Source organism: Streptomyces sp. NPDC001781, from assembly GCF_053596035.1.
The window spans coordinates 55,418-110,778 of sequence record NZ_JBSFFI010000010.1 but is presented as its reverse complement, the minus strand read 5'-3'; the positions used below and the strand labels follow the sequence as shown (position 1 = coordinate 110,778).

The window sequence follows — 55,361 nt, the reverse complement described above, 5'->3', positions numbered from 1 at the left end:
CGCGGTGCAGGCCCTCGCCCGCGAGCAGTCGGCCCGCGTCCTGCGGGACTTCGACCGGCTGATGAAGAAGCCCGAGCGCTCGGCGGCCTGGCTGACCGAGGTGCGCACCGAGGCGTGCGCGCTGGCCCGCGAGCAGCAGCTCGTGCTCGCCCCGCCGGACCCGGAGCAGGTGCCGGCCGCGCGGCTGACCGACATGGACGTGGCGTCCGGGCCCGAGGGCTGGGAGGAGCGCATCAAGGTGCGCGACCTCTTCGACCCCCGGTACTGGGCCCGCCGTACGGGCGAGGTGCTGCGGCCGTTCGTGGAGCGGGCGTGGAAGCGGGGCGGGACCAGCATCAGCGGCTCGTTCGACCTGGACGAGCCGGACGTGGCCCGCGCTCTCGCGGACCGGATCGAGGAGCTGGCCGGGCAGGTGACGGCGACGACGGAGCAGGTGCTCCGCTCGCAGCTCCTCGCGCATGGTGTGGCGGAGGGGGAGTCAGTGCCCGAGCTGCGCGCCCGCATCCAGACCGTCTTCACGAACCTCGGCGACTACCGCGCCACGATGATCGCCCGCACGGAGACCGTGGGCGGGTACAACGCCGCCTCGTTCCTCGCCGCGCTGGACGCCGGGGCGACGCGGAAGACGTGGCTGGCCACCAACGACCAGCGCACCCGCGAGACGCACCGGCAGGAGAACGGCAACGTGGCCGCGATGAACAAGCGGTTCACGCTCACCAAGAGCCGGTGGCCGGCCGATCCGACCGCGCCGGCCGCGCAGTCCATCCAGTGCCGGTGTGCACTCACCTTCCAGTTCGAGGAGTCCTGACCGTGGCCACACTCCTGCGCGGCGAGGCCCGCGCCATCCTCCAGCCCGCCGGGCTCGCCCAGTACGAGGGCGCCTACTGCCCGCCGGGCGTGCCCTTCGCCGAGGTGCGCCGGGGCCCGTTCGACGGCAAGCAGGACATCGCGGTCCGGCCGGACGCCGACGGCGAGCTGCCCCGCCACATGACCTTCGGCGGCGGCCAGGTCGTCTACGAGTACGACGGCCGCGACGGGCAGGGCAGGGCCGTCTACCGGTACGCGCCCCGACTCTCCCCGTCCCACCACGACGTGATGCGCGGCGTGGCCGAGGTCTACGCCGAGCACGCCCTGAACACGGCCAAGGGAGGCCAGTGATGGAGATCGAGTTCCGCAGCCTGGAGGACATCGAGCTGCGCGTAGGTGAGGGCGAGGACGGCACCTTCGAGGGCCGCGCCTGCCAGTACGGCGTAGTCGACAGCTACGGCACCACGTTCCACCAGCGCGCCTTCCGCAAGGGCCTGAAGGGCACGTACGCCCTGCTGTTCATGCACTCGCCCCACCAGCCCGTCGGCACCTTCACCGCCGACGAGCGAGACGACGGGCTCTACATCAGCGGCCGGTACGACGACACGGCAGCCGGACGGGACGCCCGCACCATGGCCCGGTCCGGGTCGGCCGGCGAACTGTCGGTGGGCTTCGTGCGCACCGACCTGCCCGACTGGTCCAAGCTGGCCGAGATGAGCGACGAGGACCGCGAGGCGGTGCTCGCCAACATCAAGGGCGCCCGGCTGGTGGAGGTCTCGCAGATCACCGCGCGCATGGCCGCCGTGCCCGGCTCGAAGCTCAAGACCGTCCGGTCAGCGCTCGGCGACCTGTACGCCGAGGTCGACGCGCCGACGATCACCGACCGCATCCGCGAGGAGCAGGAACGGCAGGCGGCCGAGACGGACCGGCAGATGCAGGACCGGGCCCGCCGCGCCGCGCTGCTGAAGCTGACCACGGTGGGCACCTGATGCCCGGCCGGTTCCGGTCCAAGGCGCAGTGGCGGTGGGCCTTCGCCACCCGGCAGCCGTTCGCGCGGCGCTGGGCTCACCGCACACGCTCGTTCCGCTCGCTGCCCCGACGGGCGCGCGGCGGCCGACGACGCAGGTAGACGCCCGTCGCCGAGCGGATTGCAGCCCCCACCCACACGCACACCCGCAGTCGATCTACTCTCCCCCCATCCGGGCCGCACTGACCGGACGTAAAAGCCCAGTGCCCGCCGGGCGCGATCCACCGGCCGTGACAGACGGACCGCAGACACCCATCACGTATGGGCGGCTGCGCGCCGTCCACGGACCGAAAGGACCACCATGGGCAACTTCGCCAAGGTGCGCCCCATCGGTCGCCGCCGCGACGGCCGACCGATCTACCCCATCAAGGGCGGCGCCCCCACCCTGACCGAGCAGCGCGACGCCATCGTGGCGCAGCTCCAGGACGAGAACTTCGACGGCGACGTGGACGAGCTGCTCCAGCGCGCCGACCAGATCGCCGCGCAGATCGAGCAGGCGCAGCAGCGCGAGGCCCGCCTCCGCACCCTGCGCGCCGCCGCGCTCCCTGCCGGCGACCCGCAGCCGCAGCCCGGCACCCGCAACGAGCCGGGCCACCAGCCCGACGACCAGGGCCGCGAGCACCCGGTCACCGTCGCGGAGGCGTTCGTCCGCTCCGAGGCCCTCGCCACGTTCCGTGCGCGCGGCCTGCGCGGCGAGTCCGGCGCCGTCCAGTTCGAGCAGCGCGACGCGCCCACCGGGACCGTCACCACCGGCAACGGCGTGCCGACCCGGCCCGAGCGGCAGCCCGGCCAGATCCCACAGAACCCGGACTTCCCGCTCCTCATCGCCAACCTGCTGGACCGGCAGACCTCCACCGGGCAGACGCTGGAGTACGTTCGCGACACCTCCGGGCCGGTCGCCGGATCGGGCACCTGGAACAAGGCGGCCGTCGTCCCCGAAGGGACGATGAAGCCCCAGAGCGGCCCGTTCTCGTGGGACACCATCACGACCACGCTGAAGACCGTCGCGCACTGGGTGCCCATCACCCGGCAGGCCGCGGACGACGACGGCCAGATGATGGGTTACATCAACGGCCGGCTGACGTACGGGCTGGAGTACCAGCTTGACCGGCAGATCCTCACCGGCAACGGCACCACGCAGATGCAGGGCATCCTCACCACGCCCGGCATCGGCGCCTACCAGCCCGGCGTCGGCAACACGGACCCGAAGCTGATCACGCTGCGGAAGGCCAAGACGCAGGGCGAACTCGCGCTGTACCCGCCGGACGCCGTGGTGATGAACCCGCTCGACTGGCAGGACATCGAGCTGGACACCGACGCCAACGGCCAGTTCCGCGTCATCACCTCGGTGACGGACTCCGGGGCGCCGCTGCGGATCTGGGGCCTCACTGTCGTCACCTCCGTCGCCATGGCGGCCGGCACCGCGCTCCTCGGCGGCTACCGCATGGGCGCCACTCTGTGGGAGCGGCAGGGGATCACCATCCTCATGACCGACTCGCACGCGGACTTCTTCCTGGCGAACACGCTGGTGATCCTCGCCGAGCGCCGGGCCAACGTCGCTGTCCACACGCCGCGGGCCTTCGTGAAGGTCACGTTCGCCGCCGCCACTTCCTGATGCCGGGCGCGGCCACGTCTTGCCGGTGGCCGCGCCCCACCCGCCACATCCATCCAGCCTGTGAGGAGCCACTCATGGCCGCACGCAAGCCCGACGAGACCCCCGAGACCCTCGCCCCCGAGCAGCCGCCCGTAGCCGCCGTCCGCACGCAGGAGTACAGCGCGGGCACCGGCTGGGAGGTCGGCCAGACCGCCCCGTCCGACGCCTACCGCGCGCTGGACGCCGCGGGCACCGGCTCGCCGACCGGCCCGGTCGTGCACACCCACCCCGGCGGCTACGCCCGGCAGATCGTCGCCAAGGGCGCGCAGATCACCGAGGGCGTGCGCCGCGAGCTGGACGACGCCGAGCGCGACACCGAGCAGGGCTGACCTGTGGCGTACTGCTCGATCGAGGCCGCGAGGAACGCGGGGGCCACCGGCACTGATGCCGAGGTCGCCGCGTGGATCACGGCTGCCCAAGAGGGGATCGAGCGGTACACGCAGCAGCTCTTTGAGCCCACCGACCGGGTGGTGGTGGCGGACGTAGGCGCGGATGGACTGGTCATCCTTCCGCGCCGCGTCCGGTCGGTCACCTCGGTCGCACCGGTACTGGACGACGACGGGGCGTCGCTGCCGTCGTCGTCGTGGCGTCTCACCTCGTCTGACGTGCTCGGACAGGTCGACGCCCTGCACCTGGCGTGGGGCGGCTACGACGATCTCGTGGCCGGCGCCGAGTCCTACGCAGGCGGCTGGCTCGGACTGTGGGAGCAGTGGGGCGCCGAACAGGTCCGGGTGACCGGTGAGTTCGGGTACGCCGCGCCGCCGCTCCTCGTGGGCGAGGCGTGCGCCCTGCTGGCCGCACACCTCCAGGCCAAGGCGCAGCCGTCCGACGCGGACGCCGCGCAGGACTCCAGCCTCCAGGTGGACGACGAGGGCAACAACGTGGCCATCGAGGACACCGACGACGACCCGTCGGAGACGCCCGTCGCCCCGTCGGCGTCGACCGGATCGACGCAGGTAGACGCCCTCCTCGCCCCGTACATGAACCGTGGACCGTCCCTGATCGGGGGCATCTGATGCGCGTACGCCGCAGCGTCCGCATGGGCATGCGCACCGAGGCCCGGACCACCATCAACACCCGCCAGTACGAGCGGGGCCTGCGCCGCGTCATCGGCCGCATGTCGGACGACGTGGCCCGCGCCGTGGAAGCGACCCGCATCGACGTGCAGAACGAGGCGCGCCGCCGGGCCCCGGTCGACACCGGGCGGCTGCGCTCCAGCATCGTCTCCCGCGCCGAGGGCAGCGGCCGGTCCCTCGGCTACGTCATCGGCTCGAACGTCAACTACGCGGCGGCCGTGGAGTATGGCACCGCACCGCACGTCATCAAGCCCACGAAGAAGAAGGCGTTGTACTGGCCGGGCGCCGCGCACCCGGTCGCGCAGGTCAACCATCCCGGCACCCGCGCGCAGCCGTTCCTCCGCCCGGCGATCGAGCTGACGCCGATCTTCTGGCGGGCGCACGCCTCGCAGATCGGGAGGCGCTGATGGCCGCCACGACCGCGGGCGCGATCAAGGCCCGTATCGAGTCGCTCGGGCTCAGCGTGCCCGTCTTCCGGGACGGGCCCCGCGAGGGGCAGGCTCCGCCGTTCGTCGTCGTGCAGGAAGGCATGCCCGCGAGCATCGACCTGCGTGCGGCCGGTGACGCCGGGGCCGACCCGCAGGTCACGGAGATCGTGAAGGTCGACCTCGTAGAACAGGCCCGCGTCCAGACCGGTGCCCGCACCACACGGGTCACCGAGCGGTACGGCCTGAACGAAACGCTCGCCACTGCCCTGCACGGCTGCACCCTCCCCGATCACCCGGCCAAGGTCACCTCCGTACGCGTGCAGGACATCGACCGTATCCCCATCGAGGACAACCGCGTCCGGCACTCCATCACCGTCGCCATCCGCCGCGCCCTGCTCACCCAAGAGGTGGTCCCGTCATGACGCCCATCTACTCCTCGCTCGACCGCGGCGAGGTCATCAGCTACCTCGGCCGCTGCTGGCCCCCGCGTGCCGGCGAGCCGTGCCTCAGCCTTCCGGCCGAGGCCGGGATCACCGACGGCGCGGCCACGGTCTACCCGGTCGAAGGACGCCCCGGCATGGCGTGGTGGGTGGTCGACGGCACGGTCTACCAGCAGGACGCCGGCACGCCCGATGAGGCACTGGCCGAGCTGCTGCCGGGCTCCGTCCTCGGCACTGTCCCTGCCCCGGCCACCCCGGACGCCCCGCCTGTCGACTCCAGCAGCACCACCTCGGACTGAGCCGGACCCCGGCACCAGGAAGGAACGTCATGCCTATCCAGCGCTTCAGCCGCGTCTACTCCATCCAGGACGCGAAGATCGCCCCGCTCACTGCCGACCCGGCGACCGGCACCCCGACGTATGGGGCGCTCATCGACGTGCCCGGCATCAAGTCGTTCGAGATCTCTGGTGACGTGGAGGTCAAGAAGCTCCGCGGCGACAACACCCAGTTGGCGACCAACGCCGCGATCTCCAACATCCAGGTCTCGGTCAGTCACGCGAAGGTCTCTCTGGACGTGCTGGCCGCCATCGTCGGCGGCACCGTCACCGACTCGGGCACCACCCCGGCGCAGAAGACCTCGTGGGACCTGATGGCGGACAACGCGACGCTGCCCCCCTTCAAACTCGAAGGGGTCACCCCGCCCAACGGCGTGGACATCATCGGCGGCGACATGCACGTGGTCCTGCACAAGCTGACCTGCTCCGCCTTCCCGGACCTCGGCTTCGCCGAAGAGGACTTCCGCATCGCCAGCTTCACAGCGGATGCGGACCCGCTGCTGTCCAACAAGAAGTGGATCAGCGTCGTCCTCAACGAGACCGCCGCCGCGATCGCATAAGCCGCCGGGCCGGGCGCGTCCTCGCTCCACGCTCCCGGCCCGGTCCCCGCTCCCCACCCGCAGGCCGAAACCCGGCACTCACCAAGGGACTTACGACCATGACCGCAGGACTGGACCTCCTCGGCGACGGCGGCAGCATCCCGCTGTCCGACGGCACCGAGATCCCCCTCCGCTACAGCTTCCGCGCGATCGCCCTGCTGGAGGCGCGGTACGGCACGATCGCCGCCGTGCAGAACGCGATCGACACGACCGGCCAGGGGGCGACCTTCGGTCCGCTCATCCAGGTTGTGGGCGCAGGGGCACTCGGTCCCGGCGGGTTCGAGCCGCACTACCGCGAGCACCAGGACGCCAAGGGCGAGCGCCGGATCTCCGGAGACATCACCTTCCGGCGACGCACCGACGGCGCCGACCTCGCCGACCTGCTCATGCCGTCCTCGATCAACCGGTACGTCTCCGTCTTCAACTCCGCCCTGACCAAAGCACTGGAAGGCATGGGAAACGACGAGGCGCCCGAGGCCGAGGGGGCGCCGACCGAGACGATTTCCCCTGGTCTCAGCTCTACTACCTCGCCGTCGGTGCCCTCCACATTCAGCCCGGCGCCTTCTGGGACATGACGTTCGGCCAGCTCATGACGCTGGCCGACGAGCACCAGGCCGCCCACCAGACGGGCGGCGACCGATCCCAGCCCACCCAGTCAGGCCCCGGCCTGCTGGAGATGGCCCGCATGCAGTAGCCGAGGAGGTGCGCAGTGCCCGACGACATCAACTTGCCGAACCTGGTCAGCCACCTCTCCGTCGATCTGGAGGGCCTGTCCGGCACGGTCGCTGACGCGCAGCGGCAGGGCTCCAGCATCGGCGCCGCCCTCGGCGCGGGCGTGCAGCGGGAGTTGCGGGACCTCGTCTCGCACCTGCCCGAGATCGAGATCGACGGCAACAGCACCGACCTGGACCGGGACCTCGCCCGGGTCCGCCGCGAGATGGACGAGCTGGCCAACCAGCGCATCGGCGTGGACATCTCCATCGAGGACGCGCTGCGCCGGATCAACGAGTTGCAGCCGCATCTCGACCGGCTGTCGGATCAGCACCCGAACATCAACGTGCAGGCCGCGACGCGCGGCGCCTCCCGGCAGCTCGATGAACTCCTCGCCGCTGCCCGCCGCGTGGACGACACGGACGTGGAAGTCGATGTCCACGTCAACGAGGACCACATCAGCCGGGCACACGGCCTGCTCGGCAAGCTGACCTCGGGGCTCGGCTCGCTCGCCGGGATCGGCGCGGGCATCGGCAAGGCGGCGGTCGGCATCGGCTCCATCGCGCCCGCTCTGGGCAGCGCCGTCAGCATGCTGACGCAGGTGGCCCCGGCCGGCGCGGTCGCAGTGACCGGACTGGCCGCCGTCCAGCTCGCCTCGGGCACGGTGAAGCTCGCGGCCGTCGGCATGGGTGACGCGCTGTCGGCGGCGCTCGATCCGTCCAAGGCCGCCGACTACAGCGAGGCGCTGAAGAAGCTGTCGCCCGAAGCGAGGAAGTTCGCGGGCGCGATCCACGACGCGGCGCCCCAGCTCCGGGCGCTCCAACAGTCCGTGCAGGACCAGGTCTTCAAGGGGCTCGGCGACCAGCTCGAACGCACCGGCAAGGACGTGCTGCCGGTACTGAAGTTCAACCTCCTTGAGTCCGGGGCCGCGCTCAACACGATGGCGTCTGGCGTCCTCACTGCCGCGCGAGGGCTGGCCAAGGACGGCACGCTGGGGCAGGCGCTCGGGTCAGCAAGCCAGGGGCTGAACAATTTGGCCGGCGTGCCCGGCGTCGTGGTGAAGAGCCTCGGCCAGATCGCCGCCGCGGCTGGCCCCAGCTTCGAGCGGCTGACGGAGGGCGCGGGCGACGCGGCGACACGCATCGGCGAAAAGCTGTCCAAGGCGTTCGAGTCGGGCGCCATGCAGAAGGCCATCGAGCACGCGATTGACCTGATCAAGCAGCTTGCCGAGGTTGGTGGCAACGTCGTCACCATCATCGGCAACGTCTTCAACGCGATGCCGCCCGGCGGGGGCGGCATGGTGTCCGTCCTCCAGGACGTGTCAGCGGCGCTGGCCAGCATCACCGCAAGCCCTGAGGTGCAGTCCGGGCTCCGCTCGATCTTCGAGACGATGGCCGTCATCGGTAAGACCGTGGCCCCGCTCCTCGCGCAGGCGCTGAGTGCTGTGGCCCCGGTGTTCACTGCGCTCGGCCCACCCGTGCAGACGCTGGTCACCGCGTTGGGCGAGGGGCTGTCCCCGATCATTACCGCCCTCGGGCCGGTGCTCGCCTCGGCTGCCACGGCGGTTGGCGCGCTGGTCACCGCCGCCGCCCCGCTGCTGCCGGTGGTCGGCCAGCTCGCCGCCTCCCTGCTGCCCGCACTGACGCCGCTGCTCGATGCGGCGCGCGTCGTCTTCGAGGCGATGGCGCCCGTCGTCGCGCAGGTGGCAACGATCCTGCAAGACACCCTCGCGCCGATCATTGCGCAACTGCCTGCGCTGATCGCGCCGCTGGCCGACATGCTCGCGCAGAACCTGGCGACGCAGTTCCAGCTCATCGGCCAACTCCTGACGCAGGTGGGGCCGTCGCTGGTGCAGCTCGGTGTCGCCTGCGGGCAGCTCCTCGTGGCGCTCACTCCGGTCATCACCGCCATGGCGCAGTTCGCCACCGAGATGCTGACGCACGCCGGGCCTGCTCTCGGCCCGCTGATCTCCCTCGTGGCCAGCCTCGCGTCCATCATGATCGGCGGCCTGGCGCAGGCCATCACGGGCGTGGCGGTGCCCGCGCTTAGGGCCCTGTCGGCGCTGCTGTCGGGCAACGTGAACGGGGCGGTGTCTGCCGCGAAGGCGGCATTCTCCGGGCTCGTGGCGAGCGCGGTGGGCCAGTTCACGGCACTGCCGAACCGGGCGATTGCGGCTCTGTCCCCGCTGGCGGGCAGGTTGGCGGCGTCCGCGTCGTCGGCCGGGCAGTCCCTGGTCAGCTCGGTTCGGGCCAAGGTCGACTCGGCAGTGGCCACGGTGCGTGGCCTGCCCGGCCTCGCATCCGGTGCGCTCGGAGGGCTCGGCGGCGTACTGCGCGGGGCAGGCGCCTCACTGATCTCCGGGTTCATCTCCGGTATCCAGTCGCAGATCGGGTCCGTGCGGTCCACCCTCCAGGGCCTGACCAGCAAGCTCACGGACTGGAAGGGCCCGAAGAAGCGAGACGCCACCATCCTCACGCCCGCTGGCCGGCTGCTCATCCAGGGCCTGATCAAGGGCATCACCGCGACGACGCCGAGCCTGCGCGCCACGCTCCAGAAGACGACGAAGGATCTTGCGACGTGGGCGGCGGACGGCCTGATGAAGGCCATCGCCGGCACCACGAAGCAGATGCAGGCCGCGCTCGCCAAGCTGGCCGCTCTGGCGCAGAAGGCGTACGGCACGAACATGGCCGCGGTCATCGCCAAGGATCAGGCGAAGCTCGAATCGCTGGCGAGACGCCGCGAGGCCCTGGTCAAGCGGCTGAACAGGACCAGCGGCGGCAAGGCGAAGTCGGCCCTGCGCTCGGAGATCGCGGACCTGGACCGGCAGCGGGACGCGATCAAGAAGGAGATGGCCAACGCCCGGCAGGTGCAGAAGGCCGGCGCGGCCGTGCAGGCGGCGATTGCCAGGGGCACGCTCAAGCTGAACGCGCTGGCGAAGAAGCGGGATGCCGTGGTCAAGAAGCTGACCGGCGCGCAGAAGATGCTCGACAGCCTGACGAAGTCGCGCAGCAAGGTCGCGGGCGACATCACGTCGGGCATCCTCCAGGAAGCCAACATCACGACCGGCCACGCCGACGTGAACTCCGTGTCCGCGATCACCGTCGAGCTCCAGCAGGCGCTGAAGAAGACGAAGGAATTCCAGGACAACATCGCCAAGCTCCGCGCGGCGGGGCTGCGCGGTGACCTGCTCCAGCAGATCGCGGACGCGGGCGTGGAGGGCGGCGCCGCCACGGCTGCCGCGCTGGCCCGCGCGACCCCGGCCGAGCTGACGCAGATCAACGATCTGCAAGGCCAGCTCGCCACGTCGGCGAAGAAGACCGGCGACCTCGTGGGTGACGCCCTGTACGGCGCGGGCATCCGGGCGGCGCAGGGCCTCGTGGCCGGGCTGAAGTCGCAGGAGAAGTCGATCGAGAAGTCCATGGCGAAGATCGCCGGGAACATGTTGAAGACCACCAAGAAGGTGCATAAGACGCACTCGCCGTCGCGGGCCTTCGCCGAGATCGGCGCCATGGACATGGAGGGCCTGCGCGGCGGTGTGCTGGGCAGCGCGCACCGGGCGATCGGCGCCGTCTCCGACGTGGCCGGCCGCGCGCTCCGGGCCGCGTCCGGGGTGGGCGGCGCGCTCACCGCAGCCGTACCAACCGGCGGACAGCTCGCCGCCGTCTACGCGGGCGCGGGCGCCGCTGGGGGCGGGGACAACCACTTCCACATGTACGGCGGGGACGCCACGCCGGGCGGCATCCTGCGCGCCCTGTCGTGGCAGGGCCTCGTGGGGAGGCGATGACCGATGGCGCAGCAGGCACTCGGCAGCGTGCAGTGGGGGGACCTCACGTTCGGCCCCGGCACGCCGTACGCGGTGACCGCGCTGGAGGGTCTGGACGACCTGCCAGAGATCCGGGCCGAGGACGTGGACCGGCCCGGCCAGCACGGCGACTACACCGGCCCCGACTGGACCGGTGCCCGCGTCATCACCATGCGGCTCGGCCTCCACACCGACAGCCCGGACCAGCTTCGGGACTTGAGCCTCGCCCTGCGCGCGGCCACTCAGCCGCAGGCGCAGCCCGCGCCGCTCCAGTTCCTCCAGCAGGGCACGCTCGTATGGGCCAAGATCCGCAAGCGGTCCATCCCGTACGACGCCGAGTACCTGTGGAGCATCGGCGACGCGGCGCTGGAGTTCTACTGCGCCGACCCCTACCTGTACGGGCTGGAGGAGCAGTCGGCCAGCACCACCACGTACAGCCCTTCCGCCGGCCGCACCTACCCGATGGTGCACCCGCGGTCGTACGGCACCGCCGGCCAGTCCGGGCACCTCACCGCCACCAACGACGGGGCGTCGCCCGCCTTCCCGGTGCTGCGCATCGACGGGCCCGTGGCCTCGCCCGCGATCGAGCAGGTCACGACCGGCGGCATCCTCACCCTGGACGCCACCCTCCAGGCGGGTGAGTACCTCACCATCGACACCCGCTCCCGGGCCGTGCTGCTCATGGGCACGAGCCCGCGCCGGTCGTGGGTGCGCGCCGGATCGGCGTGGCCGGTGCTGTGTCCGGGCGTCAACGAACTCGCCTACCGGGGGAACGCCTTGCCGGGCGCCCCTGGCCAATCGTCCCTGCTGACCGTCACCTGGCGTGACACCAGCCTGTAGGAAGGAGGCCACCCCGTGGCTGTGATCAACCCCCCGGCCTGGATGCAGGCTGGCAGCTACCCGGCACGTAACGACCGGCTGGCCCTGAGCGGTCTGCTCAGCTACCCCGGCTTCGCGGCGGACGAAGCGACGCCGCTGCGCATCCGGCAGGGCGTCAAGCCCAGCTACCAGAACTACCAGATGAAGGTCAGGCCCGCGGCCACCCCGAACATGACCGTGATCGTCAGCGGCGGGTTCGTGTTCATCGACCAGCACGACACGGGCGGCGTCGGCACCTACATCTGCGCCAACGACGGCGACGTAACCCTGACCATCGCGCCCGCGGGCGGGGCCGGGCAGTACCGCAAGGACACCGTGATCGCGTCCGCCTACGACGCCGAGTATGCGGGCGCCCTCTCCGAGTGGCGGCTGGAGGTCATCCAGGGCCCGTACGCCGCGACGGCCGGCGCCACGGTCCGGGGCACCCTCCCGCCGAATGCGCAGGTGCTGGCGGACATCAGCCTCGGCCCGTCGCAGACCAGCGTCTCGGCGGCCAACATCACCGACCTGCGGAACTACGCGGTGGCTGCGGGCGGCGTGGTGCCGGTGTCCTCGGCGGGGGCGCCGTCCCGGCTTCACCCGGGGCAGATGCTGTACCTGACGGACACGGACCGTCTGCTGTACGGCAAGAGCGACGGCTCGCAGGGCGAGGTGCAAAAGGCACCGGGGGTGTGGACCTCGTACACCCCTGCGTGGACGACGGCGAACGGGCAGCACACCCCGTCATACGGCAACGCGACGATCGACTGCCGGTACACCCGCATCGGCCGAACGATTCTCTTCTACATGAACATCACGTTCGGCTCGAGCACCAACTTCGGGGCGGGCGCGACCGGCTCCGACAACTGGACATTCGCCCTCCCCACCACGGCGGCCGTGGCGGGCGCCCCGATCGGCAAGGTCTCCCTGGAGCCGGGCAACGGCTCCCGCGCCTCCAACGCCCTGGCCCAGGTCAACAGCCCGGCCGACACGTTCAGCATCTACCTGGACAGCCCCCGCATCGACAGCAGCACGACGGCCGGTACCGGCATCGCCGACTCCGTCACCCCGTTCACGTGGGGGTCGGGCATGCGGTTCACCGTCAATGGCCAGTACGAGGCCGCCTCGTGACGGACATGACGATGCTCCGCGCCGAGCTCGCCGCCGCCGACCGGGAGCAGCCGCAGCACACGTACACCTACCTGTTCTGCGACCTGCGCACGGACGAGCTGCTCGCCGAACTGCCCATGTCCGCCGTCTCGTACAGCTTCGAGCTGAACGGGATCGGCACCCTCACCGGCACCATCCCCTACAACTCCGAGACCCTGCCGCTCGATCCGGAGACCGCGAGCAAGCCCGCGCGCACCGCCGTCTACGTCGACCGGGACGGGGTGCTCATGTGGGGCGGCATCGTCTGGACCCGGCAGGACACGACCGGCGGCAAGCAGATCCAGGCCGCCGAGTTCCTCAGCTACTACCAGCACCGCTACGTGAAGAAGACGCTGTCCACCGACACATCCCTGTTGATCGACCCCTCGTACGTGCAGGACGGCGGGCAGCGAATCTACGCCGACCAGAAGTTCATCGTCTGGTCTCTGCTGCGCTACGCGGGCGACCAGCCCGGCGGGAGCATCGGCATCAACATCAACCCGCTGACCGCGCCGGGCGACGGCATCGCCCGCACGGCCACCTACTTCGGCTACGAGCGGCCCGAAATCTACAAGTCGATCGCCGAACTCGCGGCCGCGGACGACGGTTTCGACTTCGGCGTAGAGGTGGGCTGGACGACCTCCGCGAACAACGAGCCACCCGCCAGGTACCGCCGGGTCCGCACATGGTTCCCACGCCGCGGCCGGACGGTCAGCGAGTCCGGCCTCGTGTTCTCCAAGGGCGGCGGGTTCGGGTCGATCCTGTCGTACGACTGGCCCGAGGACGGCACGTCGCTGGTGACGGAGATGTCCGGCCTCGGCGGCGGCAGCGGTGAGGCGAAGGTGATCCGGACCGCGACCGCGCAGGACATGCTCGATGCGGGCTGGCCGCTGCTGGAGGGCGTGGCCACTTACGAGGGCGTAGTGGATGCCGCGCAGGTGCAGGGCCTGGCCAACGCCGACCTGGAGGCCGCGAGCGGCTCGCAGGTGCAGCCCACCTTCGAGGTGTCCGCCGACGCGGACCCCGCCTTCGGCAGCTACAGCGTGGGGGACGAGGCGCTGTTCGTCATCGACCCCGAACCCCAGTCCCCGAACGGCCGTCAAGGCACGCTGCGCATCGCCTCCATCGAGAACACCAGCGTCAACGGTCCCGAGCGCATCCGCCTGACCTGCGTGGGGGTGTGACGTGCCGAAGGTGCAGAAGACCCCGGACTTCCTCCAGCAGCTCGCCGAGCTGAGGGAGCAGGTGGCCGATCTCCGAAGGTCCGGCCGGGAACGCGACGAACTGCCATTCTTCCCAACCTCCCTGCGCGGCCTCGTCTACGAGGACGGCACCAGCTTCACCACCGTGTGGGAGACGATCCTCAGCCCGCGCACCGCGACCCTCGCGCTCGGCCTGGTCGCCATCGGCGATGTGGTCGGCACCACCAACACGGGCGGCGCCTGGCAGGTGCTGCTGGAAGGCGCGGTGGTGGCGTCCGGCACCATCCCGGCCACGTTCGCCTTCCAGATCATCACGACCACGGTCGACCTCACCCCGTACCTGACTGCCTCGCAGGCCAAAGTCCAAGTCCAGGTGCGCCGCACCTCGGGCGCCACGACCGGCGGCAAGTACGGCGGCGGCGGCGCCATCGGCTGCTCGCCCCGCTACGCCCGACTCCTCTGAAAGGACCACCTCATGGCCACACCGATGACCGCAGACCGGCTGCTCGCCGTACTCAAGGCCGAGGGCCTGCGCGTCGTGGAGTACAAGGACTGGCGCCACCACGACCGCGCCGGCCACGGCGGCTGGGGCCCCATCAACGGCGTGATCATGCATCACACCGTCACCAAGGGCACCGCGTCCACCGTCGCCCAGTGCTACAACGGCTACCCCGATCTGCCCGGACCGCTGTGCCACGGCGTCATCGCCAAGGACGGCACGGTCTACCTCGTCTCGGCAGGACGCGCGAACCATGCGGGCAAGGGCGACGACGACGTGCTGACGGCCGTGGTCGCCGAGAAGGCGACGCCCTCGCCGAACGAGAACAACGCAGACGGCAACGTGCACTTCTACGGCTTCGAGTGCGAGAACCTCGGCGACGGCAAGGACCCCTGGCCCTCCGTCCAGCGGGACGCCATGGTCCGCGCGGGCGCCGCGATCTGCCGGGAGTACGGCTGGAGCGCCCCGTCTGTGATCGGCCACAAGGAGTGGACGAACACGAAGGTGGACCCGCGTGTCTCGCCCGGCGGCGCCGACGTGGCCATGCCCACGATCCGCACCCTCATCGCCGAGCGGCTCAAGCACGCCGCGTCGTGGTCCCCCAGCGCGCCGACCACCCCGAAGCCCCCCACGCAGCCGCGCACCACCGAGCAGCGGCTGACCGATCTGGAGAAGCGCGTCACCGCGCTGGAGAAGAAAGGGGCCTGACATGGCCGAGATCAACCTGCCCAACGCCGACACCGTCGTGAAGACCGCGTCCACGTACGCCCGCGACCTGACCGAGCGCGTCATCTGGACCTTCCTCGGCGCGGCCGGCGCGGTCGCCCTCGCAGGCGGCCCGGCCGACATGCTGCACGTCTCCTTCTGGGAGGGCGCCGGCACCGCCGGTCTCGCTGCCGCCGTCTCCCTGGTGAAGGGGGTCGCCGCCCGCATGATCGGCGCGAGGAACAGCGCAAGCACGGCGGCAGGCGTCTGATGCGGGCGCGGCGGCGGCCCTGGCTCCGCACCACACAGGCCCGGCGCCGCGCCTACCTGCTCGCCGCGGGCCTCGGCTGGCTCCTCTACGGCGTGCAGGTCGTCCAGGACCCGCGCCCGCAGACCGTACGGTCCGCCGCCGTCCTCGCCAACGTGGCGCCCATCTCCGCCTGGGGGTGGGCGTGGATCGGTGGATCCGCCGTCGCCCTGGCCGCGGCCGCGGCCGGCCGGGACGCCTGGATGTGGGTGGGCTTCACCGGCGCCATGTACCCGCCCCTGCTGTGGGGCGTCGCCTACCTCGGCGCCTACCTGTCCGGCAGCTACCCCGGCGCCTGGTCGGGCGCGGCAACGTGGGGATTCGCCGCGCTACGCCTGCTCATCGTCGCGGGCTGGCGGGGAGAGACACCCGTGCCGGCCGAGCTGGAGGTGAGACGTGAGTAGCGGTACGGCCGGCGCCCTGGGGGTGGCGCTGCTGGCGCTGCTCGGCACCGTCTACACCGGGGTGACGAGCCGGGCCGCCGCGCGGGAGCAGACGCGGGTGCCCACGTTCGAGTCGATCACTAAGCGGCTCGACAAGGAGCGGGAGGAGATGGAGCGAGAGATCACCGACCTGAAGCGGTCCCAGCGGATACTGCTGTCCTACGTTCGGGACCTGCGCGAGGCGCTGCGCCGGACCGGTGCGGAGCCCCCGCCCCCGCCCCCGGATCTCGATCTGTCCCCGTGGGACGACCTGAACTGACCGGCCCCGCTCTCCTTCGGGAGGGCGGGGCCGTTTCGTCATGTCCGGGGAACGCTCCACCAACTGCGCCCATGAAGAAGGTCCCGCCCCATACTCTGGCAGTGCGACCTGTTCAGAGTGGAGGGGCGAGACCGTGCCATCTGATGCTACCCCCGACCCGTACGCCGACCCGCTGGTCTTCGGCCAACGGCTTCAGATTCTCCGCACCAGGCGGGGCCTGACCCGCGAGCAGCTCGGCGGACTCGCCGGCCGCTCCGGGTCCTGGGTGAAAGGGATGGAGACCGGGCGGCTGAAAACACCGAAGCTGGACGTCGTACTGAGGCTCGCCGAGATCCTCCGCGTCCGCGACCTGTCCGACCTCACCGGGGATCAGTCCGTGCAGGTCGGCCTGTTCACCGGCCCCGGCCACCCACGCCTCCCCGAGGTGAAAGCGGCCGTCGACGCGTTCCCGCTCGGAGCCCGCCGCGAGGCACCGCCAGCCGCGCACCTCCAGGCCCGGCTTGCTCGCGCCTGGTCCGCTCGACACTCGGCGCCGAACCACCGGGACGTTGTGGGCGCGCTGCTGCCCGACCTGATCCGGGACGCCCAAGCCGCGGTCCGGCAAGCGGACACCACCGCCGGGCGGCGCGCAGCGCACGCGATCCTCGCCGAGGTCTACAGCCTGAGCCAGTTCTTCGTCGCCTACCAGCCCGATGTGGCCCTGCTCTGGCGCGTCGCCGAGCGCGGTCTGATCGCTGCTCAGGAGTCCGAGGACCCGCACGCGGTCGGCGTCGCCGCGTGGCTGGCCGCACAGGCACACCGCGACTCGGCCCATTTCGACGCAGCCGACGACGTCACCCGCCAGACCCTCGAGCATCTTCGCCCGCAGCTTCCTGACGCCCGGCATGATGTGCTCGCCATCGCAGGAGCGCTCACCTTCGAGGCCGGATACACGGCCGCCCGGCGCGGCGAGACGGGCACCGCCTGGCGGTACTGGGACCAGGCCCGCGACATGGCGGCCCGGCTGCCCTCGAGCTACTACCACCCGATCACCTCGTTCTCACAGGCCATCATCGGCGCGCACGCGGTGACGATCGCCGTGGAGCTCCACCAGGGCGGCGAGTCGGTGCGACAGGCCGCCGCTGCGGACGCCGTGGTGATCCCGTCCCGCCCACGGCGGGCCCGGCACCGGATCGAGGAGGCCCGCGGCTACCAGCTCGACGGACAGCCTGATGTAGCGCTGGCCACCCTCGCACAGGCGCATGAGGCTGCACCCGAGACGATCCGGTACAACGGCTACGCCAAGAGCATCGTGCTGGAAGAGGCGGAATCTAAGAGCCCGTCCCGACGGCGCCGTGCGTCCGACCTCGCCGTGAAGCTCGGTCTCCTGGCCGCCTGAGCAAGGGGCACAAACTGTGCCCCTGACCACGCTGCGTCACCCCTACGGTCCCCGATGTGAGGATCACCGCGAATCGGGGAGGCGCAGCGATGCTGCATGGCACCACGAGTCCAATCACGCCGGACCTCCTGGCGCTGTTGCCACTCCCTGACCTCGCCACCCTCACCCCGGGCCAGGCCGCCGGACGCGCCTGCGTCTGGGGAGGCGGACCGCTTCAACTCGCCAGTGCCGTCGACCTCGGAGAGGTCATGCACGAGGGCGTGCATGTCTTCCCCCAGGCGTGCTGGCCGTGCGTCGCCGAACGCGCCTTCCTGGCGCTCGCCCCGCACTCCATCAACTGCGAGCCCTGCCACGACAGCGAACGGTGGAAGGACTGCCCCATCGGCGGCGGCCTCCACCGGCTGCGTGTTGATGCCCTCCGCCTGGCCCGCCTCGGGGACACCCGGTGCTGATGCCCTACGTGCTACCCCGCACCGGGGAGCAGGGCCTGCCCGTGCCCGTCATCGTGACCTCGGCCGGCGTCAGCTACGCCGACCCTGCGCAGGATGCTGCCTGCCGCGACCGAGACGGCCTGCTGTGGGAAGCGCGCGAAGGCACCCCCACCGGCCCGCCCGCCTACACCGCCGAGCTGCACCCGGCCCGGCAGCGCGACGCCATGGACGGCCTGCTGTGCGCGGGATGCCGCGCTCCCGCCGACCGGGGCCAGGACGGGATGCTCTGGCTGGTACCCCTGCTCGGCGCCCCGGCTGACACCAGCTGGGAGGGCGTGCGCGCTGCGATCCCGCCCATGTGCGCGGTCTGCGCCGAGCTGGCGCCGCGCGTCTGCCCGGTCCTCCGCGACGGCCACATCACCCTCCGCGTGCGCGAGGCCGACCCGATCGGCGTCCGCGGCACCCTCCACCCCCGGCCCGGCCAGCCCGGCGCCCCCGACCCGGACGCCCTTGTCGGCTACGACTCCGACGCCCTGCCGTTCGTCGTCGCCCGCCACGCCGTCCGCGAGCTGCACCGAGTGACCGTCATCCGGTAGCAGCCCCCACACCCCGGCGCTTCCCGCGCCGGTCCGCACAACCCGAGAGGTACCACCATGAGCGAGAACCTCGTCTTCGTGAAGTCCAGCTACTCCGTCCAGAACGCGTGCGTGGAAGTCGCCGTCACCGCCGACGGCGGGCGCGCGGTCCGCGACTCGAAGGACAAGACCGGCCCGATCCACCGCTACACCCCGGAGGAGTGGGGCGCGTTCGTCCAGGGCGTGAAGGCCGGCCAGTTCGACCTCTAACCCGCGTGCTGCCCACGGCCGCCCTCGTCATCAGCGGGGGCGGCCGCTTCATGCGGCGGTTGCCCTACTAGGTCGGCGAGGGGAACGTCGACGGCACCAGCGATGAGGATGATGTGGTCAAGCAGCGTGGCGTGGCCCTGTTCGATCCGGTTCACGGTCTTCCGGTCGAGGCCAGTCAGCTCGCCGAGCTTCTCTTGCGACAGCTTCTGGGCCTTGCGTGCGGCGCGGACAGCGTCCCCGATGGCCCTGCGGCGGGTGAGTACCCATGCGGGCATCGGGTCTGACGGCACACGTACACGCTGGTCAATATCTTGATCAGTGTCTGTACCACCGCTGGTACATTTTGCGAAGAACTCTCAGGCAAAACACAAGACCTGACCAGCGAAAACACACGTTCGAGTGATATGCAGGCGACACTATTGCCGCACTGCAACAACCGGCTAAAGGTGAGCAGTACACAGACCGGCCGGACCTCCTCGCCCCCCAGGCTTACGGCGGTCCAGCCACGACGCCCCCACCCCGACACCCCGGAGTGGGGGCGTCACCCTACTTCCAGACGATCTCCACCGAGTCCGCGTCAAAGTACGTGCCACCCGGCAGGCGACCCCGTCGCCCCGGATACATCCTCACCGTCATCAGGTACGACACCACCGCCCGCTGCCGCGACAGGCCGAGCCGACCCCACTCGGCCTCCACGTCCTCCGCGCCCAGCAGCCCCGCCACGGGATTCGCCTTGACGGCGCGAGTCAGCACATCCTCGGCAGCCTCCAGCCGGCCACGCGCGCTCTGCCGGGCGACCTTCCACTCCTGAAGGTCCATCTCCCCCGCGCCGAGCGCCGCCGCGAGCGCGTCCAGGGTCTGCCGGGCCTGCCGCATCTGCCGCTGCGCACCGCTCACGTCCACGGGGTCCTCACGCGCGGCCAGGACATCGGCCACGTCTGGCCGGCTCAGCCGCTCAAGCACGAGCAGCTGCACGTACTGGTCCACCGGCTCGACCTTCCGCACGAAGTGGTTCTTGTTCGCTCGGCATGAGTACGCGGCCTCGTGTACTCCACGGGCGGCCCGGTTACTCGTCACCACGCGTGCCTTCGCCGAGCACTTGCCGCACTCGTAGATCCCGGAACCGAGGTACTTGCGTTCACCGCCGGGCGACGTACGCCGGGCCGGGTCCTCGATGAGCGCGGCGAGGCTCCGCCAGGTCGGCTCGTCCAGCGGCGCCGGCCAGTTCGCCGGTCCCGCCTCCTCCCCCCTGTGCCGGAAGATCCCAGCGTTACGGCAGCGCAGCAGCATGGACCGCACCTCGGTCTGTAGCCATCGGACACCGGTGCTGGTGAGTATCGGCGGGTCCATGGCGTTCCAGGCTGCTGCGATCGAACGCAGGGAGGCGCCAGCCAGAACGGATTCCGACGCCTGCCGGATACGCGCGAACTCGCTGTCCGCCAGGACTTCAGCCGGCTTTCCGCAGCCGCGGCAGTTGGCCCACACGTGCCGCCCGTGGGGCTCTTGGCACTTGGTGCACGCCCATCCGTCGAATCCGTCGACGGCGCCGCAGGCGAGGCAGGAGATCGTGATGGTGAAGTCGGACGGTTCCAGCAGTCCGCACTGGTGGCAGACGAGGGACCGTGGGGTGACGCCGTCGGGCTCGTACCCGAAGGGCCGGCGCCCGCCGAGGTACTGGCCGTTCTTGGCCATCTCGTCGCGCTTGCGTTTCTGCCGCTCGATCATCCGCTCTACCTCGTAGCGGGCCTGGACGCCGAGCTGGCGGGCGATCATCCGGCCGGTGGCGGTGGAGAGGTCGAGGTTGCCCGCCACGACGGTCCGGGTCTGGACGCTACGAGACCGGTCGCTGGGCTCGCATACGTCGATGTACTCCTCCAGCTCTGCCGGGGAGCGGTGGAGGCGGTCGGTGTGCCAGGCCAGCACGGTGTCTGCGCGGCCCTCTCGCAGGTCTACGAGGAGCTGTTGGTATCCGGGCCTCGGCTTGCCCGAGTAGGCGCTCAGATCGTTGTCGGTGTAGCAGGCGACGACCTCGAGCCCGAGCTGCGTGGCGAGGGCCTCGCAGTCCTCGCGCTGGCGTTCCACGGCGAGGCCGGCGCCTTCGCGGTCGCGGCTGATGCGGCAGTAGATGATTGCGCGGGTGGGGATGCCGAGTGCGTCGGAGGCCATGCCTCAGCCTGGCACGAGAGAACTGTGTTTCGCATGGATTCGCTAGATCGAACCCGGAGCCGGCTTTGGGTACCGAGGCGGGGCTCAGTCCCACGGTGAGTTTCTTCTGCGGCCACTCACCGCCGGAGTTCACCACGGCGGCCCGGACCCGGTCCCGGCTCTCCGAGAGGCTCTTGTCCGGCAGCCCCACCAGGGTGAAGGCGGCCACTCCGGGCTCCAGGCCGGCCTGGACCTCGACGAGGACGCCCTCGACCCCGACCAGGGCCACCGAGCAGGTACGGGCGAATCCCATTCAGGCCACCCCCCGCGCGTGCTCCACGGCGGGCGCCCCGCGCCGGGGCAGCAGTACCCCGACCAGATCTACCCGGACCCCGTCCGGGGGTGCTCCCCCGTGCGTGTGGATCCATCGTTCGGCCAGGTCCAGCAGCCGTCGCGCCTTCTCGGGCGTGACGGCGGCCATCGGGTGCTGGAACTCGCCGCCGCGCCGGGTCTTCACCTCGCACACGACCAGCGTGCCGCCGTCGCGCGCGACGATGTCGATCTCTCCCGAGCGTCCGCAGCGCCAGTTGCGCTCCAGGATGCTCATGCCGGCCTCGGTCAGCCGCCGCGCGGCCAGATCCTCGCCGTACCTGCCCAGTCCACCGCGTGCCCTGTTCATGTCGGCACCACCTCCGGCACCCACCGTGACGGGGCACACGGAAAGAGGTGGATCTTGGTGGACGGAGCCGCGCTTGTGGACATCTCCGCCACCCGTGTGAGTGACCCACCCCCGGCTCACCGGCCCCGGCCGGTCGGCATCAGCCGCTCGGCATCAGCCGCTCGGCATCAGCCGCTCGGCAGCTCCAGATCGCTCTTGTTCAGCTCCTCGATGTTCACGTCCTTGAACGTCAGCACCCGAACCTGCTTGACGAACCGCGCCGGCCGGTACATGTCCCACACCCAGGCGTCGGCCATCGACACCTCGAAGAACACCTCGCCCTGGACCGAGTGCACCTGCATCTCGTAGTCATTGGTGAGGTAGAAGCGCCGTTCCGTCTCGATCACGTATTTGAACAGACCGACGACGTCGCGGTACTCCCGGTAGAGCTTCAGCTCCATCTCGGTCTCGTACTTCTCGAGGTCCTCGGCGCTCATGGCAGCTTCCCCTTCAGCCGTGCGATCCCCCCATTGTGCGCCAGCCCGGCGAACCCTCAGACGATTTCCGTGTCGAGGGTCACGGGCGTGGCCGGGGGACCCTCGTCGAACAGCGTGCGCAGCAGCCCGGCGAGCCTGGTCGGGTACACCGTCTCATGCGCCCGCTCGAGTTCCCGGCACGTCCACCAGCGCGCTCCGGACACGCTGCGCCGCTCCAGCTCGGTCAGCCCGAGGGCGGTCGTCGCCGTCTGTGCCGTACGGGCCAGGTAGTACCACTCGTCCTGGTCCCAGCGGCGCCCTGCGAACGGGAAGGAGCACCGGCGGCGCCACAGCACGGGGCCCAGGTCGACCTCGGTGATGCCGGTCTCCTCGACCAGCTCCCGGAGTGCGGCCTGCTCGCGGGTCTCGGAGCCCTCCAGCCCGCCGCCGGGAGTGAACCACCAGTCGTCGGCCGGGTCGTCCGGCTCGTGGCCGTGCAGCAGCAGGACCCGGTCCGCGGGGTCGAGCAGCACCACGCGGGCGACCTTGCGCGCCTCGCCCGTGGAGCTGTCCTCAGCCGGCATGGACGGGCTCCGCGCTGCTCCGGGTCCGGGATCGGCCCACGCGTGCCGCGACCGGGCCGTAGGCGGCGCCGCCCAGGACCAGCACCGCACCGGCGACGATCATCACCTCGATCAGCGGCAGCGGACCCGGCTCCGACAGCGCGCCCAGCACCTCGAACCCGGTCGGCCGGGACAGCATGCCCCGCATCGGCCAGACCACGGAGTCCACGCGGGCGTGCACCGCGCCGCGGCTCACCGTGCCCCCGGCGGCGTCGGTGAGGTGGGCGGTGGAGTCCAGCGAGCCCTGGCGCTCGTCGCCGAGCAGGAAGAGGCGGCCCTCGGGCACGGTCACCGTCGGAAAGCCCTTGATCTCGGCCGGGGTGCCCTTGGGCAGATAGGGCTCGTCGACCGGCCTGCCGTTGACGCTCAGCTTGCCGTCCGTGCAGCAGGCGACGGTGTCCCCGCCGACCGCGACGACCCGCTTGACCACGTCGGCACCGGTCACCCAGGTCTTGTCGCTGAACACCACCACGTCACCCCGGCGCACGTCCGCGCCGTCGACCCGCTGGGCCAGCACCCGGTCCCCGGCGTCGATGGTCGGGGTCATCGAGCTGGTCGGCACGGTGTAGGGCAGGTAGGTCACCGCGGCCCAGCCGAAGCCGGCCAGGAAGAGCAGCAGGCCTACGGCCACCGCCACGCCCGACACTTTCCCGCCGGGGCCGCCCCTGGAATGCGCGCCTTGGGCACTTGCCATGTCGTCTCCCGGTCCCCTCCGCCGGGGTCGCCCGGCCTGCCACGATCCGCCTTTGGTAGCACACCGGGCCGGAACGCCGCGAGGGCGGTGTCCCCCGGTGACCGGTTCTTCACCGGGTCTCCGGGAAACACCGCCCTCGGCGGTGCCCGTGACTCACGCCTCGCGCGCGGCCTTGGCTGCGGCGGGGCGGGACGCCCTGCGGCGGCGTAGGAGCGCCACCGGCACCACGAGCGCGACCGCACCGGCGCCCGGCGCGTACGGCAGCGAGGCGGCGGAGCTCTGGTTGTCCAGCCCGGGCTGGCCGAAGGTGTCCGGGATCGGCAGGGTGCCCCAGCGGTTGATGGGCCACGCCTTCACGATCGCGCGTCCGACGACGTCCTTGACCGGCACCATGCCGTGGTTCTCGTCGGTCTGGTTGTACCGGGAGTCCCGCGAGTTCTGGCGGTGGTCGCCCATCACCCAGATGTAGCCCTTGGGCACCTTGACCTTGAACTGTCCGCCCTGGTCGTCGACGCTGCACGGCGTGTTGCCGGGGTAGACGTACGGCTCTTCGAGCGCCTTGCCGTTGACCTTCAGCGGCGCGCTGCCCTGGCACTCGACCGTGTCGCCACCGACACCGATCACCCGCTTGATGAGGTCCTTCTCCTCGGCGGACGGCATCAGGCCGATCCAGCTCAGCGCCTTCTGCACCGCGTTCTGCTCCGGCGTCGGCTCGCCCGCCAGCCACTGGCCGGGGTCGTGGAAGACGACGACCTCGCCGCGCTCGGGCTCGGAGCCGAACCAGGGGGTGAGCTTGTCCACCAGGACGCGGTCACCCTGCTGGAGGGTGTTCTGCATCGAGTCGGACGGGATCGAGAACGCCTGGACCAGGAACGTCTTGATCAGCAGGGCCAGTACCAGCGCGATGCCGACGAGGATCGGCAGTTCCTTCCAGAACGAACGCTGCTTCTCCGGCCGGCGCGCGGCACCGCCGCCGCCACCGTCCTCGTCGGTACGCGGGGGCGGGCCGGGCGGGGTGCCGTCACCGGCCGCCGCGAAGCCGTCCCCGGAGTTCCCGGCGCCGTTCGGGGCCGAGGCGTCGGACCCCACGGGGTGCCCGCGGTGCTCCTCGCCGTCGTGCCCCGACCGTGCGCCAACCGCCACATCCCCCACGCCAACTCCTTACTCTGTGCCGCCGCCTGCCCCATGCACGGTGCAGGCTCACCACTCCCATAACGAGCGGGAGTTCCGCAGGGGTCGGGAGCTGGGTCAGTCCGTTCGGATCGTAGGGGGCAACCCTATGCGACGGGGCCTGGGCGGCACTCGCCCCGGACGCCGCGTCGGTGACGCTTGCGAAGGTTTTAGGTTCGTCCAGGCGCGTCCAGTGCGCGAAGGGCCAGCCGATGAACATCGCCCGGCCGACGACCGAGTCCTCCGAGACGGTCCCGCCGTACGGCGTGTTCTGGTGGAAGCGGGAGTCCGCGGAGTTGCCCCGGTGGTCGCCCATCACCCACAGGCGGCCCTTGGGGACCGTGATGTCGAAAGACGTCGCGGAGGGCGCGTTGCCGGGATAGATGTACGCGCCCTCGGTGAGCGGGACGCCGTTGACCGTGACCCGGCCCTGCGCGTCGCAGCACCTCACGTGGTCGCCGCCGACCCCGATGACCCGCTTGATCAGGTCCTTCTCGTTGTCGGAGGGGAGCAGGCCGATGAAGGTCAGGCCCTCCTTGACCTGCTTGACCACGACCGGGTCGTTCTTCTCCGGCGCCTCCTCGCCGGTGAGCCAGCCGCCCGGATCGTGGAAGACCACCACGTCGCCGCGCGCCGGCCGGGAGCCGAACCAGGGGGTGAACTTGTCGACCAGCACCCGGTCCCCGATCCGGATCGTCTGCTCCATCGAGCCGGAGGGGATGACGAACGCCTGCACCAGGAAGGTCTTCAGCACCAGCGCGATCAGCACCGCCACCCCGAGCAGCAGCGGGATCTCCCGCACCGCCGACCGCCTGCGTCTGCGCTTCACCTTGCGCTGGAGCTTGCGCCGCTCCGCACGCGAGCGGCCGGCGCTCGGCCGGGAGGTCCGGCGGGCGCCGGTGGGCAGCGGATTGTCGGCGGCAGCGCCGGTGACCCCGCGCGGCCGTGCCCGGTTACCCATGCGCGGCCTCCGCGGCAGGTACGTGTGCGTAGGCGCCGGGGCGCTCGATGCGCGTCCAGTGGCCGTACGGCCAGACGATCCAGTCGGCGCGGCCCACCACGTCCTCCACGGGGACCATGCCGCCGCCGGGCGAGCCGAGGTGGTCGCGGGAGTCGCTGGAGCGGGCGCGGTGGTCACCGAGCAGGAAGAGGCGGCCGTCGGGCACCACCACGTCGAAGGGCACGTCGGACGCGCTGTTCCCCGGGAAGAGGAACCCCGTCTCGTCGACCGGGTGGCCGTTCACCTCGATCCTCCCCTCCCTGTCGCAGCAGACCACATGGTCGCCTCCCACCCCCACAACGCGCTTGACGTAGTCGGCGTGCCCGAAGTAGCCGGTCCCGTCGAACACCACCACGTCACCGCGGCTCGGGCGGGCACCGAAACGGTACGCCAACTTGTTCACGAGCACCCGGTCCCCGACGTTCAGACCACGCTCCATGGAGCCGCTCGGGATGTCGAAAGGCCGCACCACGAACGTGCTCAGGAGCAGCAGGAAGGCGAGGCAGGTGAGGAGTGCCAGGGTGAACCGGCCGCCGGGCACCCGCTCGGCGAACGGGGCCAACGCGAAACGCGACCGGCCCCGCGTACCCGGTGTACCGGGTGGGCGGGAGCGGTCGCGTTCGGCGGGCTGTGCTTCGGTGTCCATCGGGGCCAGATGCTATCCGGCCCCGTCACGACTCCGGGCAGGCGCTCAGTTGTCGCGCTTCTCCTTGATCTTCGCGGCCTTGCCGCGCAGCTCACGGAGGTAGTACAGCTTGGCGCGGCGCACGTCACCGCGGGTGACGAGCTCGATCTTCTCGACGATCGGGGTGTGCACCGGGAAGGTACGCTCCACGCCGACGGAGAAGGAGACCTTGCGGACCGTGAAGGTCTCGCGGACGCCCGAACCCTGGCGGCGGATCACGACGCCCTTGAACTGCTGCACACGCGAGCGGTTGCCCTCGATGACGCGGACGTGCACGTTGACGGTGTCACCCGGGCGGAAGGCCGGGACGTCGGTGCGCAGCGACGCGGAGTCGACGGTGTCGAGCAGGTGGGACATTTCGTCTGCTTTCTTCGCTGATGCCACAGGTCATCAACGGAACTAGATGTTCGAAGGGGTCTGCCGTGCGGGTCGGAACGGGCGTCGTGTCCCCCTGTGGCAGGGGCGCACGCCGGACGGACGCACAACAGCGGCCTATTGTTCCACGCCGTCGCTCCTGCGCCAAAACCGCCCGGACGAGTGGCCCTCCGGGTCCGGGGACCAGCCCAGGATGGAGAGCATCTCGCGGTCCTTCTTGTCGAGCGTCGCGGGGTCGCAGCGCTCGATCAGGTCGGGCCGGTTGACGGTGGTGCGGCGCATCGCCTCGTCCCGCCGCCAGCGCGCGATCCTGCCGTGGTGGCCGCTCAGCAGCACGTCCGGGATGCCGTGGCCCCGCCACTCGGGCGGCTTGGTATAGACCGGCCCCTCCAGGAGGTTGGCCATGGCGCCGGGGGCGAAGGAGTCGTCCCGGTGCGACTCGGCGTTGCCGAGCACGCCGGGCAGCAGTCGGGCCACGGCCTCGGTGATCACCAGAACGGCCGCCTCGCCGCCGGCGAGGACGTAGTCCCCGATGGACACCTCGTAGACCGGCATCCGGGTCGCGTACTCGTCCATGACCCGGCGGTCGATGCCCTCGTAGCGGGCCGGGGTGAAGACCAGCCAGGGGCGTTCCGACAGTTCGACGGCGAGTTCCTGGGTGAAGGGGCGGCCGCTCGGGGTCGGCACGATCAGGGCGGGGCTGTGCGCGCCCGACTCGTAGCCGTCGGCCAGCACGGTGTCCAGGGCGTCGCCCCAGGGCTCGGTCTTCATGACCATGCCGGGGCCGCCGCCGTAGGGGGTGTCGTCGACCGTGTTGTGCCGGTCGTAGGTCCAGGAGCGCAGGTCGTGGACGTTCACGTCGAGTCGGCCGCGCGCGCGGGCCTTGCCGACGAGGGAGACGTTCAGCGGTTCCAGGTACTCCGGGAAGATCGTGACGACGTCGAGCCTCATGCGCTCTCGTCCTCGTCGCGTGCGGAAGCCTCCGTGGCCTCGTCCCTCGCGGAGGCGATCTCGGCGCGGTCGTCGATCAGGCCGGGCGGCGGGGTGATGACCGCCCTCTGCTCGGCCAGGTCGATCTCACTGACGATCTCCTCCACGAACGGGATCAGCACCTCGCTGCCGTCCGGGCGCTCCACGATGAAGAGGTCCTGGGAGGGCAGGTGGGAGATCTCGGTGATCCGGCCCACCTCCGTGCCGTCCTCGGTGACCACGTCGAGGTCGATGAGCTGATGGTCGTAGTACTCGTCCTCGTCCTCCGGCATCTCCTCCGGATCGACGTCGGCGATGAGCAAGGTGTTGCGCAGCGCCTCGGCGCCGGTGCGGTCGCCGACGCCCTCGAAACGCAGAAGGAGACGGCCGCTGTGCACGCGGCCGGTGGCGATGGTGAGCGGCCCGGCGGACGCCGGGTCGGTGGCCAGGACGGCGCCCGGCGCGAGCCGCGACTCCGGCTCGTCGGTCCGCACCTCGACGGTGACCTCGCCCTTGATGCCATGAGCACGGCCGATCCGTGCGACTACCAACTGCACGAGTACAGATCTCCTGTCATACGACTGCGGGCCGGGGACGGCCCAGTGGCCCTCCCCGGCCCGAGCCGGTTGCTATGAAGCGTCAGCGGACGTGGTCCACGTCGACGAGGTCGACGCGGACACCGCGGCCGCCGATGGCGCCCACGACGGTACGCAGAGCGCGCGCGGTGCGGCCGTTGCGGCCGATCACCTTACCGAGGTCGTCGGGGTGCACCCGGACCTCCAGCACGCGCCCGCGGCGCAGGTCGCGCGAGGCCACCTGCACATCGTCGGGGTTGTCGACGATGCCCTTCACGAGGTGCTCAAGCGCCTCTTCGAGCATGCTGCTCAGGCCTCGGTCGACTCGGCGGACTCAGCAGCCGCCTCGTCCTTCTTCTCAGCCTTCTTCTTCTGGGTGATGGCCTCACCCTTGTTGTCGTCGTCGGAGCCGAGGCCCTCGAACGACGGACGCTCGGCCTTCGGCGCGGCGACGAGGAGCGGCGCGGGGGCCGGCTCGCCCTTGAACTTCTGCCAGTCGCCGGTCTTCTTCAGGATGGCGAGCACCGGCTCGGTCGGCTGCGCGCCGACACCCAGCCAGTAGGCGACGCGATCGGCGTCCACCTCCATGACCGACGGGTTGTAGGTCGGGTGGTACTTGCCGATCTCCTCGATGGCCCGGCCGTCACGGCGGGTACGGGAGTCGGCGACGACGATGCGGTAGTGAGGCGAACGGATCTTGCCCAGACGCTTCAGCTTGATCTTGACTGCCACGGGAGTGAGTTCTCCTGGAATTGACGTGTTGGGCACGGCGGAGTCGCCGCGTGGGGTTGCGGTACCCGAGTGCCCGATGGACGCGTCAGCCGGAGGAGAGAGGGGTCCTGTGCGACTGTCGAGTACAGCTAGACATTGTGCCACACCCCGCGGGGCCCCCAGGGACACGGTCGGCGATCGCGAGCACGACTGTGGGACGCCCGGCGCCGCACTCGCCGGGCGGGAAGGAGAGCCGATCCGTACGGCTGCCACGAGCAGCCGTCTTGTCAGCTCGCCGCTGCCACCGGCTCCGGGATGCGGAACGGTTTGCCGCAGCCGCCGCACACGATCGGCGCCTGCGCCAGGACGGAGGGCACGACCCGGACGTTGCGCCCGCAGTCGCAGACCGCCTTGACCCGGACCCCGCCCCCGGAGGAGCCGTGCCGGGCGGCGGGGCCACGGAAGGTGCGCGAGGTGTCGGAGGAAGTGGCCACGGTGTGCGCCTTCAGCGCCCGCTGCAGCCGGTCGATGGTCGGACGGTAACGCCGCTTGGCCTCGGGGTTGAGCGTGACCAGCGAGAAACCGCTGCTGGGATGCGGCTCCTCGGGGTGGTCCAGGCCCAGCTCCTCGGCGACGGCGAGGAAGCGGCGGTTGTGATAACGGCCGGCGCGGGAGGTGTCGCGCACCCCGCGGGAGGCGGCGATGCCGTGCACCGCCTCGTGCAGCAGCCGCTCGAAGGAGAGTTCGTGCCCGCACGCGGACGACGACTCCCCGATCAGTGATTCCGGTGCGGCGAGGTCGGGCAGCTCGGGGTGGTACCGCTGAATGTCGGCCCACGCCTGCGCCAGCTCCGCGGCGAGAACAGGTGGTGTCTGTGTCGTGCTCACGTAATGACAACGAGCGTAGGTGCCGCTGTGTTCCTATTCCGGGGCATCTCAAATAATTTGCACCTACCCGTCAGTTGTCGCCGATGCGTCCTGACGAGGGCGGGTCCGCCGTTTCATGGAGAAGCCTCGCAGCTCCCCCCAAGCCGGTGCGTAGCCAGACGTACGGCTTCCGGCGTCGGCGGGGCCGAGGCCACCGCGGAACCCGCACGTTACCGGGTGCCCCTGAGCGGCACCGAACCCGGTGGCGCGCGGCGGCGTTGCGGGGGCGTGAATTCGAGCCACACGCGCCGACCGACGCCAAGCGGAGCCCCACGACCACTGGACGACACGGCGAGCCGGGAGTTACCTGGCATACGTGGAAAGTGCGCACGCACGGCACACGGGGGCCACACACCGGGCACAGCGACGGACAGCCGGCGGATTGGGGCACTACCTATGACTCCTACGCTCGTGCGGGAGCACCTGGCACACGCGGGTTCCGCACCACCCCGCGTGAACCCCCGCAAACGCGCGCGCGACTGGGCGGAGATCCAGGAGCGGATGCTTCTGCCGCTCCACGAGACCGTCCACGAGCGCCTGGAAGTGGGACCGGGCACCCGCCTGCTGGGGCTGTCCTGCGGCACCGGGCTCGCCCTGCTGCTGGCGGCCACCAGGGGCGCGGCCGTCACCGGCGTCGACTCCCGCCCCGCACACCTCGCCCTCGCCCGCGAACGCCTGGACCCGGACGGCCCCCTGGACGCCCGGCTCGTACAGGCGGACTCCCCAGCGGCCGCGACCGACGAGGGCACACCCCCGTACACCCTCGTGACCGCCTACGAGACGGTCGGCGCCCTCGGCGACTCCGACGACGTCGGTGAGACTCTCGCCGCCGCGCTGCCGCTGGCCGCGCGCGGGGCCGCCGTGGTGCTGGCCGGCTGGGGCCCGCCCGAGCGGTGCGCCACCTCGACCGTGCTGCGGGTCGCCGCCAAGCTGGCGGAACCGTTGCGCGGGGCCCGTACCTGGCGCCCGGCCCGCCGGGACGACCTGGAGGAGGTCGCCCGGCGCGCGGGCCTCAGGCCCGACGGCTCCGGCCGGGTGGCCTGCCCCTTCGGGTACGCCGACAACGACAGCGCGGTGCGCGGGCTGGTGTCGACCGGACTGTTCGACGCGGCCGTCGCGGCGACGGACCGGCGGCAGGTCGACAAGGAGCTGACCGAGTCCCTGCACCCCTACCGGCGCCCGGACGGCACGGTCTGGATGCCGAACGTCTTCCGCTACCTGATCGCCCGCGTGCCCTAGGTGTATCGACGCGCAGCCGTGTGAACAACGCTGCGGGTCAATACACCCAGCGGCATGTTCCCGATGCGCGAAGGGCGCCCCCTCACCACGAAGGGGCGCCCTCGGCACGTGCACGGGAGCGGTGTCAGCCCATGAACTTCTTGAACTCGTCGGGGAGTTCGAAGTCCTGGCCGCCCTGCTGGGGCAGCCCGAGCGCGTTGCCGCCCTGCGCGGCGGCCTCACGGCGCCGGGCGTCCTCCAGCTCCTGCTGCTTGCGCTTCATCGGGTTGCCCGAACGCTGCTTGCCCTTGGCCTTCTTGGGCTGCTTCTTGGTGCGGCCGGGGCCGCCGCCCATGCCCGGCATCCCCGGCATGCCCGGCATGCCGCCGCCCTGAGCCATGCGGGACATCATCTTGCGCGCCTCGAAGAACCGCTCCACCAGGCTCTTCACCGCGCTGACCTCGACACCGGAGCCCTTGGCGATACGGGCGCGGCGGGAGCCGTTGATGATGTTCGGGTCGGTGCGCTCGGCCGGGGTCATCGACTTGATGATCGCGGCCGTGCGGTCCACGTCCCGCTCGTCGATGTTGTTGATCTGGTCCTTGATCTGACCCATGCCCGGGAGCATGCCGAGCAGCTTGCTGATGCTGCCCATCTTCCTGACCTGCTCCATCTGGGACAGGAAGTCGTCCAGGGTGAAGTCCTGGCCCTTCTTCGACGCCAGCTTCGAGGCCATCTTCTCGGCCTCTTCCTGACTGAACGTCTTCTCCGCCTGCTCGATCAGGGTGAGCAGGTCACCCATGTCGAGGATGCGGGAGGCCATCCGGTCGGGGTGGAACGCGTCGAACTCGTCCAGCTTCTCGCCGTTGGACGCGAACATGATCGGCTTGCCGGTGATCTGCCGGATCGACAGGGCGGCACCACCGCGGGCGTCGCCGTCGAGCTTGGAGAGCACCACACCGTCGAAGCCGACGCCGTCGCGGAAAGCCTCGGCGGTGTTGACCGCGTCCTGGCCGATCATGGCGTCGACGACGAAGAGGATCTCGTCCGGGGAGACGGCGTCGCGGATGTCCGCGGCCTGCCGCATCATCTCCTGGTCGATGCCCAGGCGGCCGGCGGTGTCCACGATCACGATGTCGTGGACCTTGGCCTTGGCGAACTCGACGGAGTCCTTGGCGACCTTGACCGGGTCACCGACGCCGTTGCCCGGCTCGGGGGCGTACACCGCGACACCGGCGCGCTCGGCGACGACGCTGAGCTGGTTGACGGCGTTGGGGCGCTGGAGGTCGCAGGCCACGAGCAGCGGGGAGTGACCCTGCTCCTTCAGCCAGCGGCCGAGCTTGCCCGCCAGCGTGGTCTTACCGGCACCCTGGAGACCGGCCAGCATGATCACGGTCGGCGGCTGCTTGGCGAAGCGCAGGCGGCGGGTCTCGCCGCCGAGGATGGTGATCAGCTCGTCGTTGACGATCTTGAGCACCTGCTGGGCGGGATTGAGCGCCCGCGAGACCTCGGCGCCGAGCGCACGCTCCTTGACGTTCTTGATGAACGACCGGACGACAGGGAGCGCCACGTCCGCTTCGAGGAGGGCGATGCGGATCTCACGCGCCGTGGCGTCGACGTCCGCCTCGGTCAGCAGACCCTTGCCCCGGAGAGACTTGAAAGTCGCTGACAGGCGGTCGGAGAGAGTATCGAACACGGCGGCGTCGGTCCTCGAGGTCGGAGTCGTTTCGGGCTGCCCTCCAGGGTATCCGGCCGCGCAAGCGATTCGTCCCCGCCCGCCGCACTCGGCCGGGCGGGGAGTTCCGGCAACCGTCTCAGGCGCGCAGGGCCTCCTCCAGAGCGCGGGCCGTCGCGGCCGCGTCCTCGGGAGGCAGGGGGGCACCGGTGCCGCTGGTGACGTAGAAGGCGTCCACCGCGTTGGCGCCCAGCGTGCTGACGTGCATGCTGCGGACCCTTATGGCCCCCTTCTCCAGGGCCGTGCCGATCCGGAAGAGGAGTCCGGGGGCGTCCTGGGCACGGACCTCGATGACCGTGGCGTGGCGGGAGGCGGCCGGGGCGACGGTGACGCGCGGGGGCGGGGCGGCAAGGCCGCGGCGACGGGGGTAGGCGGCGTCGCGTTCGGCGAGGCGCGCGGTGATGTCCAGGGAGCCGTCGAGGGCGCGGACGAGGTCGGCGCGGAGCCGGCCGGCCTGCGGGAGCGAACCGTACTCGGCGGCCACCCGCCAGTCGAGCAGCAGCACGGTGCCGTCGTCGGAGGCGTCGACGGCATCGGGCAGCCGCACCGTGCGCAGCCCGCCTGTGCGCACGGTGAGCCGGTGCAGGGCGAGGACACCGGCGAGGGCGGGCAGGACGCCGGGCTGGTCGGGGACGGCGATGACCAGTTCGACGCCGAGCGGCTCGCCCGTCTCGGCGGAGTCCTCCGGCGGGGCGGGTTCGGCCTGGGCGCGCAGGGCGAGGACGGGTCCGCCGGTGCGGTGGGCCTCGACGGCGAGGCGTTCCTGTTCGGCGGTGGGTGCGGCGGGTTCGGGTTCGGTGCCGGGGTGCTCGCCGGCCAGTACCGCGCCGACGCGGCGGACGAGGTCGGTGACGAGGGATCCGCGCCAGGTGGACCAGGCGGCGGGGCCGGTGGCGAGGGCGTCGGCCTCGGTGAGGGCGTGCAGCAGTTCCAGGGTGCTCTCGCTGCCGACGGCGTCGGCGACGGCGCGGACGGTGGCCGGGTCGTCGAGGTCGCGGCGGGTGGCGGTCTCGACGAGCAGCAGGTGGTGCCGGACGAGGGTGGAGAGGACGGCGACGTCGGCGCGGTCGAAGCCGAGCCGGGTGGCGACGTCCCTGGCGATGACCTCGCCGGCCACGGAGTGGTCGCCGGGCCAGCCCTTGCCGATGTCGTGCAGCAGGGCCGCGACGAGGAGCAGGTCGGGGCGGCCGACGCGGCGGGTGAGGGCGGAGGCGCGGACGGCGGTCTCGATGAGGTGCCGGTCGACGGTCCAGAGGTGGACGGCGTTGCGCTGGGGCCGGCAGCGGACGCGTTCCCAGTCCGGGAGCAGCCGGGTGATCAGGCCCTCGGCCTCCAGGGCTTCCCATACGTCGACGGTGGGGCGCCCGGAACCGAGCAGGGTGATGAGCTGCTCGCGCGCCTCGGCGGGCCAGGGGGCGGGCAGCGGGCGCGCGGTGGCGGCCATACGCCGCACGGCGTGCGGGGAGAGCGGGAGGGCGGCCTGCGCGGCGGCGGCCGCGGCGCGCAGGGGCAGTACGGGGTCGCGTTCGGGGCGTGCGGTGCGGGCGAGGACGGCCTCGCCGTCCTGCTCGACGACGCCTTCGGCGAGGGGCGAGCGCTCGGCGGCGGTCCTGCCGCCGCCGGGCGCCCTCCCCTCGCCCGCCACCGCCCTTCTGAGGAAGTCGCTTCGCTCCCTTGCCAGTTGGCGTAGCCGGGGGCGTACGGCGCGCGCGCGCAGGACGCGGCTGACCTCGCGCCAGGTGACGTCACCGGCGTAGGAGATGACGCGGGCGGCCTCGTAGACCTGGCGGAGCAGGGTGTCGGCGTCGAGGAGGCCGAGCTCGGCGGCGACCTGGTCCTGTTCCTGGAGGGCGAGGCGGTCGGTGGCCCGGCCGGTGACCAGGTGGAGGGCGTCGCGGGCGTCGAGGAGGCGGCGGCGGGCGTCGGCGAGGCCCTCGCGGGGCGCGTCGGCGAGCCAGGAGGCGGCGACGGACCGTAGCGCGGTGGCGTCGCGGAGTCCGCCGCGGGCCTCCTTGAGGTCGGGTTCGAGGAGGAAGCGGAGTTCGCCGTGGCGCTCGGCGCGTTCGGCGCAGAGCTCCTGGAGTTCGGGCAGGCGCCTGGGGGCCTGGTTGCGCCAGTCGGCGAGGATCGCGGTGCGCAGTCCGGCGGAGAGGCCGGGGTCGCCCGCGAGGTGGCGGGCGTCGAGCAGGCCGAGCTGGACCTTGAGGTCCTCACCGGCGGTCTTGCGGGCTTCGGCGGGGGTGCGCACGGAGTGGTCGAGGCTGATGCCGAGGTCCCAGACGGGGTACCACAGCCGGTCGGCGAGGGCGGCGACGGCGGCGGGGTCGCCACCGTCGTGCAGGAGCAGCAGGTCGAGGTCGCTGCGGGGGGAGAGTTCGCCCCGTCCGTAGCCGCCGACGGCGACGAGCGAGATGCCCTCGGCCGCGGGGGCGGCGGCGGTGAAGAGGCCGTTCAGCCAGTCGTCGGTGAGCCCGGCGAGGGCGGTACGGCGCGGCGGCCCGGGCCGCACCCCCTCGTTGAGGAGGTGCAGCCGGGCCGCCGCGTAGCCGCTGGGTCCGGTGTCGTCGGTCTCGTTGCGGTCGTCCGTGCGCGTCACCCAGCGACTCCTGTCTCTACTCGTGCTCAGAGCGCGTCCGGGCCGCGCTCGCCGGTGCGGACGCGGACGGCGGTCTCCACCGGCTGGGACCAGACCTTGCCGTCCCCGATCTTGCCGGTGCGGGCGGCCTTGACGACGACGTCGATCACCTGCTCGGCGTCCTCGTCCTCGGCGAGCACCTCGATGCGGATCTTGGGGACGAGGTCGACGGTGTACTCGGCACCACGGTAGACCTCGGTGTGCCCGCGCTGGCGGCCGTAGCCGCTGGCCTCGGTGACGGTGAGCCCGTGGACGCCGAGCGCCTGGAGGGCCTCCTTGATCTCGTCGAGCCGGTGCGGCTTGACGACCGCCGTGATGAGCTTCATACGTCCACCTTCCTGATCTTCGCGGCGGCGAGCGCCTGGGCCGTGGCGCCGCCGACGACTCCGCCGCCGGTGCCGCTGAAGTCGTACGCGGTCTCCGCGTGCTGGGACTGGTCGATGCCGGAGACCTCCTCGTCCTCGGGGACCCGCATGCCGAGGGTCTTGTCGAGGAGGAGGGCGAGGACGGCGGAGGCCAGCAGGGAGTAGGCGAGGACGGCGAAGACGCCGGCGCACTGCTTCCAGAGCTGGTCGAAGGAGTGGTCGCCGTAGAACACGCCGGCCGCGTCGGACTGGCCCTTGCCGGTGGCGAAGAAGCCGATGAGCAGGGAGCCGATGATGCCGCCGACCATGTGGACGCCGACGACGTCGAGGGAGTCGTCGTAGCCGAACCTGAACTTCAGGCCGACGGCGGCGGCGCAGGCGACTCCGGCGATGGCGCCGACGGCGATCGCGCCGAGCGGTGAGACGGCGCCGCCGGACGGGGTGATGGCGACGAGGCCGGCGACGGCGCCGGAGGCCGCTCCGAGGGTGGTGCAGGCGCCGTGGCGGAACTTCTCGTAGGCGAGCCAGGCCAGCATGGCGGCGGCGGTGGCGACCTGGGTGTTGACGAACATCAGGGCGCCCACGCCGTCGTCGTTGCCCAGCCAGGAGCCGGCGTTGAAGCCGAACCAGCCGAACCACAGCAGGCCGGCGCCCAGCATGACCAGCGGCAGGCTGTGCGGGCGCATCGGGTCCTTCTTGAAGCCGACACGCTTGCCGATGACCAGGATGACGCCGAGGGCGGCGGCACCGGCGTTGATGTGGACGGCGGTGCCGCCCGCGAAGTCGATCACGCCGAGCTTGAAGGCCCAGCCGTCGGAGGCCCAGACCCAGTGGGCGACCGGGATGTAGACGACCGTGGCCCACAGGGCGACGAACAGGGCCCAGGCCGAGAACTTGACCCGGTCGGCGAGCGCTCCGCTGATCAGGGCGGGGGTGATGACGGCGAACATCATCTGGAAGACCATGAAGACGAAGACCGGGATGGTGTAGCCCGGCCAGAGTTCCGTCAGCCCGATGTCGCCCAGTCCGAGCCAGTCGGCGTCCCAGCCGATGAAGGCGGAGCCGGAGCCGAAGGCCAGGGAGAAGCCGTAGAGCACCCAGAGGAGGGTGACGATGCCGATGCTGATGAAGCTCATCATCAGCATGTTGAGGGTGCTCTTGACGCGGACCATGCCTCCGTAGAAGAAGGCCAAGCCCGGTGTCATGAGCAGCACCAGGGCGGAACAGATCAGCATGAAGCCTGTGTTCGCGGAGGACAGTCTGGGTGCCTCCGCGGCAAGCGTGATGGCTGCTGCCATCGGCGTCTCCTCATCGGTTGTACGGCCCCGTGCGGGCGGTGCCTGAGCGGTCCGGTCAAGTGAGGGGTGGGCCGGTTATGCGCCAGAGACTGACGCAGCGCGGTTTCGACCGGGGCCCCCGGCTGTTTCGCGGGGGTGACGAAGGCACCTGGCGTGTTACGCCTCCATGAACTGCCCGCTGCCGTGCACACCGGTCGTTATCGTGACGCAACCGGCGCCGGGACCGGCGCACCGACAGGCGGGTGGGGCATACGTGAACCGGCCGCGTCCGGCCTCTCGATGACCTGGCATGGGGGAGCCGAGTCGGGCAGTTCGGGAGGACCGGCCGCGGCCGGGGCATGGGGTGGTGCGGGTGTGTCTCAGCCGGCGTCGGCGCTCTCCGGGAGGTCGACGGCGAGCTGTTCGGTGAGGTCGACGACGACGGAGAGGTCCCCGAAGTCCCGCACGGCCGCGCCGACGGTCTTGCGGATGCGGGTGTTGACCCGCTCCGAGCGGACCTTGCGGGCGGTCTCCATGGCACGGGAGGCGTAGTCGCTGCCCTGCTCGGGTTCGCGCTGGAGGAGGTGCACCGTGGCCATGCCGATCAGGTTGAGCGCGTAGGAGCGCTGGTGTTCGCCGTCCTTGGCGAACAGGTCGACGGCGTTCTCCATCAGAGGCTGGGCGAGCGAGGCGTAGGTGGGGCTGCGGCCGGCGACATAGGCGAGGTCGCGGAAGGAGTGCGAGTTCTCGCCGTGCAGTTCGGCCTCGGAGAAGAACCTGATCCAGTCGGGGTCCGGGTCGTCCCAGTCGTCGGCGTCGGCGAAGGTGTCCTCGGCCATGCGGACCGCGCGCTTGCACTTGCCGGGCTGACCCATGTTGGCGTAGGCGCGGGCCTCCATCGCATACAGCATGGACTGGGTGCGCGGACTGGCGCAGTCACGGCTGCCGTACTGGGCGAGGTGGATGAGTTCGAGGGCGTCCTCGGGACGGCCGAGGTGGATCATCTGGCGGCTCATGCTGGAGAGCACGTAGGAGCCGAGCGGTTTGTCCCCGGCCTCCTTGGCCGCGTGCAGGGCGAGCACGAAGTACTTCTGCGCGGTGGGCTGGAGTCCCACGTCGTACGACATCCAGCCGGCGAGTTCGGCGAGTTCGGCGGCGACCTTGAAGAGCTTGCGCGTGGTGGTCTCGGGCTGGGGTTCCTGGAGGAGGTCGGTGACCTCGTGCAGTTGCCCGACGACCGCCTTGCGGCGCAGGCCGCCGCCGCACTGGGCGTCCCACTGGCGGAACATCTTGGTGGTGGACTCCAGCAGCTCCAGCTCGGGGCGGGAGAGCCGGCCGGGCCTGCGGGGTTCGTGCAGCGGGTCGGGCTCGGGCGGGGCGGGCGAGGAGGGGGTGGGGACGAGCCAGCGCTGCATGGGCTCGATGAGGGCGGGGCCCGCCGAGAGGCCGAGGGAGGTACCGAGGAAGCCGCGCCGGGCGAGCATCAGGTCGCTGCGGGAGAACTCGCTCAGCAGGGCGACGGTCTGCGGGCCGGTCCAGGGCAGGGCGACGCCGGACGCGGAGGGTGACTGGCGGGCGACGCGCAGGCCGAGATCCTCGACGGAGACGACACAGCCGAACCGCTCGGAGAACAGCTCGGAGAGGATGCGCGGGATCGGTTCACGCGGGTTCTCCCCGTCCAGCCAGCGGCGCACGCGCGAGGTGTCGGTGGAGATGTGGTTGGCACCGAGCTGCCGGGCCCGGCGGTTCACCTGGCGGGCCAGCTCCCCCTTGGACCAGCCGCTGCGCACGAACCACGAGCCGAGCAGGTCGTTGGGGCGCTTGTCAGCGTTCGTCCCGCCACCGCCGTTGCCGCCCACTGGAACGCCCCCATTCCCTGAAATCCACCTGCCGCCGGATGCGCCAAGCCCTATCAGAATGCCGGTGGACCGGGCCGCCCGTCCGGCGGTTCTCACCCCTCGAACGAGCTGTCGACTTGCCTCCGGCATACCCATGAGTGCATGTGCCCCCGGGACTCGCACACTCACAGTAATCCCACGATCACCCTTCCAGCCACGGCAGTCCTTGAAACGCCACCATTCGCCACCCCTTCGAATGAACTCACGATGACCGTCGCGCGCTTCACTTGACACCGGACGACCGACGGTGGGCGGAAGGAAGCGCGTGGGGGCGCGTGAAGCCTCGTTCACCACTGTTCGTGCCGCGATGCGCCGCCTTGTCCCGGTAGGGGTGAGGGAAAGCGGGGGTCGAGGAGTCACGTTCCGCATCCCTCTCGCTCCTTTTCGTAACCACCGGCGCGCTGGACCCGTTGGAGGGGGCATGGGCTTCACGATCGGCGGCATCCGGGAGATCCGCTCCGGCACGCGTCGGCGCGGCCGCACGCCGGAATGCACCACGGCCGCCGAGTTCACCGGCCTGTGGGGCTGGGAGGTGGTGCCGGGGGCGCGCGCCTCGGGAGGCGCCTGCTCCTGCGGGCGTGCCGACTGCCCGGAGCCGGGCGCCCACCCGCTGGACTTCGCGCCCCGGCTGCGGGCCGGGGCCACGCTGGCCGAGGCCGGCCGGGCGTGGGCCGAGGTGCCGGGCGCCTCGGTGATGCTGCCGGTGGGCCGGGCGTTCGACGTGATCGAGGTGGCGGAGGCCGCGGCGCGCCGGGCGCTGGTGCGGCTGGAGCGGATGGGCCTGCCCCTCGGGCCGGTCGCCGCGACCCCGGAGGGCCGCGCGCACTTCCTGGTCGCCCCCGGCACCGCCGCGGAGCTGCCCCACCTGCTGTACCGCATGGGCTGGGACGACCCCGAGGCGCTGGACCTGCGCGGTCTCGGGCCGGGTACGTACATCACCGCCCCGCCCTCCGACCGGGGCGGCCTCGGCCCGGTGCGGTGGCTCCGGCAGCCGGTGCTGGACGGGGCGACGCATCCGCCGGCGGCCCGGCTGCTGCTGGGCACGCTGGCCTACGTCGCGCACCGCTCGGCTGCCCCGGCCTGAGGGCAGCTCCCCTGGGGCCGGTCCGGCACACTCCCCGTACGGCGAAGCGCCCGTCCCCCGGATCTGCTGGGGGCGGGCGCTTCGGCGTGGTCGCGGGCGGAGTGACGGGGGTCAGTCACCGAGGAGTGCGTCGACGAACGCCTCCGCGTCGAACGGCGCGAGGTCGTCGGGGCCCTCACCGAGGCCGATGAGCTTGACCGGGACGCCCAGCTCGTTCTGCACGGCGATGACGATGCCGCCCTTGGCGGTGCCGTCGAGCTTGGTGAGCACGATGCCGGTGATGTCCACGACCTCGGAGAAGACGCGGGCCTGCACCAGGCCGTTCTGGCCGGTGGTGGCGTCGAGGACGAGCAGCACCTCGTCGAGCGGGGCGTGCTTCTCCACGACGCGCTTGACCTTGCCCAGCTCGTCCATGAGACCGGTCTTGGTGTGCAGACGGCCGGCGGTGTCGATGAGCACCACGTCGACGCCCATCTCCTTGCCCTCCTTCACCGCGTCGAAGGCGACGGAGGCGGGGTCGCCGGCCTCCGGGCCGCGCACGGTGTAGGCGCCGACGCGCTCGCCCCAGGTCTGGAGCTGGTCGGCGGCGGCGGCACGGAAGGTGTCGGCGGCACCGAGGACGACGCTGCGGCCGTCGGCGACCAGGACACGGGCGAGCTTGCCGGTGGTGGTGGTCTTGCCGGTGCCGTTGACGCCGACGACCATCACGATGCCGGGCTTGCGGCTCTCCGGCTCGGTCCTGACCTCGCGGTCCATGTCGGTGCCGACGAGCTTGAGCAGCTCCTCGCGGAGCAGGCCGCGCAGTTCCTCGGGGGTGCGGGTGCCCAGCACCCTGACGCGCTCGCGCAGCCGCTCGACCAGTTCCTGGGTGGGCTGCACGCCGACGTCGGCGGTGAGGAGGGTGTCCTCGATCTCCTCCCAGGTGTCCTCGTCCAGGTGCTCGCGCGACAGCAGCGTGAGCAGCCCCTTGCCGAGGGCGTTCTGGGAGCGGGAGAGGCGGGCGCGCAGCCGGATCAGACGCCCGGCGCTGGGCTCCGGGATCTCGATCTCGGGAGCCTTCTCGGCGGCGGGGGGTTCCTCGACGGTGGTGGGGGCGCCGCCGCCCGGCAGGTCCACCTCCTCGATGGCCCGGCGTTGTTCGTCGCGCGGGGTCTCGGCCTCGTCACCGACGTGCGGTTCGGCCGGGGGCGCGGTCAGGTCGGTCTTGGAAGGCGGGGGCGGCGGCAGCGACTTCCTGCGCCTGCTGGTGACGAGGAGCCCGCCGAGCGCGCCGAGCACGACCACGGCGATGACTACAGCAAGGATGATGGTTTCCATAACCCGACCAGTATCGGCCATGGGGTATCCGGCGAAAGGGCTTCCACGCTCCCGGCATTTCCCCCGGGAGACAAATGCCACAGGGGCGCTGGAGTCACACTAAACTACGATGACTTCCGGCTCCGCTCCGCGCGTCGAGCCCGTCGTCCTCGTCCCCCACCGCTAGGACACTCCCCCTCCATGAGCAAGACGGCCGCGCGCGAGGGCGCGCTCGAAACCCGCGGCATCGAGCCGGTCCCCGATCACGAACGCACCGCGCGCACCCGCGGGCTCTTCCCCACCTGGGTGGGGGCCAACATCAGCGTGCTGCTGCTCACGATGGGCGCGAGCCTGGTCGTGGCCTACCACCTGAACTTCTGGCAGGCCCTGGTGGTCGCGGCCGTCGCGCCCGTCGTGTCCTACGGACTGGTCGGGCTGGTCGGGATCGCGGGCAAGCGGGGTGCCGCGCCCGGGATGGCGCTCTCCCGGGCGGTGTTCGGCCAGCGCGGCAACCTGCTGCCCGGCTCGCTGATCTGGGTCGCGCGCTGGGGCTGGGAGACGATCAACGCGGTGACCGGTGCCTACGCGCTCCTCACCATCCTGGACCTCGCGCTGGGTATCGAGGCCAACGGCGTGCTGGACATGGTCACCCTGCTGCTCTTCGTGATCGCCACGTTCGTGATCTCCGGGCTGGGGATCAGCGCGGTGCAGAAGTGCAGCAGGTACGCGACGTACCTCTTCGGCGTCTTCTCGGTGCTGGTGCTGGCCTACCTGGCCGTGCACACCGACTGGTCGCGCGTGATGCACAAGGGCGCGGGGTCGACGGCTTCGCTGATCACCGCGGTCGGCATGATCGCCGCGGGCGGGGTGAGCTGGATTCCGTCCGCGCCGGACTTCACCCGCTACCTGCCGCGTACGGCCTCCTCGCGGGCCGTCGTCGGACAGACCGTGGGCGGTGCCGGCGTCGTCGTGCTGCCGATGGTCCTCATGGGAGCGGTGATGGCGGTGGGCACCCCCGACCTGGCCTCTGCCTCCGACCCGGTGTCCTTCCTCGGCACGATCCTGCCGCTGTGGATCGCCGTCCCGTACCTGCTGATCGCGGTGGTCGGCATGCTGCTGATCAACTCGATGTCGATGTACTCGGCCGGGTTCACCGCGCAGACCCTCGGGTTCCGGATTCCGCGTCACTGGGCGGTCTCCGTCAACGCGGTGATCTCGCTGGCGCTGGGCGGTGTCCTGATGCTGGTGGCGTCCAGCTTCATGGGCTCCTTCATCGCCTTCCTGTCCATGCTCGCGGTCGCCTTCTCCGCCTGGACCGGCGTCTTCGGCGCGGACATGCTCCGCCGTGCGGAGTACGACGCCCGCGCCCTGGCCGACACGACCCCCACCAGCGCCTACTGGTACCGCGCGGGCTTCTCCCCCGCCGCGGTCGCCTCCTGGGCCGCCGGCCTGGTCTGCGGCCTCCTCTTCACCACGTCGGACTGGTTCACCGGCCCGCTGGCGGACAACAACCCCGTCGGCGAGTACGGCCTGGGCTGGATCGCGGCGATCGTCATCTCCGCCGCCCTCTACTCGGCCCTCCCGAAGCCGCCGGTCCCCTCGCCGGACCCCGTCCCGGCTCCGGCCGAGGCCCGGATCCCGGCCACCGTCTGAGTCCACCCGAAAGGCCCCCTCCACGGAGGGGGCCTTCGGCTTGTGCGGTGAGAGAGCCCCCTCGGCGTTGCCGCCCCGGGGGCCGGCTCCGGGGACCGAGGCGGACCTCTGCCCGCCCTGTGAGCCGCCCCCGAGAGCCGACGTCCATGGGCTCTGGGGCGCCCGGAGGCCGCAGGCCGGACACCAGGGCGTTCTGTCCGCGCCGGGGACGCCGGGGTGCGGGCAGCGACGGGCGTGATTCCCGCACCGGGTACAGCCCCCGGGCTTCCAGCCGATGGGCCGCCCCACCCGGAGCGGGACGCGCCACCCGGGGCACTCCCACGCGATGCCGCGCCCACCGCCCCGGCAGCCGCCCGCGCGCCAGGCGCGAGCGCCGGTGAGGCGGTGCGACCCGCGCCGCCTCACGAACCCGACGCGCACCGCACCGCCACCCTCACGACAACACCGCCCCCACCCCCGGCAGTGGCCGGGGTGGGGGCGGTGGAGGTGCGAGGGGAGGGGCAGCGGGGACTTGGCCCCTCTCCTCGGGTACGGGGGGCCGGTCAGCCCATCTCCTCCAGGGTCTTGCCCTTCGTCTCCTTGACGAACTTCAGGACGAACGGGATGGAGAGCGCGGCGAAGACCGTGTAGATCACGTAGGTACCGGAGAGGTTCCACTCGGCCAGCGACGGGAAGCTCGCGGTGATGGCCCAGTTCGCGATCCACTGCGCGGACGCGGCGACACCGAGCGCGGCTGCGCGGATCCGGTTCGGGAACATCTCGCCGAGGAAGACCCAGACCACGACGCCCCAGGAGAGCGCGAAGAAGAGGACGAAGACGTGCGCGGCGACGAGCGCGACCCAGCCCTGCGTCGCGGGCAGCTTGCCGTCGACGAGGTCGTAGGAGAACGCCCAGGCCTCCAGCGCGAGACCGACGACCATGCCGACCGAGCCGATGAGGGCCAGCGGCTTACGCCCGATCCGGTCCACGAAGATCATGGCGATCACGGTGCCGATGATGTTGATGATCGACGTCGTGAAGGAGTACAGGAAGGAGTCCGTCGGGTCGACACCGACCGACTGCCACAGCGTGGAGGAGTAGTAGAACGCGACGTTGATGCCGACGAACTGCTGGAAGACCGAGAGGCCGATACCGATCCAGACGATCGGCTTGAAGAAGAAGCTGCCGCCGAGCAGGTCCTTGAAGGACGACTTGTGCTCGGACTTCATCGCGTGCTCGATCTCGTTGACCCGCGCGTCGAGGTCGACGCCCTTGCCCTCGACCTCGGCCAGGATCTCGCGGGCGCGCTCACGCTTGCCGACGGAGAGCAGGAAGCGCGGGGACTCGGGGATCGCGAAGGAGAGCAGGCCGTAGAGGACGGCCGGGATCACCATGACGCCCAGCATGACCTGCCAGACCTCGAGGCCCATCAGCTTGCCGCGCTGGTCGCCGCCGGCGGCGTTGAGCAGGCCCCAGTTGACGAGCTGGGAGACCGCGATGCCGATGACGATCGCGGCCTGCTGGAAGGAGCCGAGCCGGCCGCGGTACGCCGGCGGGGCGACCTCGGCGATGTAGGCCGGGCCGATGACCGAGGCCATACCGATGGCGAAACCGCCGATGATGCGCCAGAAGGCGAGGTCCCACAGCGCGAACGGAAGGGCGGAGCCCACCGCGCTGATGGTGAAGAGCACGGAGGCGATCTGCATGCAGCGGATACGGCCGATCCGGTCGGCTATGCGACCGGCGGTGGCCGCGCCGACGGCGCAACCGATCAGCGCGATGGCGATGACCTGGGCGAGGGCGGCCGAGCCCACGTCGTAACGGTCACGGATGGCCTCGACGGCGCCGTTGATCACGGAGCTGTCGTAGCCGAACAGGAAACCGCCCATCGCGGCCGCGGCCGCGATGAAGATGACGTGCCCGAGATGTTCGGGGTGAGCCGTCCCGGCTCCTGGCTGGGGTGCCTGCGCTGTGCTGGTCACGTGTAACTCCTCGGGCCACGGCAACGCTGCCGGGTGGGGGCGAGCCCTTCCAGGGTTCCAGTGGCGCACGACTTGGCGCCACTTACACCTGAAGGTAAAAGCAACGTTGCAGAGACTATGCCTTCAAGTTTCGAAGTCAATACCTGGATGGCTGTGATTTATGAGATACGCCTGCGTCGATGTTGTTCAAGAAGTAAACGCACGCGTATTTGATCTTGAACGGCCGGCTAGCGCAGCCGCTGCGAGATGACCTTCGACACACCGTCACCCTGCATCGAGACGCCGTACAGCGCGTCGGCCACCTCCATGGTGCGCTTCTGGTGCGTGATCACGACGAGCTGCGAGCTCTCCTGCAGCTCCCGCATGATCCCGATCAGCCGCTGGAGGTTTGTGTCGTCCAGGGCCGCCTCGACCTCGTCCATGACGTAGAACGGGCTGGGACGGGCCTTGAAGATCGCCACCAGCATGGCGACGGCCGTCAGCGACCGCTCTCCGCCGGACAGCAGGCTCAGCCGCTTCACCTTCTTCCCCGGTGGCCGCGCCTCCACGTCCACGCCCGTGGCCAGCATGTCGTCCGGGTCGGTCAGCACCAGCCGCCCCTCCCCGCCGGGAAAGAGCCGGGAGAAGACGCCCTCGAACTCGCGGGCGGTGTCCCGGAAGGCCTCGGTGAAGACCTGCTCGACCCGTTCATCGACCTCCTTCACCACCCGCAGCAGATCCGCCCGCGTCTTCTTCAGGTCCTCCAGTTGCTCACTGAGGAACTTGTGCCGCTCTTCGAGCGCCGCAAACTCCTCCAGCGCCAGCGGATTGACCTTGCCGAGCTGCTGATGGGCCCGCTCGGCCGCCTTCAGCCGCCGCTCCTGCTCCGCCCGGTGGAAGGGACGCGGCTGGTTGCGGGGGTGATCGGGGTCCTCCGGCAGTTCCTCGCCGTCCACCGGGAGCGAGGGCGGCACCGGCTGGAGGGGGCCGTACTCCGCGACGAGCCCCTCCGGCTCGACTCCGAGCTCGTCCAGCGCCCTGGCCTCCAACTGCTCGATCCGCAGCCGCTTCTCGGCGCCCAGCACTTCGCCCCGGTGCACCGAGTCCGTCAACTTGTCCAGTTCCGCCTTGAGTTCACGTCCCGTACCGCGCGCGTCGGCCAGTTCCCGCTCGCGTACGGTCTTCGCGGCCTCGGCGGCCTCGCGCTCGCTCCGGGAGCGGGCGAGGGAGACCTCGATGTGGGCCAGGAGTTGCCCGGCACCCTCCGCGACCGCCCCGGCGACCGCCGCCTCGTGGCGCAGTCGGGCCCGCCGCCGCTCCGCACGGGCGCGTGCCTCGCGCTCCGCGCGGGCCGCCCGGTCCAGCGAGTCGGCCCGCCCGGCGAGCCCCTTGACCCGCTCCTCGTGCGTACGGACCTGGAGGCGCGCCTCCATCTCGGTCTGCCGCGCGTTGGCCCCGTCGGCGGAGAGCCGGTCGCGTACCGAGGTGTCGGGCTCCTCCTCCGCCGGCATCTCCTCGGCGACGGCCAGGCGCTCGGCCAGTTCCTCCGCCTCGGCGACGGCGCGCTCGAGCGCCTCCTCGGCCCGCGCGGTGGCGGCGGCCGACCGCTCGGCCTCCCCCGCGGCCCCGCGTGCCTGGCCGGCGAGCCGTCCGAGTCGCTGCGCGACGTTCGACTTCTCCCGCTCGGCGGCCCGCCGCCGCTCCCCCAGCTCCTCCGCCTCCGCCGCGGCCCCGGCCCGCGTCCCGGCCGCCTGCTCCTGCGCCCGCGCCAGCTCCTCGCACCGCACGGCGAGCTCCGTCAGCTCACCGGCCGCCTCGTCCACGGCCGCCTGCACCTCCAGCAGACTGGGCGCCCCGGCCGAACCCCCGTGCGCGAAGTGCGCCCCGAGCAGATCCCCCTCGGCGGTCACCGCGACCAGCTCGGGCCGCGCGTACACCACCGCCTCCGCCTCCTCCAGGCTTCCCACCACGACGACCGCCCGCAACAGCCGCCGCACGGCCGGCATCAGCTCGACGGGTCCCCGCACGAGGTCGGCGGCGAAGGGGTGCCCGCCGGGGACGGGGGCGGAAGCATGCCCTTCCTCCGGCTCCGAACCTGCTGCCACCAGCAGCGACGCCCGCCCCGCCGCTTCCTTGTGGAGATGGCGGATCGCCTCGGCGGCCGCGGCGGGAGTCGTGACGGCGAGGGCGTCGGCGGAGGTGGCCAGGGCGGCGGCGAGGGCGGTTTCGTGACCCGGGGTGACGGTGAGGAGTCCGGCGGCCGGCCCGAGAATGCCGGTGAGACGGTCGCGTGCGGCCAGCAGGGCGCCGGTGCCGTCCTTGCGGCGCAGGCCCAGCGCGAGGGCGTCGTGCCGGGCCTGCAGCGCGGCCCGTTCGCGTTCGGCGCCGGTGACGGCGTCACGGGCGGCGCCGAACGCGGCCTCCGCCCTGGCGAGCCGGAGCCTGGCGGCCTCGTGCCGTTCCGCGAGGTCGGCGTCGTCCGCGTCGAGCCCGTCGACCTCGGCCTTGAGGGCCTCGTACTCCTCCTGGGCGTGGACCGCGCGGTCGCGGGCCTCGTCTCGGCCGGCGGCGAGACGGTCGATCTCGGCCCGGGCGGAGGCGGCGCGGGAGCGGGCGGTGCCGACCTGGCCGGACAGCCGGGCGAGGCCCTCGCGGCGGTCGGCGAGGGCCCGCGCGACGTCCTTGAGGCGCCGCTCCTCGGCGGTGAGCGCGCGTTCGAGTTCGGCGCGGTGGGCCACGGTGTCGTCGAGGGCGTGCCGGGCCGCCTCCAGGCCGGCTTCCAGCTCGGCCTCCTGCCCGCGGACGCGGGCGGCCTCGCGCTCCAGGTCCTCGGGGTCACGGCCGTGCCGCTCCTCGGGGGGCGCGGAGGTGGCGCTGCGGACGCGGGCCTCGGCGAGGGAGACGGTGCCGCGTACCCGCTCGGCCAGCTGGGACAGCTCGTGGAAGGTCTGCTGGGCGCGCTGGAGCCTGGGTGCGAGCCGGCGTACCTCGTCCTCCAGGCGGGCCTCGCGCTGGAGGGCCTGGCGCAGTTCGCGTTCGGCCGTGTCCTTGCGTTCCTTCAGCGCGGCCTCGTCGGCGATCTCGGCGCCGAGTGCCTGGCGGAGCCGCACGAGGTCGTCCGCGAGGAGGCGGAGGCGGGCGTCGCGCAGGTCGGCCTGGATGACGGCGGCGCGGCGGGCGACGGCGGCCTGCCGGCCGAGCGGCTTGAGCTGGCGGCGGAGTTCGTCGGTCAGGTCCTGCACGCGCGCGAGGTTGGCCTTCATCGCGTCCAGCTTCCGCAGCGCCTTCTCCTTGCGCTTGCGGTGCTTGAGGACGCCCGCGGCCTCCTCGATGAAGGCGCGCCGGCCCATGGGGTCGGCGTGCAGTACGGAGTCGAGCCGTCCTTGGCCGACGATGACGTGCATCTCGCGGCCGATACCGGAGTCGGAGAGCAGTTCCTGGACGTCCAGCAGACGGCAGGTGTCTCCGTTGATCTGGTACTCGCTGCCGCCGTTGCGGAACATGGTCCGCGTGATGGTGACCTCGGCGTACTCGATGGGCAGCGCACGGTCGGAGTTGTCGATGGTGAGGGACACCTCGGCGCGGCCCAGCGGCGGACGGCCGGTGGTGCCGGCGAAGATGACGTCCTCCATCTTGCCGCCGCGCAGCGACTTGGCGCCCTGCTCGCCCATGACCCAGCTCAGCGCGTCCACCACGTTGGACTTGCCCGAGCCGTTCGGGCCGACGACGCACGTGATGCCCGGCTCGAAGCGGAGCGTGGTCGCGGAGGCGAACGACTTGAAGCCGCGGAGGGTCAGGGCCTTGAGATGCACGCATCCGGACTTTACCGGGCAGGCGGTATCTCACCCCGTGAACACTCGCAACCCCACGGTTTCGCCCAAGTGCGCGCAGGGCACACCACTTGTTGAAGCGCCTGAAAGGATGCGCGGGGGAATGAACGGAGGGACGCCGAGGCGTCCCTGTGGACTCGGACAGGCGGGCTCGGCCGTCCGGGTCTGCTTGTAGCGGCTGCTGCCGTGGAGCGATGCAGCGATCAGGTGAGCGCAGGCTCCGCCTGGTGTGCGTCGATGCTCTCCATGATCCTGTCCTGAGAAGCGGCAGCCGTCAGCGCGTCGTTCTCGGACTGGATCCGAGTCAGCTCGGATTCCAGATCCTGTACGCGCTGCTGGAGCCGTCGCATCTCGGCGAGGAGTCGCGGGTCGGAGCCGCCGACGTAACCGAGAAGCGCCTTTGCCATGATGGATGGTCCTCCACACTGAGTGACCGACCGAAGCGGTTGGGTCGTGAGGGATTCGCACCCGGCATGCCTGACACACGCTGGTGTTGCACTGCCGTTCGCCATGCCAAACAGCCAAGATGCGCGGGGCTTTCAGCGTCTCACCAAAAAGTTTGACGGTCAACACGATCACACCCCGTATTGGGGGGCGAACCCGCGGCGCGCGGCCGGTGGACGGCGGCGCTGCTGCTTGTACGGGGCCCTCGGGGCGTCACGGTCAGCTGTACCTCGGGAGCCTGCCACGTGGAGCCGTTCTTGGCAACCACCAGCCTCTTTCCCCTCCGGAGACCCCCGCGCGGGCCCCTCCCGGAGGGGGTCCGGAGGGGCCCCGGCGAGGACGGGTCACCGGATGGCGAACCCGTCGTATCCGCCGCGGGGTGTGTCCCAGATCTCGGTGACACCGTCGACCCGTCCGGGCGTGTCGGCGCCCTGGAGCCAGTCGAGCAGCCCTTCGCAGCCGTCGCGGGGACCCTCGGCGACCACCTGGACCCGTCCGTCGGCCAGATTGAGAGCAAAACCACTCAGCCCGCCGATCTCCAGCGCCCTGGCACGCGTGAACCAGCGGAAACCCACTCCCTGGACCCGTCCGCGCACCCAGGCCACCAGCCGTACTTCCTCACTCATGGCTGCAACCTAACCGCCCGGTGTCCCGTGGGGCACACCCTGTCCCAGTGGCATGCGGTACCGTCCCGGTCCAATGACTCTCATCTGAAACTCACCTGAACGAGTGAGTGGGATCGGCCGGGGGGAATCCGCCGTGACCCGGCGTCGGCCGACCGCGAGAACGAGGAATGGGGCAGGGCATGGGACGCCATCGACGATCCGGCACCACGATCACGGAGCCGGAGTCGTACGAAGCCAGGGGCGACGCGTCTTACCAGCGGCCGCAGGCGTACGCGGCGACCGCGGCCCGCAGCACGGACTACCTGTACGCCACCGACGACGAGCGCCGGGCCCTGGAGGCCGACTTCGCCGCGACGGTCGGCTCGAAGCAGCGAGGCCACCGGCGCGCCAAGAAGGCCGCCACCCCGGTGCGTACGGGCCTGCTGGGCGTCTCCGCCGCCGTCGCCCTCGGCACGGCGGCCGTCGCCACCGGCGCGGTGCCCGGTCTGCAGAACTACCGGCTGGGCGGTGGTACCGGCAGCGGCCCCGGCGAGACCGTGCAGGCGGTGGGCGCCCCCGGCAACGCGGCCAGTGAGCAGGGTGGCGCCTCGGGCAGCGCGGACGCGCCGAGCACCCCGGGGTCCCCGGCCACCGGCGCCCCGCAGAGCACGACCCCGGCGTCCCCGGCCCCGTCCGCCCCGCCGGCCTCCGCCTCGCGGGCCCCGGCGCCGAAGCCGGCCCCCTCCGAGCCGGCCGCCGACCCCGAGCCGGACCGGAAGCCGGGCAAGCCGCGGACCAAGTCCCCGGCTCCCGAGCCGAAGGCCCCCAGGACCTCCGCGCCGGTCGCCGTGTCGGCACGGGCGGCCGCCGAGGCGGAGGTGCTGCGGCTGGTCAACGTCGAGCGGGCGAAGGTGGGTTGCACTCCGGTCGCGGCGAACTCGGCACTCACCGGACTCGCCGAGGCGTTCAGCGGCGACATGGCCGCGCGCGGCTTCTTCGACCACACCGACCCCGACGGTGCCACTCCCTGGGACCGCGCCGCCAAGGCGGGCATAACGGGCCTCGGCGGCGAGAACATAGCCCGCGGCCAGTCCGACGCGGCCGCCGTCATGGATGCCTGGATGAAGAGCCCCGGCCACCGGGCCAACATCCTCAACTGCGACTTCAAGACCCTCGGCGTAGGCGTCCACACGGCCCCCGGCGGCCCTTGGTGGACCCAGGACTTCGGCTACTGAGAAAGCCGCAGGTCAGACGCCTAAGCACCGTCCTGGGCCGTCTCCGGGCCGTCATCCTCCAGTTCCGCGTCAGCGAACATGCGGTCCACGGCGGCCCGAGTCCGGCTACCGCTCGACGGCATGAGATGCGTGTACGTCCGCAGCGTGAAGCCGGGATCGTGGTGGCCCAGGTACTCGCTCAGAGCCTTGATGCTCTCGCCCGCGTCCAGGAGCACCGAGGCGTAGAAGTGCCGCAGCGCGTGCATTCCGTTGTCCCGGCCCGGCTCCACACCCGAGGCCCGAAGCGCCGGCCGCCAGACTCGATCGTTGAAGCGGTTCCGGTCCAGCGCGAGCCCGGCGGTCCCCGTGAAGATCAGCGAGGCCGTGACGGGCGGCCCGTCGAGGTTCTTCCAGGGCAGCGTGATCCGCTGGGCCGGGTGGCTCTTGAGATGACGTGCCAGCGCGAACGCCACCGACTCCGGCAGGGGAACGTCCCGCTCCTTGCCACCCTTGGGCGGAGCGAACACCGGTCGGCACAGCCGCAGTAACTTGACCTGCCGGACGACGTGCAGCACCCCGCCGAGGAAGTCCACGTCCTCCACGGCCAGGCCGAAGATCTCCCCTTGTCGCAGACCGCACCCGGCAGCCAGGTTGACCATTGCCCGATAGCGATCCGGCAGCGCGGCCCGGACGTTCTTGACCTGTTCGGCAGGCCACGGCCTGACCTTGCGCGGCTCCAGCCTGGGTGCTTGCACCGAGCGGGCACTACACGGGTTCACCCGGATGACCCTGTCCTCGACAGCAGCGGTGAACACCGTCGAGACGTGAGCGAAGATCCCGCGCCGGTACCCGGCCGACAGGCCCCGGTCTTCCAACGTCCGCAGCCAAGCCCGGAGGTGCGACGGGGTGAACTAGCCCATCGGCCGCGTGCCCAGGTACGGAATCGCGTGCAGCCGTAGCCGACTCTCGACGGACTCACGGGTCAGCGGGTCCGTGATCTGCGTCGTCATCCACTCCGTGGCGTATTGCTCGAAGGTGACCTTCCCAGCGTCCGGGGCAACGTAGTCGCCGCGCGACATATCGGCCTCGATGTTGGCGAGCCACTGTTCCGCCTTGCGCTTCTGCTTGTCGGGGAAGCTCTTGGACTTCTCGGTGCCGTCCGGGCCGATGTAGCGGGCGCGGTAGCGCAAACCGACGCCGTGGCGGTCGGTCTTGATGCGGACGGGCTTGCCGGTCGGGCCGGGCTCGGTCTTGTACCAGCGGTCTTGGATGTGTCCGGCCATCAGGCGGCCCCTTCCATCAGGGACTCGACCCAGGCGCGCACGTCTTCGGGGTCGAAGCGGAGGTGTCGGCCGACGCGGAAGCCACGCGGCCCGGTGCCCTTGCGGCGCCACTGGTAGACGGTCTCGACGCTGGGCAGGCGGAGCAGGACCACGAGGTCTTCCGGGGTCAGGTACTGGGCGGGCAGGCGGCTCATGCGCACACCTCCCAGTCGTCCAGGTCGGCCAGCGCTTCCCGCGCGGTCTCCCGGTTGACCCGGATCTCCTTGGCGATCGATGCGGCGAGCCAGGACTCACCGGGGGTGTGTCCCTGCCCGGCGTACGTCCAGTGGGCAAGCACCAGCGTGGAGCCCTCCGAGTCGTCGAGGTCCTCGGAGAGCCCGCGCTCGCGGCGTTCCTGCCGGGCCCGGTAGTCGGCCCGCACCTGGCGCAGGGCGCCCAAGGTGGTTGAGAAGCTGCGGGACTTGGTGGAGAAGTGCCCGCGGAAGCCGAGCATGTGAGCCCACCGCGCCAGCAGCCGGTCCGGGTAGGCGTCGTCCAGGTCCCAGCAGGCTTCGATCAGGTGGCGGGTGTGGTCGGGCAGCGGCAACCGGTCCAGCTCGGAGAGCTCTCCGATCCGGTGATCCACCGTGCCAGTCGTCTCGGCTGCCTTGGTGGCGTACTTGGCGACGTAGGAGGCCACGGCCTGTTCGGTCAGTTCCTCGCGGCCCAGGGCGCCGATGGCCTGCACGTCCACCTGAGTCCCCCACCGCAGCACACGCGCCGGGTGTTCACCGGAGGCCGGGACGGGGACGGAGACGCGGGCGGCGGCGGCCCGGATCGCGTCGTCCAGGAGAGCGATGCTGGCCCAGGCCGGCGGGGCGCTGTCCGGGCCGTCCGGCCCGTCGAGACGGATCACCGCGTGGAAGTGGACCGCACCACGCTTCTGGAACTCGGCCACCTTCCCGAACGACACCCGGCACACCTCGGTGAGCGCAGCCTGGGTGAGCCCGGCACGGGCGGCGATCTCCCGGCGCAGGTAGATCGTGAACCGGCGCCACAGGTCGCCCGCGTGGTTGTTGAAGAGGACCGCGCCCGCGTAGTCGTAGCGGCCCGGATCGAGCGCCGTACCCAAGGCGGGATCGTCCTCGGCGTGGGAGCTCCCGCAGCGGCAGCGCCCGGAGTCCGGCCGGTTGTGGACCGGGCCGAACGACGGGGCGGTGAGGGTGGCGAACACGCGCGGGTGCTCGCGGACGACCGGGGAGACGCCCTTGAGCGGGTCGCCGGTGATCCCGGCGCGGATCAGGTGGTAGGTGTCCCCTGCGTACGTCCATGCGCAGGCCGGGCAGCGCGAGGCGCGCCGGTTGCCGCAGGCGACCCGTAACGTCCCACCCGGTTCATCCGCCGTGGAGTAGGAGTAGAGGACTTCGCCGGTCGCGCGGTCGCGGGTGGTGGTCTGGCCCATGAGCCGGATCGGGTGCGCGCAGCCACCCGTGCGCCGGACCTGTTCCTGCCAGCGGTCAAAGCCGGGGGCGTTGGCCACCCGCAGCAGATCCGCCAGGGTGAGGGAGTCGGTGCCCAGGGAGGCCGCGACACCGGCCACGGCCGCCGGGGGGACAGGGAACACCGTCACGCGGCCACCTCCGCCGACTCCGGTTCAGGGCCGGTCAGCGCGCCGAACGTCTTGTCGGCCGGGCAGATCAGGTCACCGTCGTGGGTGAGGATGCGCAGGCCGTCGATGGGGACCCATGTCCACTGGGGGGCACGCTTGCCGCAGCCGGGGCAGGCGGAGGGGCGCTCCATCAGGTCCAGGCAGGAGAAGAGTTCCACGATCAGACCTCCACCGTTCCCGTGCCGACGCAGACGGGGCACCAGATGTCGAAGCCGGTCGTGTCGTAGCCGGACCCGGCGCACTCGGCGCAGGCTCCCCAGGTGCGGTTGGCGTACTCACTCGCGCACTCGGCCGGGACGGGGCAGCGGCGCTCACCACAGACCGGGCAACCCCGGCCCCCACGCACCAGACGAACCGGCGCCTCAGCCGAGCCGACCGACGAGGCGGCAGGCGCGATCACCACAGAAGCAGGCATGATGGGGCTTCCCTTCGAGGGAGCCAGGGGCGGCGGTTCTTCTTGGCGGTTGAGCGCCGTCCCTGGGCACATGACGTAGTACGTGCCGGATCCCACCTGTTGGAGCGTGGGGCACAGCTCTATAGTGTTTTAGAGCACCCTCCGCGTCAAGGAGGTGTTCTAAAGTGCTCTAGAAGGGAGCTGTTCGCATGACTGGGGACTCGCCCGCCCTGCCGCCGTACCGGCGCATCGCGGCGCAGATCAAGGACCGGATCGAGCGCGGCGAGTTGCAGCCCGGTGACCGCATCCCGTCCGTCCGCGAGATCGTGCGCGATGACGGTGTCTCCGTGGCCACGGCTACGCGAGTCGCGTCCGTTCTGCGGGCAGAGGGATACGCAGAGACCATCCCAGGGATTGGAACGGTGGCGCGTATGCCCAGCAAGCTCACGACCGGACCCGACCGACTTCAGTTGCAGCGGACCACGGGCAGCGGCTTCCGGCCCGGCGAACGGGTGGAGATCATCAGCGCTGGGATCGTCCCCGCTGACTCCGAGGTGGCCGACGCCCTGGATGTCGAGGAAGGCGCATCGGTGGTTCAGCGCCGACGCCGATACCTCGATGAGGATGGTGTGATCGCCCTGTCCACGTCGTGGCTTCCGGGCGAGCTTGCCGAGGCCGCACCTGAACTGATCGTCACTGGCCCGCTGCCGAAGATGACGTTCGGCCTGATCGAGGACCGGACGGGCCGACGCGCGGTCAAGCGACGCGACTCGGTGTCGATCGAGGAGCTTCCGGAGGACGTGGCGCCGTTGCTGGAGCTGGCTCCCGGCACGCCCGTGCTGAGCATGGCCAATCACTACTGGGACCAGAACGGCCAGAT

At 71.4% G+C, this 55,361-nt stretch carries 59 protein-coding genes and 2 pseudogenes (2 of these 61 running past the window's edge); 30 read left to right on the top strand and 31 right to left on the bottom strand.

Annotated elements, in window-relative coordinates; translation table 11 throughout:
- From ACWCV3_RS12390 to ACWCV3_RS12270, 25 genes are all read left to right on the top strand, one after another.
- A protein-coding gene (locus tag ACWCV3_RS12390) for a phage portal protein (RefSeq protein WP_451222230.1) crosses the window boundary here: on the top strand, window positions 1-808 show its 3' end. Its footprint begins 1,517 nt before the window's first position; 808 of the gene's 2,325 nt are visible here — the last part of the coding sequence; its start codon lies beyond the left edge, outside the window; it ends in the stop codon at window positions 806-808.
- 2 nt (window positions 809-810) lie between these two features.
- Window positions 811-1,158: a hypothetical protein gene (locus ACWCV3_RS12385; protein ID WP_451222228.1), complete on the top strand. Its 348-nt coding sequence runs from the start codon at window positions 811-813 to the stop codon at window positions 1,156-1,158.
- Window positions 1,158-1,796 (top strand): HK97 family phage prohead protease, encoded by a 639-nt coding sequence (locus ACWCV3_RS12380; RefSeq protein WP_451222226.1) that lies wholly within the window; start codon window positions 1,158-1,160, stop codon window positions 1,794-1,796. The genes ACWCV3_RS12385 and ACWCV3_RS12380 overlap by 1 nt, the downstream gene beginning before the upstream one ends.
- A 339-nt stretch (window positions 1,797-2,135) precedes the next feature.
- Window positions 2,136-3,449 carry a phage major capsid protein gene (locus tag ACWCV3_RS12375; RefSeq protein ID WP_451222225.1) on the top strand — a complete coding sequence of 438 codons (1,314 nt, stop codon included), beginning with the start codon at window positions 2,136-2,138 and terminating at the stop codon, window positions 3,447-3,449.
- 74 nt (window positions 3,450-3,523) lie between these two features.
- On the top strand, window positions 3,524-3,817 hold the full coding sequence (locus tag ACWCV3_RS12370) for a hypothetical protein (RefSeq protein ID WP_451222223.1): 294 nt from the start codon (window positions 3,524-3,526) through the stop codon (window positions 3,815-3,817).
- 3 nt (window positions 3,818-3,820) lie between these two features.
- On the top strand, window positions 3,821-4,504 hold the full coding sequence (locus ACWCV3_RS12365) for a hypothetical protein (protein WP_451222221.1): 684 nt from the start codon (window positions 3,821-3,823) through the stop codon (window positions 4,502-4,504).
- Complete coding sequence (locus tag ACWCV3_RS12360) at window positions 4,504-4,971, top strand: HK97 gp10 family phage protein (protein WP_451222219.1); 468 nt, start codon at window positions 4,504-4,506, stop codon at window positions 4,969-4,971. The genes ACWCV3_RS12365 and ACWCV3_RS12360 overlap by 1 nt, the downstream gene beginning before the upstream one ends.
- Window positions 4,971-5,414: a hypothetical protein gene (locus ACWCV3_RS12355; protein WP_451222217.1), complete on the top strand. Its 444-nt coding sequence runs from the start codon at window positions 4,971-4,973 to the stop codon at window positions 5,412-5,414. Before ACWCV3_RS12360 ends, ACWCV3_RS12355 begins: the two co-directional genes overlap by 1 nt.
- Window positions 5,411-5,731 (top strand): hypothetical protein, encoded by a 321-nt coding sequence (locus tag ACWCV3_RS12350; RefSeq protein ID WP_451222215.1) that lies wholly within the window; start codon window positions 5,411-5,413, stop codon window positions 5,729-5,731. Before ACWCV3_RS12355 ends, ACWCV3_RS12350 begins: the two co-directional genes overlap by 4 nt.
- 29 nt (window positions 5,732-5,760) lie before the next feature.
- Complete coding sequence (locus ACWCV3_RS12345) at window positions 5,761-6,327, top strand: phage tail protein (protein ID WP_451222213.1); 567 nt, start codon at window positions 5,761-5,763, stop codon at window positions 6,325-6,327.
- Window positions 6,328-6,425: 98 nt separating this feature from the next.
- Window positions 6,426-6,941, top strand: coding sequence for a hypothetical protein (locus ACWCV3_RS12340; RefSeq protein ID WP_451222211.1), 516 nt, complete (start codon window positions 6,426-6,428; stop codon window positions 6,939-6,941).
- A complete protein-coding gene (locus ACWCV3_RS12335; RefSeq protein WP_451222389.1) occupies window positions 6,914-7,060 on the top strand; it encodes a hypothetical protein in 147 nt (48 codons plus the stop codon). The genes ACWCV3_RS12340 and ACWCV3_RS12335 overlap by 28 nt, the downstream gene beginning before the upstream one ends.
- A 15-nt stretch (window positions 7,061-7,075) precedes the next feature.
- The gene (locus ACWCV3_RS12330) at window positions 7,076-10,861 is read left to right on the top strand and encodes a phage tail protein (RefSeq protein ID WP_451222209.1); all 3,786 of its coding nucleotides are present in this window, start codon (window positions 7,076-7,078) and stop codon (window positions 10,859-10,861) included.
- A 3-nt stretch (window positions 10,862-10,864) separates the two neighbouring features.
- Window positions 10,865-11,719, top strand: coding sequence for a phage distal tail protein (locus tag ACWCV3_RS12325; RefSeq protein ID WP_451222207.1), 855 nt, complete (start codon window positions 10,865-10,867; stop codon window positions 11,717-11,719).
- Window positions 11,720-11,734: 15 nt separating this feature from the next.
- Window positions 11,735-12,868, top strand: coding sequence for a hypothetical protein (locus tag ACWCV3_RS12320; protein WP_451222205.1), 1,134 nt, complete (start codon window positions 11,735-11,737; stop codon window positions 12,866-12,868).
- 5 nt (window positions 12,869-12,873) lie between these two features.
- Window positions 12,874-14,070: a hypothetical protein gene (locus tag ACWCV3_RS12315; protein WP_451222203.1), complete on the top strand. Its 1,197-nt coding sequence runs from the start codon at window positions 12,874-12,876 to the stop codon at window positions 14,068-14,070.
- 1 nt (window position 14,071) lies between these two features.
- A complete protein-coding gene (locus ACWCV3_RS12310; RefSeq protein WP_451222201.1) occupies window positions 14,072-14,551 on the top strand; it encodes a hypothetical protein in 480 nt (159 codons plus the stop codon).
- A gap of 12 nt (window positions 14,552-14,563) precedes the next feature.
- Window positions 14,564-15,295, top strand: a complete 732-nt coding sequence (locus tag ACWCV3_RS12305; protein ID WP_451222199.1) for a peptidoglycan recognition protein family protein — start codon at window positions 14,564-14,566, stop codon at window positions 15,293-15,295.
- A gap of 1 nt (window position 15,296) precedes the next feature.
- Window positions 15,297-15,563 carry a hypothetical protein gene (locus ACWCV3_RS12300; protein WP_451222197.1) on the top strand — a complete coding sequence of 89 codons (267 nt, stop codon included), beginning with the start codon at window positions 15,297-15,299 and terminating at the stop codon, window positions 15,561-15,563.
- Entirely contained in the window at window positions 15,563-16,003 is a 441-nt protein-coding gene (locus ACWCV3_RS12295; protein ID WP_451222195.1) for a hypothetical protein, read from the top strand. Before ACWCV3_RS12300 ends, ACWCV3_RS12295 begins: the two co-directional genes overlap by 1 nt.
- A complete protein-coding gene (locus ACWCV3_RS12290) occupies window positions 15,996-16,301 on the top strand; it encodes a hypothetical protein (protein WP_451222193.1) in 306 nt (101 codons plus the stop codon). Before ACWCV3_RS12295 ends, ACWCV3_RS12290 begins: the two co-directional genes overlap by 8 nt.
- Before the next feature lie 133 nt (window positions 16,302-16,434).
- Window positions 16,435-17,679 carry a helix-turn-helix domain-containing protein gene (locus tag ACWCV3_RS12285; protein WP_451222191.1) on the top strand — a complete coding sequence of 415 codons (1,245 nt, stop codon included), beginning with the start codon at window positions 16,435-16,437 and terminating at the stop codon, window positions 17,677-17,679.
- Between the two features lie 89 nt (window positions 17,680-17,768).
- Window positions 17,769-18,131: a hypothetical protein gene (locus ACWCV3_RS12280; RefSeq protein ID WP_451222189.1), complete on the top strand. Its 363-nt coding sequence runs from the start codon at window positions 17,769-17,771 to the stop codon at window positions 18,129-18,131.
- Window positions 18,131-18,706 (top strand): hypothetical protein, encoded by a 576-nt coding sequence (locus ACWCV3_RS12275; RefSeq protein WP_451222187.1) that lies wholly within the window; start codon window positions 18,131-18,133, stop codon window positions 18,704-18,706. Before ACWCV3_RS12280 ends, ACWCV3_RS12275 begins: the two co-directional genes overlap by 1 nt.
- A gap of 57 nt (window positions 18,707-18,763) precedes the next feature.
- Entirely contained in the window at window positions 18,764-18,955 is a 192-nt protein-coding gene (locus ACWCV3_RS12270; protein WP_451222185.1) for a DUF397 domain-containing protein, read from the top strand.
- On the opposite strand, the gene ACWCV3_RS12265 is transcribed toward ACWCV3_RS12270, so the two are convergent.
- From ACWCV3_RS12265 to ACWCV3_RS12190, 16 genes and pseudogenes are all read right to left on the bottom strand, one after another.
- Window positions 18,952-19,230, bottom strand: a complete 279-nt coding sequence (locus ACWCV3_RS12265) for a helix-turn-helix domain-containing protein (protein ID WP_451222183.1) — start codon at window positions 19,228-19,230, stop codon at window positions 18,952-18,954. The two genes, ACWCV3_RS12270 and ACWCV3_RS12265, sit on opposite strands and share 4 nt — an antisense overlap.
- 271 nt (window positions 19,231-19,501) lie before the next feature.
- Window positions 19,502-21,121 carry a recombinase family protein gene (locus tag ACWCV3_RS12260; RefSeq protein ID WP_451222181.1) on the bottom strand — a complete coding sequence of 540 codons (1,620 nt, stop codon included), beginning with the start codon at window positions 21,119-21,121 and terminating at the stop codon, window positions 19,502-19,504.
- A 31-nt stretch (window positions 21,122-21,152) separates the two neighbouring features.
- Window positions 21,153-21,413 (bottom strand): annotated as a pseudogene (locus ACWCV3_RS12255) (magnesium chelatase domain-containing protein); the annotation flags it as partial.
- On the bottom strand, window positions 21,414-21,779 hold the full coding sequence (locus tag ACWCV3_RS12250; protein WP_451222179.1) for a YraN family protein: 366 nt from the start codon (window positions 21,777-21,779) through the stop codon (window positions 21,414-21,416).
- A 167-nt stretch (window positions 21,780-21,946) separates the two neighbouring features.
- The gene (locus ACWCV3_RS12245) at window positions 21,947-22,255 is read right to left on the bottom strand and encodes a DUF2469 domain-containing protein (protein ID WP_003993268.1); all 309 of its coding nucleotides are present in this window, start codon (window positions 22,253-22,255) and stop codon (window positions 21,947-21,949) included.
- A gap of 56 nt (window positions 22,256-22,311) precedes the next feature.
- Window positions 22,312-22,818, bottom strand: coding sequence for an NUDIX hydrolase (locus tag ACWCV3_RS12240; protein ID WP_451222177.1), 507 nt, complete (start codon window positions 22,816-22,818; stop codon window positions 22,312-22,314).
- The gene (lepB, locus tag ACWCV3_RS12235) at window positions 22,808-23,551 is read right to left on the bottom strand and encodes a signal peptidase I (protein WP_451222175.1); all 744 of its coding nucleotides are present in this window, start codon (window positions 23,549-23,551) and stop codon (window positions 22,808-22,810) included. The genes ACWCV3_RS12240 and lepB (ACWCV3_RS12235) overlap by 11 nt, the downstream gene beginning before the upstream one ends.
- 153 nt (window positions 23,552-23,704) lie before the next feature.
- Window positions 23,705-24,640, bottom strand: coding sequence for a signal peptidase I (gene lepB / locus ACWCV3_RS12230; protein ID WP_451222173.1), 936 nt, complete (start codon window positions 24,638-24,640; stop codon window positions 23,705-23,707).
- Complete coding sequence (gene lepB, locus ACWCV3_RS12225) at window positions 24,573-25,682, bottom strand: signal peptidase I (protein WP_451222171.1); 1,110 nt, start codon at window positions 25,680-25,682, stop codon at window positions 24,573-24,575. The genes lepB (ACWCV3_RS12230) and lepB (ACWCV3_RS12225) overlap by 68 nt, the downstream gene beginning before the upstream one ends.
- On the bottom strand, window positions 25,675-26,367 hold the full coding sequence (gene lepB, locus ACWCV3_RS12220; protein ID WP_451222169.1) for a signal peptidase I: 693 nt from the start codon (window positions 26,365-26,367) through the stop codon (window positions 25,675-25,677). Before lepB (ACWCV3_RS12220) ends, lepB (ACWCV3_RS12225) begins: the two co-directional genes overlap by 8 nt.
- A gap of 45 nt (window positions 26,368-26,412) precedes the next feature.
- The gene (gene rplS / locus ACWCV3_RS12215; protein WP_030808575.1) at window positions 26,413-26,763 is read right to left on the bottom strand and encodes a 50S ribosomal protein L19; all 351 of its coding nucleotides are present in this window, start codon (window positions 26,761-26,763) and stop codon (window positions 26,413-26,415) included.
- A gap of 135 nt (window positions 26,764-26,898) precedes the next feature.
- Window positions 26,899-27,732 carry a tRNA (guanosine(37)-N1)-methyltransferase TrmD gene (gene trmD, locus ACWCV3_RS12210; RefSeq protein WP_451222167.1) on the bottom strand — a complete coding sequence of 278 codons (834 nt, stop codon included), beginning with the start codon at window positions 27,730-27,732 and terminating at the stop codon, window positions 26,899-26,901.
- Window positions 27,729-28,307: a ribosome maturation factor RimM gene (gene rimM / locus ACWCV3_RS12205; protein ID WP_451222165.1), complete on the bottom strand. Its 579-nt coding sequence runs from the start codon at window positions 28,305-28,307 to the stop codon at window positions 27,729-27,731. The genes trmD and rimM overlap by 4 nt, the downstream gene beginning before the upstream one ends.
- An 82-nt stretch (window positions 28,308-28,389) precedes the next feature.
- Window positions 28,390-28,629, bottom strand: coding sequence for an RNA-binding protein (locus ACWCV3_RS12200; protein ID WP_005479813.1), 240 nt, complete (start codon window positions 28,627-28,629; stop codon window positions 28,390-28,392).
- Window positions 28,630-28,634: 5 nt separating this feature from the next.
- Entirely contained in the window at window positions 28,635-29,057 is a 423-nt protein-coding gene (gene rpsP / locus ACWCV3_RS12195; protein ID WP_031183689.1) for a 30S ribosomal protein S16, read from the bottom strand.
- A 266-nt stretch (window positions 29,058-29,323) separates the two neighbouring features.
- Window positions 29,324-29,923 (bottom strand): hypothetical protein, encoded by a 600-nt coding sequence (locus ACWCV3_RS12190; RefSeq protein ID WP_451222163.1) that lies wholly within the window; start codon window positions 29,921-29,923, stop codon window positions 29,324-29,326.
- Between the two features lie 435 nt (window positions 29,924-30,358).
- Here ACWCV3_RS12190 and ACWCV3_RS12185 point away from each other — a divergent pair, with 435 nt between their 5' ends.
- Complete coding sequence (locus ACWCV3_RS12185) at window positions 30,359-31,201, top strand: class I SAM-dependent methyltransferase (RefSeq protein WP_451222161.1); 843 nt, start codon at window positions 30,359-30,361, stop codon at window positions 31,199-31,201.
- 124 nt (window positions 31,202-31,325) lie between these two features.
- On the opposite strand, the gene ffh is transcribed toward ACWCV3_RS12185, so the two are convergent.
- The 5 genes from ffh to nsdA form a co-directional block, all read right to left on the bottom strand.
- Entirely contained in the window at window positions 31,326-32,876 is a 1,551-nt protein-coding gene (gene ffh, locus ACWCV3_RS12180; protein WP_451222159.1) for a signal recognition particle protein, read from the bottom strand.
- Between the two features lie 118 nt (window positions 32,877-32,994).
- Window positions 32,995-35,511, bottom strand: a complete 2,517-nt coding sequence (locus ACWCV3_RS12175) for a [protein-PII] uridylyltransferase (RefSeq protein ID WP_451222157.1) — start codon at window positions 35,509-35,511, stop codon at window positions 32,995-32,997.
- 26 nt (window positions 35,512-35,537) lie between these two features.
- Window positions 35,538-35,876, bottom strand: a complete 339-nt coding sequence (locus tag ACWCV3_RS12170; protein ID WP_451222155.1) for a P-II family nitrogen regulator — start codon at window positions 35,874-35,876, stop codon at window positions 35,538-35,540.
- Window positions 35,873-37,213 (bottom strand): ammonium transporter, encoded by a 1,341-nt coding sequence (locus ACWCV3_RS12165; protein WP_451222153.1) that lies wholly within the window; start codon window positions 37,211-37,213, stop codon window positions 35,873-35,875. Before ACWCV3_RS12165 ends, ACWCV3_RS12170 begins: the two co-directional genes overlap by 4 nt.
- Before the next feature lie 359 nt (window positions 37,214-37,572).
- Window positions 37,573-39,051: a transcriptional repressor NsdA gene (gene nsdA, locus ACWCV3_RS12160; RefSeq protein WP_451222151.1), complete on the bottom strand. Its 1,479-nt coding sequence runs from the start codon at window positions 39,049-39,051 to the stop codon at window positions 37,573-37,575.
- 460 nt (window positions 39,052-39,511) lie between these two features.
- Between nsdA and ACWCV3_RS12155 the strand changes: the two genes are divergently transcribed.
- The gene (locus ACWCV3_RS12155) at window positions 39,512-40,174 is read left to right on the top strand and encodes a bifunctional DNA primase/polymerase (RefSeq protein WP_451222149.1); all 663 of its coding nucleotides are present in this window, start codon (window positions 39,512-39,514) and stop codon (window positions 40,172-40,174) included.
- A gap of 111 nt (window positions 40,175-40,285) precedes the next feature.
- Here the strand turns inward: ACWCV3_RS12155 and ftsY are convergent, their stop codons facing one another.
- Window positions 40,286-41,491 (bottom strand): signal recognition particle-docking protein FtsY, encoded by a 1,206-nt coding sequence (ftsY, locus tag ACWCV3_RS12150; RefSeq protein ID WP_451222147.1) that lies wholly within the window; start codon window positions 41,489-41,491, stop codon window positions 40,286-40,288.
- Between the two features lie 180 nt (window positions 41,492-41,671).
- Between ftsY and ACWCV3_RS12145 the strand changes: the two genes are divergently transcribed.
- Entirely contained in the window at window positions 41,672-43,123 is a 1,452-nt protein-coding gene (locus ACWCV3_RS12145) for a cytosine permease (protein WP_451222145.1), read from the top strand.
- 542 nt (window positions 43,124-43,665) lie between these two features.
- Here ACWCV3_RS12145 and ACWCV3_RS12140 read toward each other — a convergent pair.
- The 4 genes from ACWCV3_RS12140 to ACWCV3_RS12125 form a co-directional block, all read right to left on the bottom strand.
- Window positions 43,666-45,084 (bottom strand): sugar porter family MFS transporter, encoded by a 1,419-nt coding sequence (locus ACWCV3_RS12140; protein WP_451222143.1) that lies wholly within the window; start codon window positions 45,082-45,084, stop codon window positions 43,666-43,668.
- Window positions 45,085-45,311: 227 nt separating this feature from the next.
- Complete coding sequence (smc, locus tag ACWCV3_RS12135; protein WP_451222141.1) at window positions 45,312-48,875, bottom strand: chromosome segregation protein SMC; 3,564 nt, start codon at window positions 48,873-48,875, stop codon at window positions 45,312-45,314.
- A 221-nt stretch (window positions 48,876-49,096) separates the two neighbouring features.
- Window positions 49,097-49,300 carry a hypothetical protein gene (locus tag ACWCV3_RS12130; protein ID WP_030808525.1) on the bottom strand — a complete coding sequence of 68 codons (204 nt, stop codon included), beginning with the start codon at window positions 49,298-49,300 and terminating at the stop codon, window positions 49,097-49,099.
- 381 nt (window positions 49,301-49,681) lie between these two features.
- Window positions 49,682-49,963: an acylphosphatase gene (locus ACWCV3_RS12125; RefSeq protein WP_381096670.1), complete on the bottom strand. Its 282-nt coding sequence runs from the start codon at window positions 49,961-49,963 to the stop codon at window positions 49,682-49,684.
- 179 nt (window positions 49,964-50,142) lie between these two features.
- Here ACWCV3_RS12125 and ACWCV3_RS12120 point away from each other — a divergent pair, with 179 nt between their 5' ends.
- Entirely contained in the window at window positions 50,143-51,177 is a 1,035-nt protein-coding gene (locus ACWCV3_RS12120; protein ID WP_451222138.1) for a CAP domain-containing protein, read from the top strand.
- A 20-nt stretch (window positions 51,178-51,197) separates the two neighbouring features.
- Here the strand turns inward: ACWCV3_RS12120 and ACWCV3_RS12115 are convergent.
- The 5 genes and pseudogenes from ACWCV3_RS12115 to ACWCV3_RS12095 form a co-directional block, all read right to left on the bottom strand.
- Window positions 51,198-52,439 (bottom strand): annotated as a pseudogene (locus ACWCV3_RS12115) (tyrosine-type recombinase/integrase).
- A complete protein-coding gene (locus ACWCV3_RS12110; RefSeq protein WP_350753578.1) occupies window positions 52,439-52,633 on the bottom strand; it encodes a helix-turn-helix transcriptional regulator in 195 nt (64 codons plus the stop codon). Before ACWCV3_RS12110 ends, ACWCV3_RS12115 begins: the two are co-directional and overlap by 1 nt.
- Entirely contained in the window at window positions 52,630-54,018 is a 1,389-nt protein-coding gene (gene repSA, locus ACWCV3_RS12105; protein ID WP_451222387.1) for a replication initiator protein RepSA, read from the bottom strand. Before repSA ends, ACWCV3_RS12110 begins: the two co-directional genes overlap by 4 nt.
- Window positions 54,019-54,044: 26 nt before the next feature.
- Window positions 54,045-54,245 carry a hypothetical protein gene (locus ACWCV3_RS12100; RefSeq protein WP_451222136.1) on the bottom strand — a complete coding sequence of 67 codons (201 nt, stop codon included), beginning with the start codon at window positions 54,243-54,245 and terminating at the stop codon, window positions 54,045-54,047.
- A gap of 2 nt (window positions 54,246-54,247) precedes the next feature.
- Entirely contained in the window at window positions 54,248-54,502 is a 255-nt protein-coding gene (locus ACWCV3_RS12095) for a hypothetical protein (protein WP_451222134.1), read from the bottom strand.
- Window positions 54,503-54,690: 188 nt separating this feature from the next.
- Here ACWCV3_RS12095 and ACWCV3_RS12090 point away from each other — a divergent pair, with 188 nt between their 5' ends.
- A protein-coding gene (locus ACWCV3_RS12090; RefSeq protein ID WP_451222132.1) for a GntR family transcriptional regulator crosses the window boundary here: on the top strand, window positions 54,691-55,361 show its 5' portion. 67 nt of this gene lie beyond the right edge of the window; only the first 671 of its 738 coding nucleotides appear in the window; it begins with the start codon at window positions 54,691-54,693; its stop codon lies beyond the right edge, outside the window.

What these genes read in the sequence shown, in the direction of transcription:
- ACWCV3_RS12380 (WP_451222226.1), top strand. Translation starts at nt 1,158, where the DNA reads ATGGAGATCGAGTTCCGCAGCCTGGAGGACATCGAGCTGCGCGTAGGT.
- ACWCV3_RS12375 (WP_451222225.1), top strand. Translation starts at nt 2,136, where the DNA reads ATGGGCAACTTCGCCAAGGTGCGCCCCATCGGTCGCCGCCGCGACGGC.
- ACWCV3_RS12370 (WP_451222223.1), top strand. Translation starts at nt 3,524, where the DNA reads ATGGCCGCACGCAAGCCCGACGAGACCCCCGAGACCCTCGCCCCCGAG.
- ACWCV3_RS12360 (WP_451222219.1), top strand. Translation starts at nt 4,504, where the DNA reads ATGCGCGTACGCCGCAGCGTCCGCATGGGCATGCGCACCGAGGCCCGG.
- ACWCV3_RS12355 (WP_451222217.1), top strand. Translation starts at nt 4,971, where the DNA reads ATGGCCGCCACGACCGCGGGCGCGATCAAGGCCCGTATCGAGTCGCTC.
- ACWCV3_RS12350 (WP_451222215.1), top strand. Translation starts at nt 5,411, where the DNA reads ATGACGCCCATCTACTCCTCGCTCGACCGCGGCGAGGTCATCAGCTAC.
- ACWCV3_RS12345 (WP_451222213.1), top strand. Translation starts at nt 5,761, where the DNA reads ATGCCTATCCAGCGCTTCAGCCGCGTCTACTCCATCCAGGACGCGAAG.
- ACWCV3_RS12340 (WP_451222211.1), top strand. Translation starts at nt 6,426, where the DNA reads ATGACCGCAGGACTGGACCTCCTCGGCGACGGCGGCAGCATCCCGCTG.
- ACWCV3_RS12325 (WP_451222207.1), top strand. Translation starts at nt 10,865, where the DNA reads ATGGCGCAGCAGGCACTCGGCAGCGTGCAGTGGGGGGACCTCACGTTC.
- ACWCV3_RS12315 (WP_451222203.1), top strand. Translation starts at nt 12,874, where the DNA reads ATGACGATGCTCCGCGCCGAGCTCGCCGCCGCCGACCGGGAGCAGCCG.
- ACWCV3_RS12305 (WP_451222199.1), top strand. Translation starts at nt 14,564, where the DNA reads ATGGCCACACCGATGACCGCAGACCGGCTGCTCGCCGTACTCAAGGCC.
- ACWCV3_RS12300 (WP_451222197.1), top strand. Translation starts at nt 15,297, where the DNA reads ATGGCCGAGATCAACCTGCCCAACGCCGACACCGTCGTGAAGACCGCG.
- ACWCV3_RS12295 (WP_451222195.1), top strand. Translation starts at nt 15,563, where the DNA reads ATGCGGGCGCGGCGGCGGCCCTGGCTCCGCACCACACAGGCCCGGCGC.
- ACWCV3_RS12280 (WP_451222189.1), top strand. Translation starts at nt 17,769, where the DNA reads ATGCTGCATGGCACCACGAGTCCAATCACGCCGGACCTCCTGGCGCTG.
- ACWCV3_RS12275 (WP_451222187.1), top strand. Translation starts at nt 18,131, where the DNA reads ATGCCCTACGTGCTACCCCGCACCGGGGAGCAGGGCCTGCCCGTGCCC.
- ACWCV3_RS12270 (WP_451222185.1), top strand. Translation starts at nt 18,764, where the DNA reads ATGAGCGAGAACCTCGTCTTCGTGAAGTCCAGCTACTCCGTCCAGAAC.
- ACWCV3_RS12265 (WP_451222183.1), bottom strand. Translation starts at nt 19,230, where the DNA reads ATGCCCGCATGGGTACTCACCCGCCGCAGGGCCATCGGGGACGCTGTC.
- ACWCV3_RS12260 (WP_451222181.1), bottom strand. Translation starts at nt 21,121, where the DNA reads ATGGCCTCCGACGCACTCGGCATCCCCACCCGCGCAATCATCTACTGC.
- ACWCV3_RS12250 (WP_451222179.1), bottom strand. Translation starts at nt 21,779, where the DNA reads ATGAACAGGGCACGCGGTGGACTGGGCAGGTACGGCGAGGATCTGGCC.
- ACWCV3_RS12245 (WP_003993268.1), bottom strand. Translation starts at nt 22,255, where the DNA reads ATGAGCGCCGAGGACCTCGAGAAGTACGAGACCGAGATGGAGCTGAAG.
- ACWCV3_RS12240 (WP_451222177.1), bottom strand. Translation starts at nt 22,818, where the DNA reads ATGCCGGCTGAGGACAGCTCCACGGGCGAGGCGCGCAAGGTCGCCCGC.
- lepB (WP_451222175.1), bottom strand. Translation starts at nt 23,551, where the DNA reads ATGGCAAGTGCCCAAGGCGCGCATTCCAGGGGCGGCCCCGGCGGGAAA.
- lepB (WP_451222171.1), bottom strand. Translation starts at nt 25,682, where the DNA reads ATGGGTAACCGGGCACGGCCGCGCGGGGTCACCGGCGCTGCCGCCGAC.
- lepB (WP_451222169.1), bottom strand. Translation starts at nt 26,367, where the DNA reads ATGGACACCGAAGCACAGCCCGCCGAACGCGACCGCTCCCGCCCACCC.
- rplS (WP_030808575.1), bottom strand. Translation starts at nt 26,763, where the DNA reads ATGTCCCACCTGCTCGACACCGTCGACTCCGCGTCGCTGCGCACCGAC.
- trmD (WP_451222167.1), bottom strand. Translation starts at nt 27,732, where the DNA reads ATGAGGCTCGACGTCGTCACGATCTTCCCGGAGTACCTGGAACCGCTG.
- ACWCV3_RS12200 (WP_005479813.1), bottom strand. Translation starts at nt 28,629, where the DNA reads ATGCTCGAAGAGGCGCTTGAGCACCTCGTGAAGGGCATCGTCGACAAC.
- ACWCV3_RS12185 (WP_451222161.1), top strand. Translation starts at nt 30,359, where the DNA reads ATGACTCCTACGCTCGTGCGGGAGCACCTGGCACACGCGGGTTCCGCA.
- ACWCV3_RS12170 (WP_451222155.1), bottom strand. Translation starts at nt 35,876, where the DNA reads ATGAAGCTCATCACGGCGGTCGTCAAGCCGCACCGGCTCGACGAGATC.
- ACWCV3_RS12165 (WP_451222153.1), bottom strand. Translation starts at nt 37,213, where the DNA reads ATGGCAGCAGCCATCACGCTTGCCGCGGAGGCACCCAGACTGTCCTCC.
- ACWCV3_RS12155 (WP_451222149.1), top strand. Translation starts at nt 39,512, where the DNA reads ATGGGCTTCACGATCGGCGGCATCCGGGAGATCCGCTCCGGCACGCGT.
- ftsY (WP_451222147.1), bottom strand. Translation starts at nt 41,491, where the DNA reads ATGGAAACCATCATCCTTGCTGTAGTCATCGCCGTGGTCGTGCTCGGC.
- ACWCV3_RS12145 (WP_451222145.1), top strand. Translation starts at nt 41,672, where the DNA reads ATGAGCAAGACGGCCGCGCGCGAGGGCGCGCTCGAAACCCGCGGCATC.
- ACWCV3_RS12130 (WP_030808525.1), bottom strand. Translation starts at nt 49,300, where the DNA reads ATGGCAAAGGCGCTTCTCGGTTACGTCGGCGGCTCCGACCCGCGACTC.
- ACWCV3_RS12125 (WP_381096670.1), bottom strand. Translation starts at nt 49,963, where the DNA reads ATGAGTGAGGAAGTACGGCTGGTGGCCTGGGTGCGCGGACGGGTCCAG.
- ACWCV3_RS12120 (WP_451222138.1), top strand. Translation starts at nt 50,143, where the DNA reads ATGGGACGCCATCGACGATCCGGCACCACGATCACGGAGCCGGAGTCG.
- ACWCV3_RS12110 (WP_350753578.1), bottom strand. Translation starts at nt 52,633, where the DNA reads ATGAGCCGCCTGCCCGCCCAGTACCTGACCCCGGAAGACCTCGTGGTC.
- ACWCV3_RS12095 (WP_451222134.1), bottom strand. Translation starts at nt 54,502, where the DNA reads ATGCCTGCTTCTGTGGTGATCGCGCCTGCCGCCTCGTCGGTCGGCTCG.